General features: G+C 43.1%; 42 protein-coding genes and 1 other RNA gene (1 of these 43 running past the window's edge). 34 read left to right on the top strand and 9 right to left on the bottom strand.

What is annotated here, in order from left to right; genetic code table 11:
• Together HMPREF0868_RS04365 and HMPREF0868_RS04360 are read right to left on the bottom strand one after the other, a co-directional pair.
• Positions 1–1,243, bottom strand: partial view of a glycoside hydrolase family 65 protein gene (locus HMPREF0868_RS04365; protein ID WP_012993492.1) — the 5' portion only. Its footprint begins 896 nt before the window's first position; 1,243 of the gene's 2,139 nt are visible here — the first part of the coding sequence; its start codon is at positions 1,241–1,243; its stop codon lies beyond the left edge, outside the window.
• A gap of 19 nt (positions 1,244–1,262) precedes the next feature.
• Entirely contained in the window at positions 1,263–3,050 is a 1,788-nt protein-coding gene (locus HMPREF0868_RS04360) for a glycoside hydrolase family 125 protein (protein WP_012993491.1), read from the bottom strand.
• A gap of 227 nt (positions 3,051–3,277) precedes the next feature.
• Here HMPREF0868_RS04360 and HMPREF0868_RS04355 point away from each other — a divergent pair, with 227 nt between their 5' ends.
• From HMPREF0868_RS04355 to HMPREF0868_RS04285, 15 genes are all read left to right on the top strand, one after another.
• Positions 3,278–4,309, top strand: a complete 1,032-nt coding sequence (locus HMPREF0868_RS04355) for a LacI family DNA-binding transcriptional regulator (RefSeq protein WP_012993490.1) — start codon at positions 3,278–3,280, stop codon at positions 4,307–4,309.
• Between the two features lie 135 nt (positions 4,310–4,444).
• Positions 4,445–5,773, top strand: a complete 1,329-nt coding sequence (locus tag HMPREF0868_RS04350; protein ID WP_012993489.1) for an ABC transporter substrate-binding protein — start codon at positions 4,445–4,447, stop codon at positions 5,771–5,773.
• A 63-nt stretch (positions 5,774–5,836) separates the two neighbouring features.
• Positions 5,837–6,757, top strand: coding sequence for a carbohydrate ABC transporter permease (locus HMPREF0868_RS04345; protein ID WP_012993488.1), 921 nt, complete (start codon positions 5,837–5,839; stop codon positions 6,755–6,757).
• On the top strand, positions 6,750–7,610 hold the full coding sequence (locus HMPREF0868_RS04340) for a carbohydrate ABC transporter permease (protein ID WP_012993487.1): 861 nt from the start codon (positions 6,750–6,752) through the stop codon (positions 7,608–7,610). The genes HMPREF0868_RS04345 and HMPREF0868_RS04340 overlap by 8 nt, the downstream gene beginning before the upstream one ends.
• Before the next feature lie 6 nt (positions 7,611–7,616).
• Positions 7,617–9,596, top strand: a complete 1,980-nt coding sequence (locus HMPREF0868_RS04335; RefSeq protein ID WP_012993486.1) for a glycoside hydrolase family 31 protein — start codon at positions 7,617–7,619, stop codon at positions 9,594–9,596.
• Positions 9,597–9,634: 38 nt separating this feature from the next.
• The gene (gene pgmB, locus HMPREF0868_RS04330) at positions 9,635–10,270 is read left to right on the top strand and encodes a beta-phosphoglucomutase (RefSeq protein WP_012993485.1); all 636 of its coding nucleotides are present in this window, start codon (positions 9,635–9,637) and stop codon (positions 10,268–10,270) included.
• 280 nt (positions 10,271–10,550) lie between these two features.
• On the top strand, positions 10,551–11,519 hold the full coding sequence (locus tag HMPREF0868_RS04325; RefSeq protein ID WP_012993484.1) for a carbohydrate kinase family protein: 969 nt from the start codon (positions 10,551–10,553) through the stop codon (positions 11,517–11,519).
• 382 nt (positions 11,520–11,901) lie between these two features.
• A complete protein-coding gene (locus HMPREF0868_RS04320; protein ID WP_012993483.1) occupies positions 11,902–12,387 on the top strand; it encodes a hypothetical protein in 486 nt (161 codons plus the stop codon).
• 141 nt (positions 12,388–12,528) lie between these two features.
• On the top strand, positions 12,529–13,713 hold the full coding sequence (locus tag HMPREF0868_RS07940) for a polysaccharide deacetylase family protein (RefSeq protein ID WP_049779000.1): 1,185 nt from the start codon (positions 12,529–12,531) through the stop codon (positions 13,711–13,713).
• A gap of 71 nt (positions 13,714–13,784) precedes the next feature.
• Positions 13,785–15,272 carry a DUF1846 domain-containing protein gene (locus HMPREF0868_RS04310; RefSeq protein WP_012993481.1) on the top strand — a complete coding sequence of 496 codons (1,488 nt, stop codon included), beginning with the start codon at positions 13,785–13,787 and terminating at the stop codon, positions 15,270–15,272.
• 340 nt (positions 15,273–15,612) lie between these two features.
• On the top strand, positions 15,613–18,066 hold the full coding sequence (locus HMPREF0868_RS04305; RefSeq protein ID WP_012993480.1) for a hypothetical protein: 2,454 nt from the start codon (positions 15,613–15,615) through the stop codon (positions 18,064–18,066).
• A gap of 33 nt (positions 18,067–18,099) precedes the next feature.
• Positions 18,100–18,990 carry a signal peptidase I gene (gene lepB / locus HMPREF0868_RS07935; protein ID WP_012993479.1) on the top strand — a complete coding sequence of 297 codons (891 nt, stop codon included), beginning with the start codon at positions 18,100–18,102 and terminating at the stop codon, positions 18,988–18,990.
• 81 nt (positions 18,991–19,071) lie between these two features.
• Positions 19,072–20,295, top strand: a complete 1,224-nt coding sequence (locus tag HMPREF0868_RS04295) for a DUF7601 domain-containing protein (RefSeq protein ID WP_012993478.1) — start codon at positions 19,072–19,074, stop codon at positions 20,293–20,295.
• 65 nt (positions 20,296–20,360) lie between these two features.
• Positions 20,361–21,329: a class B sortase gene (gene srtB / locus HMPREF0868_RS04290; protein ID WP_012993477.1), complete on the top strand. Its 969-nt coding sequence runs from the start codon at positions 20,361–20,363 to the stop codon at positions 21,327–21,329.
• Positions 21,330–21,334: 5 nt separating this feature from the next.
• Positions 21,335–22,234, top strand: a complete 900-nt coding sequence (locus HMPREF0868_RS04285; RefSeq protein ID WP_157667968.1) for a hypothetical protein — start codon at positions 21,335–21,337, stop codon at positions 22,232–22,234.
• Positions 22,235–22,435: 201 nt separating this feature from the next.
• On the opposite strand, the gene HMPREF0868_RS04280 is transcribed toward HMPREF0868_RS04285, so the two are convergent.
• Positions 22,436–23,761: a C1 family peptidase gene (locus HMPREF0868_RS04280; RefSeq protein WP_012993475.1), complete on the bottom strand. Its 1,326-nt coding sequence runs from the start codon at positions 23,759–23,761 to the stop codon at positions 22,436–22,438.
• Positions 23,762–23,922: 161 nt separating this feature from the next.
• Between HMPREF0868_RS04280 and HMPREF0868_RS04275 the strand changes: the two genes are divergently transcribed.
• Positions 23,923–24,759 carry a peptidylprolyl isomerase gene (locus HMPREF0868_RS04275; protein WP_012993474.1) on the top strand — a complete coding sequence of 279 codons (837 nt, stop codon included), beginning with the start codon at positions 23,923–23,925 and terminating at the stop codon, positions 24,757–24,759.
• Positions 24,760–24,899: 140 nt separating this feature from the next.
• Here the strand turns inward: HMPREF0868_RS04275 and abc-f are convergent, their stop codons facing one another.
• Positions 24,900–26,900, bottom strand: coding sequence for a ribosomal protection-like ABC-F family protein (gene abc-f, locus HMPREF0868_RS04270; protein ID WP_012993473.1), 2,001 nt, complete (start codon positions 26,898–26,900; stop codon positions 24,900–24,902).
• A gap of 204 nt (positions 26,901–27,104) precedes the next feature.
• On the opposite strand from abc-f, the gene leuB reads away from it, so the two are divergent.
• The 16 genes from leuB (at position 27,105) to HMPREF0868_RS04190 (ending at position 49,950) form a co-directional block, all read left to right on the top strand.
• Positions 27,105–28,226, top strand: a complete 1,122-nt coding sequence (gene leuB, locus HMPREF0868_RS04265) for a 3-isopropylmalate dehydrogenase (protein ID WP_012993472.1) — start codon at positions 27,105–27,107, stop codon at positions 28,224–28,226.
• A gap of 75 nt (positions 28,227–28,301) precedes the next feature.
• Complete coding sequence (locus HMPREF0868_RS04260; RefSeq protein WP_012993471.1) at positions 28,302–29,645, top strand: glucose-6-phosphate isomerase; 1,344 nt, start codon at positions 28,302–28,304, stop codon at positions 29,643–29,645.
• Positions 29,635–31,797 carry a hypothetical protein gene (locus HMPREF0868_RS04255; RefSeq protein ID WP_012993470.1) on the top strand — a complete coding sequence of 721 codons (2,163 nt, stop codon included), beginning with the start codon at positions 29,635–29,637 and terminating at the stop codon, positions 31,795–31,797. Before HMPREF0868_RS04260 ends, HMPREF0868_RS04255 begins: the two co-directional genes overlap by 11 nt.
• Positions 31,798–31,832: 35 nt before the next feature.
• Positions 31,833–32,735, top strand: coding sequence for a 16S rRNA (adenine(1518)-N(6)/adenine(1519)-N(6))-dimethyltransferase RsmA (gene rsmA / locus HMPREF0868_RS04250; RefSeq protein ID WP_012993469.1), 903 nt, complete (start codon positions 31,833–31,835; stop codon positions 32,733–32,735).
• A gap of 12 nt (positions 32,736–32,747) precedes the next feature.
• Positions 32,748–33,758, top strand: coding sequence for an inorganic phosphate transporter (locus HMPREF0868_RS04245; protein WP_012993468.1), 1,011 nt, complete (start codon positions 32,748–32,750; stop codon positions 33,756–33,758).
• Positions 33,759–33,790: 32 nt separating this feature from the next.
• Positions 33,791–34,423 carry a DUF47 domain-containing protein gene (locus HMPREF0868_RS04240; RefSeq protein WP_012993467.1) on the top strand — a complete coding sequence of 211 codons (633 nt, stop codon included), beginning with the start codon at positions 33,791–33,793 and terminating at the stop codon, positions 34,421–34,423.
• A gap of 124 nt (positions 34,424–34,547) precedes the next feature.
• The gene (locus HMPREF0868_RS04235) at positions 34,548–36,428 is read left to right on the top strand and encodes an LCP family protein (protein WP_012993466.1); all 1,881 of its coding nucleotides are present in this window, start codon (positions 34,548–34,550) and stop codon (positions 36,426–36,428) included.
• Between the two features lie 263 nt (positions 36,429–36,691).
• Positions 36,692–36,976, top strand: coding sequence for a co-chaperone GroES (gene groES, locus HMPREF0868_RS04230; protein ID WP_012993465.1), 285 nt, complete (start codon positions 36,692–36,694; stop codon positions 36,974–36,976).
• A gap of 11 nt (positions 36,977–36,987) precedes the next feature.
• Positions 36,988–38,619, top strand: a complete 1,632-nt coding sequence (groL, locus tag HMPREF0868_RS04225; protein ID WP_012993464.1) for a chaperonin GroEL — start codon at positions 36,988–36,990, stop codon at positions 38,617–38,619.
• 240 nt (positions 38,620–38,859) lie between these two features.
• On the top strand, positions 38,860–39,717 hold the full coding sequence (locus HMPREF0868_RS04220) for an acyl-ACP thioesterase domain-containing protein (protein ID WP_012993463.1): 858 nt from the start codon (positions 38,860–38,862) through the stop codon (positions 39,715–39,717).
• Between the two features lie 125 nt (positions 39,718–39,842).
• The gene (locus HMPREF0868_RS04215; RefSeq protein ID WP_012993462.1) at positions 39,843–41,213 is read left to right on the top strand and encodes a DUF4340 domain-containing protein; all 1,371 of its coding nucleotides are present in this window, start codon (positions 39,843–39,845) and stop codon (positions 41,211–41,213) included.
• Positions 41,214–41,264: 51 nt separating this feature from the next.
• Positions 41,265–42,443, top strand: coding sequence for a DUF5711 family protein (locus HMPREF0868_RS04210; protein WP_012993461.1), 1,179 nt, complete (start codon positions 41,265–41,267; stop codon positions 42,441–42,443).
• Between the two features lie 6 nt (positions 42,444–42,449).
• Complete coding sequence (locus tag HMPREF0868_RS04205) at positions 42,450–44,180, top strand: NAD(P)/FAD-dependent oxidoreductase (protein WP_012993460.1); 1,731 nt, start codon at positions 42,450–42,452, stop codon at positions 44,178–44,180.
• 69 nt (positions 44,181–44,249) lie between these two features.
• Positions 44,250–45,977: an NAD(P)/FAD-dependent oxidoreductase gene (locus tag HMPREF0868_RS04200; protein ID WP_012993459.1), complete on the top strand. Its 1,728-nt coding sequence runs from the start codon at positions 44,250–44,252 to the stop codon at positions 45,975–45,977.
• A 1-nt stretch (position 45,978) separates the two neighbouring features.
• Complete coding sequence (locus tag HMPREF0868_RS04195; protein ID WP_012993458.1) at positions 45,979–48,000, top strand: polysaccharide biosynthesis protein; 2,022 nt, start codon at positions 45,979–45,981, stop codon at positions 47,998–48,000.
• Between the two features lie 60 nt (positions 48,001–48,060).
• Positions 48,061–49,950 carry a hypothetical protein gene (locus HMPREF0868_RS04190; protein WP_012993457.1) on the top strand — a complete coding sequence of 630 codons (1,890 nt, stop codon included), beginning with the start codon at positions 48,061–48,063 and terminating at the stop codon, positions 49,948–49,950.
• Positions 49,951–49,956: 6 nt separating this feature from the next.
• Here HMPREF0868_RS04190 and HMPREF0868_RS04185 read toward each other — a convergent pair whose 3' ends face one another.
• The 4 genes from HMPREF0868_RS04185 to HMPREF0868_RS04170 form a co-directional block, all read right to left on the bottom strand.
• Entirely contained in the window at positions 49,957–50,916 is a 960-nt protein-coding gene (locus HMPREF0868_RS04185) for a diacylglycerol/lipid kinase family protein (RefSeq protein WP_012993456.1), read from the bottom strand.
• A 105-nt stretch (positions 50,917–51,021) separates the two neighbouring features.
• Positions 51,022–51,975, bottom strand: a complete 954-nt coding sequence (locus HMPREF0868_RS04180; protein ID WP_012993455.1) for a pseudouridine synthase — start codon at positions 51,973–51,975, stop codon at positions 51,022–51,024.
• On the bottom strand, positions 51,965–53,920 hold the full coding sequence (locus tag HMPREF0868_RS04175; protein ID WP_034574135.1) for a HAMP domain-containing histidine kinase: 1,956 nt from the start codon (positions 53,918–53,920) through the stop codon (positions 51,965–51,967). The genes HMPREF0868_RS04180 and HMPREF0868_RS04175 overlap by 11 nt, the downstream gene beginning before the upstream one ends.
• Entirely contained in the window at positions 53,898–54,596 is a 699-nt protein-coding gene (locus HMPREF0868_RS04170; protein ID WP_012993453.1) for a response regulator transcription factor, read from the bottom strand. The genes HMPREF0868_RS04175 and HMPREF0868_RS04170 overlap by 23 nt, the downstream gene beginning before the upstream one ends.
• A gap of 307 nt (positions 54,597–54,903) precedes the next feature.
• Here HMPREF0868_RS04170 and HMPREF0868_RS04165 point away from each other — a divergent pair, with 307 nt between their 5' ends.
• On the top strand, positions 54,904–56,148 hold the full coding sequence (locus HMPREF0868_RS04165) for a 6-phosphofructokinase (protein ID WP_012993452.1): 1,245 nt from the start codon (positions 54,904–54,906) through the stop codon (positions 56,146–56,148).
• A gap of 176 nt (positions 56,149–56,324) precedes the next feature.
• Positions 56,325–56,704: a transfer-messenger RNA gene (gene ssrA / locus HMPREF0868_RS08240) on the top strand.
• Positions 56,705–56,771: 67 nt separating this feature from the next.
• Here the strand turns inward: ssrA and HMPREF0868_RS04160 are convergent.
• Complete coding sequence (locus HMPREF0868_RS04160) at positions 56,772–57,404, bottom strand: hypothetical protein (RefSeq protein WP_012993451.1); 633 nt, start codon at positions 57,402–57,404, stop codon at positions 56,772–56,774.
• Between the last annotated feature and the right edge of the window lie 267 nt (positions 57,405–57,671).

Genomic DNA, 57,671 nt, shown 5'->3' with positions numbered 1-57,671 from the left:
ATTGCTGCATTGCAAAGGGAATGTCCGCAGTGATGTGCAACTCACTGGCACCGATATCCCAGCTTTCACATTGCTCAGAGCCGTCGAAGGAGGTCATCCATGGATATCGGGCACCGTAATTGTTCATTTTCTTGGCGTTCTCTTTCGCCTGCGGAAGAGTCTTTACACGATACATCAGTAAGCTTTTGGCAGCTTCTGGATGGGTATATAGGAAGAAAGGTAGCATAAAGAAATCGGTATCCCAGAAATAGCATCCCTTATACCGTGTATGTGTCAATCCACGGGCACCAATGCTTACGCTGCTGTCACGAGCAGAGCAGCTGGTAATAAGCTGAAATATATTATACCGCACAGCCGATTGATCATCTGGTGCGCCTTCAATTTCGATATCAGACTCGCTCCAACGAGAGGCCCACGCAAGAGAGGATTTGGCAAAAAGTTCGTCATAAGTGTCTGAAATCTCGTTGCTCCCAATAAGTGAATCGATGTCTCGACTTGTAGTAATGCGCGTGGTCGCTTCCAAAATAAACTTTTGACCACTTTGCAAAACCCCGCACCACTGCTTTCCAATGCTGTCATCAGAGATATAGTCTTCAGATTTGGCAAAGGAAGAATGGAAAATCATTTGCTCCTTTACGATCAGTCCGGTGCCTAAAATAGAAAAGGTGCAGCTAACACTATCTTTTTGAAGATCTTTATTGGTGAGCTTAGCAAGTTTAATAGTCTCGTGATTTTCTTTTACTTGGTCATCTGGGATCGGGCAGTTGCAGCAAGCAGTATTAATTCCTGCATGTACTGTAATATCAGAGGTGCGCGATGCGGAGAAAGAAAGCTGCTGTACGAGTAGTGAGGGATCGGAGATGCTGCAGAATACCCGATGCTCAATATTTAGAGTGGTTTCACCGCTTTCGACTAAAAAAGACTGTGAGCGAACGCCTGTTTTCATATCTAACGTGCTGTGTACAGGAGAGGAAAGCGTAATAGGGTGTCCATCACATTCGATGCTTCCCCAAACAGGTGTGGGCAGGTTCACGAAATCGGTGATACCGGGTTTGATCTCACCGAAGATGCCGGCAACAAACAGACCTGTCTCAAAGGTGCGCTTTTCCTGCCAGAATGGGAGATACCCACGTATGCCCATGCGGCCGTTCCCAGTGAAGAAAATGCTTTCTTCAAAACTGTCTTTTGTGCTATTTGTTGTAAGCTCAATTTGCCAAGGCTTCAAAATTGTGTCTTGACGCATAAAAACATCCTTCTTTCTTTTATAGTAATGCTTCACGGATAGAATGGCAAAGGAATCCTGCACAGGTAGCGAAAGCTTCGCCAGTGGTGCAGCAACCAGTCACTTCATCAACGCTTTCGCAAGCGATTCCGTTGTCCATAGAGATTCTTCCCAAAATGGCGCGACAATGTTCTACGCGCCCGCACAACAAACTATTGGCTAAACTTAAAATCCAAGGGTGAGGTGCATGGGGACACCCAATTTCATCGATTGGACTGTTAGCAAAGCTGTATTTGTATTCTGGCGAACGAATCATTGCAACGGTGTTGCGGTATACTTCATCGGATGGACTGCAAAAACCGAACAAAGGAAGCAACTGCAGACTTCCCGGCGGCTCGTCATAAACATCATGGCTACCGTTCAAATCAATAGACCATCCGAAATAAGGTTTTCCATCTGCACTTTTTTTAACACAATGCGTGATGATGGCATCTTTGATTTCATCTGCAGTTTCCTCCAGATACGTATATTGCGGTGCTAGTTTGGCCAAATCTTTAAGAGCTTTCCACACAAGAACATTATCGTATGTAATATAAGGGTAAATGTGCTCGTCGTCTGTTGGTTGCAGGAAAGTATCATACAATTTGCAAGATGTGGCTTCGTGCTGCCGCAGGCGATTCAAAATTAGGCTTATGCCTTGAATGATATCGGAATCATTTAAAATGGATTTGTCACCGGTTTTGTCAATGTAGCGTTCAAGCGCCAGGAGAGGTGCAACGAGTTCATCCAACTCAAAGCCTGGCTCTAAAACAGTACCATCAATGTATCGAGAATGAATGCCAAAGTTTCGGCGCTGCCGGCCGAATACATACGAAAGCATTTCTTTGGCACGTTCTGGATCGGCATCCAAAATGGCAGGAAAACTCCAAAGCAGACTGTCGCGATCCCAGTAGGCAGCACTTACGTAGTAGCGAGGACTTCTGCTAGTAACAAGCACTAATTCTTCCGTGTCAAGCGTAATACCGGTTGAGAAGAACATACAGAAGAACAAATTCGTATTGTAGAGCTGCGTGAGTTTCGCATCACCGCCAAAAGTGACGCGGCGCTCTTGAAGCCAAGTCCTAGTTTTTGCAAGTTCCACATCGAAGGTTTGCCGGAGCATTTCTTTGGCGCTTGTTGCTGCAGCAACTTCCTCGAAACCGAGTCCCCAATAAAATACAACCGAGGTTGTTCCATCAGCAGAAATTGTACAGTGATTGGATAAATCGTAGGTGACACTGCCGTCATCAGAACAACTAAAAGAAGACTCTGTTTGCGCATCGGCCATAGGGGCAAAGGCGAACATTGGGAATCCTGCATGATATTCGAAAATCAAGCTACTGTTCCAGCCGCTGCGGAAACAAGTTGCTTTACCACTTAGCGGCTTGTCCTCGTTTACACAGTGCCAAGATGATGCCCAGCATCCATTCAGCCCTATAGCAACATTTTTTGCGCTTTCAGAGGTGTTATGAACCGTTATTTGAATTGCAAATCCACGCTCGCCAATTGGCGGCAGATAAAGCGTTTTTATTTCAAGACTATCAAACTGTGCAGTGAATTGAGGAAGCCAATCATCGAGGCGAGTCCATATAAGTTGTGTTGAAGAAAGGGAGCAATCTCCATCCAAATTAACATAAGGCTGAATCAAAGGAGCAGATTCACTCCCACGAATATCTATAAGCCCCTTTGCAGCCATATACAAAAATGTTATATCTTCTATTCCACCTGTGCTTTCATTGATGCGCGGTAAAGAAACAAAATCATTGCCAGTAGGTAGATACTTTTCCATAGTGATTCCCCTTACAATAACGAAATAAATATGCATAAAAAGATTAAGCGGTTAACTCTGTTGCTGCAATCAATATAGCAGGAATATTTGGCATAGTCAACAATATTTTTTCAAAAATAGCAGGTTAATTTGTTAACTATTGACATTTTACTACCACCGTGGTATTGTAATGCCATGAAAAAAGAGTTAAACGATTAAACAAATTTAGTGAGAATGGTGGAGTCGATATGGCAAGACGTGCAACACTTAAAGATGTGGCGGAGCGTGCAAAGGTCAGTACGGCTACGGTGTCTTATGTTTTGAATGACAAGAAATCTATTTCTGAGCAAACGAAGACCCGCGTATATGATGCAATCCGGGAGCTGAATTATGTTCCTGATCTCAATGCGCGGAGTTTGTCCAGCAGAGATTCAAAGTTGATTGGTATTGTTGTTCCACAGACGGAGCCTGGCAGTAAACTTATGCTACAAAACGATTTTTATAGTGAAATTGTCGGAAGTATCGAGTATTATGCAAGGCAACGTGGATACCATGTGATTATTTCGGCTACAGATGTAAATGAAAGTTACTTGACCTTGGCCAAGGAACGAAACCTTGATGGAATTATTGTTATCGGCATGTATCCAGATGACTTTTACCGTCAAATGAAGAAAATGCAGATTCCAATTGTGTTAATCGATAGTTATTGTAATGATCACTATTATCATAGTATACGGATTGATGACGCATATGGAAGTTATCTTGCCACCAACCATGTGATTTGGTATGGACATAAAAAAATAGCTTTTTTCTGTGGCCAAATCAAGGAAAACGGCGTTATAAAGAAAAGGCTTTATGGGTATCAGCAAGCATTAGAAGAGGCTGGCATCCTATATGATCCCTCTCTTGTTTACGAGGGAAAGGTTGATTACGACAGTGGTATTGAACTTGCACGAAAACTGTGCAAGGGAAAAGGGAATGTTACAGCAGTAGTTGCTACGGCAGATATCTTGGCTATCGGGGCTATGAAAGGTTTTTACGAGCAAGGGGTATCCGTTCCACAAGATATTTCAATTGTTGGCTTTGACGATTTGGAGATATCCAAATATCTTACCCCAGGACTTACAACTGTTCGCCAAGAGATTTCTCAAAAAGGTGAAAAAGCAGTTGAACTGCTTTTGGATAACATTCAAGACTCGGATATGACAAAGCGAGAGGTTATCATTCCAGTTAGCCTTTCCCGTAGAGAAACCGTTCGAGATATGAGGAAGGAGGAATAGAAAAAAGGCTGCACCAACCGCCCAAAGTCTGTGCAACCCAAATCCAAAGAGCGTCTTATTGCTCTTCTAGAATAAGTGTAAGCAAAGAAGAGCAAAAAAATCAAGTGTTCCATTATTTTATAAGGAGGAAAAACAATGAAAAAAGCAATTTCTTACATGGCATGCTCAATGGCCGCGATGCTTGCACTTAGCGCCTGCAGTTCGACGGCTTCGCCTGCGAGTACCACTGCAAGTCCTTCTGAGGCGGCTTCTACCGATAGTACGGCGGTTTCGGAAACTTCAAATAAGCCTGTGATAATTACATTTGCGCAGTATTCCGGTTCTGGTGATAATGAGCAGTATTTGAAACAGATGGTTGACAAATATATGAAGGAAAACCCAAATGTTACCATCGACCTGCAGACCTATGGTTATGACAACTACTTTACGCAGATGACGGCAAAGGTCTCTGGTGGTCAGGCTCCTGACGTTTTCGAACTGGACTACCAGAACTTCGTTTCTTACGCAAAGAAAGGGGCTTTGATGCCTCTGGATAAAATCTTGACGAAAGATGGCATCAAAACTTCTATTTATAATGATATGGCACTGAAAGCCTTCAGCGCTGATGGCGTACAGTATGGCGTGCCAAATAGTTTCTCGAATGTTGTGCTTATATACAACAAGGATTTGTTCGATAAGGCAGGAATCGATTATCCCACGAACGATTGGAAGTGGGAAGATGCAATGGCAGCAGCGAAAAAAATTCGTGCGCTTGGTGATAATATCTACGGTTATTATCATTCCATCTCTTTCAACGAGTTCTACAAGACAGTTAAGCAGAACGGTGGTAGTCTCTTCAATGATGATTTCACCAAGTTTACGATGGATACTCCGAAAAACATCGAAACACTGCAGTACATGGTTGATATGCAGCAGAAAACCAATGTTATGCCTACCGAGAAACAGATGGCTGGCATGGGTGACTGGGACTTGTTTGAATCTGGCCGTCTTGGCATGATCGTTACAGGTATTTGGGCATTCCCTGAATACACTAAGAACTGCAATTTTCATTGGGATATCGTTGTGGAACCCGGTCATACCCAGAAGGCTACGCACTTCTTCTCGAATGGATATGTTATCTCTAAAGATTCTAAGGTTGCTGATGAAGCGGTTAAGTTCATTACATACATTTCTTCTAACCGTGAAGCAACACAGATTCGTCTGGATGCAGGCTGGGAGTTGCCTCCGGTTCAGGACGAAGACATCATCGCTCAGTACAAAGAAAAGACTCCTCCGGCAAATCGAGAAGCGGTCTTTAAGAGCCTTGGTTACCTTGTGACACCTCCTGTTATCACGCAGTATGCAGAGCTGCAGGATATTGTTGGGCAACATTTGAGCGCTGCAGCTGCTGGCACTGTCACCCCGGAGCAGGCGCTGAAGGATATGCAGGCTGAGTGCGAACAGAAAATTGATTTGACTAAATAAATAGGTTTTAACGGGGGCAGGTGGGAGCCTGTTCCCGTGCTTTTATCGGAGAGGTTATAGAATATGAAAAATTCCCGATTGGCAAGCTGGAAAACAGCGTTACCTTTTTTGCTTCCAAGTTTGGCTGCTTTTGTTGTGTTCAGTATCATCCCAATGATTATGCAAATTTTTGTCAGCTTTACCAGTTGGGATGGATTGAGTGAACTAACGCTGTTCAGCGATTTTAGCGGATTCATGAATCAATTCTATGTGGGGATAGAGAACTATAAAGAAATTCTTACGTCAAAAGAGTTTTATCAGGTGATTGGGAATACGCTGGAATTCGTGGTTCTTTACATTCCTCTGATACTTATCGCCGCTATGACTGTTGCACTCATTTTAAATAGCCATGTGAAAGGTGTTGGAGTTTTCCGCGTTCTTTACTATATCCCGGTTATCACATCATGGGTTGCTGGGGCGTTGATTTGGAAATGGGTGCTTAGCCCAGAGTATGGTGCCATCAATAATATTCTGGCATTGTTCGGTGTTGATGGCCCATCGTGGCTTCAAAGTTCCAAGTGGGCAATGCCTGCAATTGTTTTAGCCTCTGTTTGGAAAGATATGGGATACTTTGGTCTCATGTTGATGTCCGGACTTCAGGGAATCAATCAGGAATACTATGATGCAGCAGCAATTGACGGCGCTGGGAAAATTAAACAATTTACAAGGATTACTTTGCCATTGCTGACACCAACACTCTTCTTTGTCTTGATTATCAGTTTGATTAACTCTTTCCAGCTTTTTACACAAATCATGATTATGACACCGGATGGTGGACCACTTGGTTCGACAATGGTTATGGTAGAGCGCATTTATAAGTATGGTTTCCGTTACTATGAAATGGGTATGGCCGCTGCAAATAGTTGGATTTTGTTTGCAATTCTGCTGCTTTTGACAATGGTTCAGATGAAACTTCAGAACAAGTGGGTGAATTACGATGACTAACTCTAAACATTCTTCTTTGATGGGATTAAAACAGAAACGTATTATTGGGAAAGTGGCATTCTATGTGTTGGGGCTTTTTGTCGCAGTGGTCGTCTGTATACCATTTTATTGGATGATCATCACCAGCCTAAAAGGCCGCGGAGCTATTATGAGCATTCCTGTGGAGTGGATTCCCAAAGAGCCAACGTTTGATGCATATAAGAAACTTTTTGCTATGCCGGAATTTGTGAGATCCATTTTTAACAGTTTTTTTGTATCGGTTCTTTGCACAGCTGTGCGCCTTTTGTGCGCCGCCATGGCTGCGTTTGCATTGACTAAAATTTCGTTTAAAGGGCGTAATGCGGTATTTGTAATTTATGTTACGGCATTAATGATTCCATCGCAGATTACCTTTATTCCACTGTTCATTATCATGACGAATATGCACCTTACCAATAGCTTAAATGCGTTTATGTTGCTGCAATTGTTTAATGCATTTGCCATTTTCATGTTGCGGCAAAAAATGAAGACAATCAATGATGCTTACATTGAAGCAGCTGTTATTGATGGCGCAAGTATGTGGCGTATTTTCTTCAAAATTGTTCTGCCTATGAGTGGTAGTACTATGGCAACGCTGGCAATTCTCGCATTTATGGATATGTGGAACGATTATCTGCTACCGTTGGTTTTGCTGAGCGACAGAAGCAAATTTACGCTTCCGCTGCTGCTTAGCACATTGTCCGGCCAGTATAAGAACCAGTATAATCTGACAATGGCTGGTGCGCTAATTTCGATTATTCCTATTCTGGTGGTTTATATTTTTGCACAGAAATATTTCAAGGAAGGCCTTACGATTGGCGGTGTGAAAGGATAAGAGCGTATGTTTGAGTGGGAACCTAATAAGAAAGACAGCAATCTTAAAATACCGGTAAACGGCCAGACAGCTTCTTTGTACTGGAATGATCAGACGGAAATTCTCACTATAAGTATTCCATATTCTGCGGTGTATGGGATGGGCGAACGATATAATGGACTCAACCAGAATAATCGTATTGTGAAAATTGAGGTGGAAGAAAAGTTCTGCAATCAAGGAGATAAGAGCTATTGCCCTTCACCATTCTTTTTCACGGACACAGGATTCTCTTTCTGCGCATTGTCTGGCAGCACATTGATATTTGATTTTACGCAGAAGAATGTCATAACGCTTCATACACCCTGCGGATGTAAGTTTGTGTTGAATGCAGGGACGCCTGCAAAGCTGATTTCCGAGTATATGTCCTTGTCGGGACCAGCAGCCCTTCCGCCCGACTGGATTTTCGGACCGTGGATTTCTGCAAATCATTGGGATACGCAAAAGAAAACGGAGAAACAGCTTGAAATCCTAAAAAAGCATGAATTTCCAGCCACAGTGTTAGTCTTGGAAGCATGGAGCGATGAAGCAACCTTTTATATTTTTAATGGCGCCAAATATCAAGAAAAGCATAATGGAGAACCTTTTGTGGTAGGTGATTTTGACTATTCGGAAAGTGCTTATTGGCCGAACCCTCAAGAGATGATTAACAAACTGCACAAGGCAGGGCTTCACCTAGTACTCTGGCAGGTTCCAGTGTATAAACAGCAGGGGAAAGGTGAAGTCAGAAATCGACAGAACAATCTGGATTGGGAGGACGCAGTAAAACGTTCTCTCTGCATTCGAAATTTGGATGGTACACCCTATAAAATTCCAGAGGAACATTGGTTTCCTGGTTCAATGATTCCTGATTTCACTAATCCGGCAACTTACAAAACATGGTTTGGAAAAAGACAATATCTCCTAGATATGGGCGTAGATGGGTTCAAAACTGATGGAGGAGAATTTGTCTGTACAGATGCAGTAGCTTTTTATGATGGCAGTACTGGCAAAGAAAGTAGAAATTACTATCCGCAGCAATACACAAGTGCCTATACCAAATTCCTTGGCAATAATCATGTCCTTTTCAGCCGTGCAGGCTACATTGGGCAGCATACAACGCCATGTCATTGGGGTGGAGATCAGCAGTCTACAAATGACGAACTGCAGCATGTCCTTTCTGCTGGATTGAGTGCAGCCTTAAGCGGTATTCTGTTCTGGGGATTTGATCTTGCTGGATTTGCAGGACCACTTCCAACATTGGACCTCTATCGCCGTGCAACAATGCTCGCCTGCTTCACCCCGATTATGCAGTGGCATTCTGAACCGGATGGTGGTCAGTTCAAGGAATTAATGCCGGGCGGTGAGGGAAACAATGAGCGCAGTCCGTGGAATATGGCAATGGCTTACAATTCTCCTGAATTTGAGGAGGAAATACGTTATTGGCATTGGATCAGGATGAACCTGCAGCCTTACTTGACTGCGACTGCGTTCAGGTGTGTAGCAGACAGTGTCCCGATGATGCGTCCGCTTGTTTACGAATGGCCTCAGGACAAAGCCGCAAGCAAAGCGGAAGATGAATTCCTTTTAGGGGATGCTGTCCTTGTCGCACCATTGTTGGAAGAAAATCAGATTACCAGAGAAGTCTATCTGCCAGAGGGGAAATGGTATGCCTTTTTTACAGGGGAATGCTATCATGGGTGTCAGACAATTATCACAACGGAAGCTACGAAATTTCCGGTTTTTATCCGTGACGGCTATGCGGTACCTCTACATGCCAGTAATATTGATTCTCTTGGCAAGTCTATTTCACAAAGTTCAGATTCAAAGCTGATTCTGCTTGTTGCCGGTGAAACAGGGAAAAGAACATTCACTACAAATAAATCGGTTCTTACCTGTGAATGGAAAAACGAAGAGGTCAGTGTGTCGGGAATTGCCACAGGCACTATCCAGATTCACCATTTCTGTTGACGGCGAGAAACTTTATTGTTCAGAAAAAGGATTTATCTATGAATGCTATTATTTTTGATTTAGATGGTGTTCTGTGCCATACAGATGAATATCACTATATGGCATGGAAAACAATCGCGGATGAATTGGACATTCCTTTTAATAGAAAAGTTAATGACCAGCTCCGCGGGGTTTCGCGGATGGAAAGTCTCAATTTGATTCTGCGTAATTCGCCGATCCGTTATACCGAGCAGGAAAAAAATCTGCTTGCAGAAAAGAAAAATAATATCTATAGGAATCTACTGCAAAATATTACATCGAAGGATTTAGCAGATGGTGCATGGACAGTACTGGAAAAGCTGCATACTGTCCATATCCCGCTTGCCATCGGATCTTCAAGCAAGAATACACCACTTATTGTGGAAAAGCTTGGAATTGGAAAGTTCTTTGATGTTATTGTAGATGGAAATCAAATTTCACATTCAAAACCAAATCCGGAGGTTTTTTTGTCTGCAGCAGAGAAACTGCATCAGAAACCAAGCGATTGCCTTGTTGTTGAAGATGCAGCGGCAGGAGTAAAAGCTGCTATTAACGGGGGATTCCCGGTGGCTGGAATTGGATCAGCAAAAGATTGTCCGAATGTAAATTATCCGCTTATATCTTTAAGTGAATTGCTTACAATAGCAAGCCATTAGACTTGATAATAAATTGATCGAGGTGAATATACGGAAAATATTGCAACACCAGAAAGCGCCCAATCTGCAAGCAATTTCACAAATCAAACAGAAGATCTTGAATGTGTGCAAGAGGCTGCATAGGAAATTCTTGTGCTAACGGGTATTTGTAGAAACAATATTTTATAACATTGTGGTCGTCCATATATAATGGGCGGCCACTTTTACTGAGGTTACAAAGAGCATATTATTATAACTACCGAATCTCCACTGAACTTCCTAAGAAAAGGGCTGAACAACTATGTACGACATTATTTCTATAGGTGAAATTTTAATCGACTTGACTCAATGTGGCGTTAATGAGCAAGGCGTTATGCTGATGGCAGCCACCCCGGGCGGAGCGCCGGCCAATTTGGCAGTAGCTGCTTCACGTTTAGGATGCCGTGCCGCTTTTATCGGTAAAGTAGGTAATGATACTTGGGGAGAGTTTTTGGGCAATACATTACGAGATAACGGGGTAGAAACGTCGGCTTTGTGTGTTGATCATGAATATCCCACTACTTTGGCAGTGGTTACCTTAGATGCTGCAGGAGAGCGGAGCTTTTCTTTTTATCGCAATCCGGGAGCAGATACTCGTTTGTCAGCTGAAGAAATACCGTATAAACTTTTGGCGCAGACGAAATTTTTCCACTTCGGCAGTGTAGGTCTTACTGCTGAACCTGAGCGCACGGCTACTATGGCAGCAGTTAGAATGGCTAAGGCGGCCGGGGCGACAATAACTTTTGACCCTAATTATCGAGCTGCTTTGTGGCCAGATAAGGCAACCGCTCTGTCAAATATCGAAGCAGCTATATCTTTATCGGATATTTTAAAGGTTTCAGATGAAGAAATGTTTTTACTTACCGGAGAAGATGACCCTAAAGTGGGCAGCAGTAAGTTGATTAAGCGCGGTATCACGCTGGTCTTAGTAACTTTGGGGGCGGCGGGGGCGTGCTTCCGTTTAGGTGATCTGTTCGGTCGGGTTGAGGGAATACCTATTAAGGTAGGTGATACCAATGGTGCCGGCGATACTTTTTTGGGAGCGTTTTTAAGTTGTATAAAGGAAAGTGGTTCAGTTAAGGACTTAACATCGCTTCAACTAATGGGTGCGATAAGTTTCGCCAATAAAGCTGCTGCTATAACTGCCGGGCGACATGGGGCAATACCGGCCATGCCAACTTTAGCGGAAGTCTTAGGTGAAGCCGGTGAAGCCGAGGAAACCCAAATCTGAGCAGTGCCAGGCTAAAGTTGATGGCCTAATCAGTTTTAGCTTAGCCTCCGATCTATAGTTGACGACTCACATATAGTAAATTACAACTTCTTCACAATCTTATGTGTAACATATTTCCATCTCAAAATTCTCCTGTATCGACGCGACGTTAGTTAGCTTGATTTTTTAGACTAAAACACTTGATTTTACGTGGAAGAATTGATGCCAGAATTTCTACGTAGACATGCAAAATTACATCTCTCTAACAAATTAAAAATAGCACCCGATTGCGCTTGTGCCAAAACTAATAATAGGGTATCTTGTAAATAATCTAACTGGAGCCGGGTCGATAATAATTCGAGCAAATTAATAATGACAAATATAAAAATATAGGTGATGTTATATGAATGAGAATGGGCAAAATATGACAGCAGAGCAGAAGAAATTGCGAGCACTATATGAACGCTATGAACGAGATTTCTATGCCAGACAGGGCAAATCTCCAGCGGAAATTGCGCGTAAATTTGCGGAAAATCGCCAAAATGGTGTGACAAATTATTTGCCGCGAGCGGAGGAACTTAAATTAAAGCGCAATTGGCGTTCATATATCCCCGGTATTTTTGAGTATTACACCGATAATCCGGATTGTATTTTCCTTTTCCCATATAAGTATAGAATGACATTGAACGTACTTTTTCTGTTGGTACCGGTGGCATGCTTATTGGTGATTGATCGACCGGCTAAGATTTACTTAGCGGTTTTGGCTGTCGGGGCAATATTGGCTACAGTCTTGCAGCAGGCTGTATTGTTTTATTTATACCGCACCCATAAGCTCGAAGTTCATCGCTATGGCACGACTCCTTATACAAAATTAGGTCGACGGATATGAGCTTGTAAATCAAATTCAGGCTGGGCAGGTGGCCTACAAGCACCGTGCGGACATTTTGGAAATGCAGGACAGACTTGAAGGAAAAGTAAGCAGGGGAAACGATTGGTAAAGATTGTGGATATTTGAAAGAAGGAATAGGTTGTGATAAATTCGAGCTTTAACAGCCGGCATAATAGAGTTTTAATTTTGGTCGCGACAATATGTATGTTGGCTGTACTTACAGGAACATATTTTTATATTACGATGTCGGGATCTGATAAACGGCCCTACAACGGCGCGGTTGGCGACATGTCAAGCCCGGAGGTTCTGCCTTGGGCTACAGAAGTTTACGGTACGGCTCAATTTAGCTTCCCGCTGTGGAATGAAGTTGATTTAAGTGCGGAATCTGGAAGTTCGTTGGTAGAGGGCGCGTTTGAAAATGACGGCAAGCAAGCTGGGAGTGATGGTGACTCGCCTGCTCCAAGTATTTCGAATTTGGACGGCGCGAAGCATAATTCCGGCGAAAAGGCTGAAGATAATTTAGGCAAGGCCGGGGCTGACAGTAAAGAAAATACTAATGTACAAGGAGAAGGCAAAGGGGCTCAACGAGCAGACGGTGAACAAGGCGAGCGTGCTTTCAGCCATACCAATGAATTAGGTTATGTAAGTTTTGCGGTTGAACAGGTTAATTCCATTATAACTGGCAACAATAATAATGTTTTAGGCGATAAGTATGTGTTCTTGACCTTTGATGATGGTATCAATACCAAATCCACCCCCGCCATACTTGATGTTTTGCACGCGCAAAATGTTCCCGGTACATTCTTTTTATGTGGTCAATCGTTGGGCAGGGCAACGGCTCCGATCCTGCAAAGAATTAAAGCCGAGGGTCACGCAGTGGCGATGCACAGTTTTAATCACAATTACAATGAGCTGTACCCTAACCGTCACGCTGATGTAAGAACGATTATGGCACAGGCGGAAGCAACTCAAGCTGCAATTAAGCGTATTTTGGGCGATGATTTTTTCACCCACGTTTGGCGATACCCTGGCGGGCACATGTCATGGAATAATTTGCCGGCGGCTGATGAAGCACTAAAGGAGGCTGGGGTATATTGGATTGACTGGAATGCTATGGCCGGCTTGGCAGATATTCCGGCGCGGCGCCCGACTTCAGTTGAAGGCGTTATGAAATACATAATTCAGTCGATGCGTTACAGCCCGACTAAACAGGTTTATGTGGTTTTAATGCATGACACCGTAGATAAAATGCTGATTCCCCAGAGTCTGCCGACCATCATAGACTACTACCGGAGTAGAGGGTATAAATTTGCCTCTTTGCATTGAATTTGCGTAAATGCAGTTGTATAATGTGCGCTATGTGATTTTTATTGGGTACTTTAGAAAGAGGCAAAAATATGCAAAAATTAGCTTTTGACAACGAAAAATATTTGCAGACTCAGTCTGAACATATTTTGGAGAGGATTAAACAATTTGACAACAAGTTGTACCTAGAATTTGGTGGTAAATTGTTCGATGACGGACATGCTTCACGAGTTTTGCCGGGCTTCCAACCGGACAGCAAGCTGAAAATGCTGCTTAAGCTCAAAGAACAAGTCGAAATTATTATTTCGATTAATGCGGCCGATATTGCCGGCGAAAAAGTGCGTGGTGACTTAGGTATTACCTATGACATGGAAGTTTTGCGTTTGATCGATGCGTTTAGATCGGTAGGTCTTTTGGTAGGCTCAGTTATGATCACGCAATTTGCCAATCAGCCGGCGGCGATAAAATTCCGCAAGCACTTGGAACAGATGGAGATTGCGACGTATTACTCCTATCCGATCGAAGGGTATCCGAGCAATGTAAATAAGATTGTCAGTGAAGATGGTTTCGGCCGTAACGACTATATCAAGACTTCACGGCCGCTGGTAGTTGTCACGGCACCCGGTCCTGGTTCAGGCAAGATGGCAACCTGCTTATCTCAGATGTATCAAGAGTACAAGCACGGTGTCAAGGCCGGTTATGCCAAGTTTGAAACATTTCCAATATGGAATTTACCGCTCTCACACAGTGTCAACCGTGCCTATGAAGCGGCAACCGCTGATTTGAATGACATAAATATGATTGATCCATTCCATCTGGAAGCTTACGGTGTCACTACGATAAACTACAACCGTGATGTGGAGATTTTCCCGGTCTTGCGCTCTATTATGGAAAAAATATCCGGAACCTGTCCCTATAAATCTCCTACAGACATGGGGGTTAACCGTGCTGGTTTCTGTATTATTGATGACGCTGCCGCAACGGAGGCTGGAAATGCCGAGATTATAAGGCGTTATTATAAAACTTTGTGTGACTTGAAAGAGGGAAATGCGACACAGGCCATGATTGATAAGCTGGAATTGATCATGACGCAGGCTAAGATTGATCCACAAGATCGCAAAGTTGTCGAAGCGGCACGGGAGAAAGCCGCCGAAGCAGAAACTTATGCTATGGCCATTGAATTGCCTAACGGCAAAATTGTCACCGGTCGTCGCACCAAGCTGTTGGGTGCGCCATCTGCTTGTCTGCTCAACGCTTTAAAGGCCTTGGGTGGAATTATTGATGACATTCCGCTTATTTCCCCTCACATAATTGAGCCGATTACCGAACTGAAGGTAAAGTCTCTTGGCAATAACAACCCGCGTCTGCATTTGGACGAAGTACTTATTGCTCTGGCAATTTCAGCTACGACCAATCCGCTGAGCCATGCCGCCTTGTCGCATCTGTTTGAATTGAGCGGCTGTGAAGCCCATGCAACGGTTATCATGGACGCGGTGGATCAGAATGTTTTGCGTAAATTGAAGCTTAATTATACATCTGACCCGAATTTCCGCTCCAAGAAGCTTTATACCAAAGCTTGACGCGATTAAGTTAACCTAACTGCAGCGTACCGAAATATTGCCTATTTGTTGACTCGACCTTGGCTATGTTGTTGATCCGGATTTTGCGTTAGTATTCTTGGTAATTTGCGCTCCTGTGCGATTTGCATGGGAGCGTTTTATTTTCTTTTTTGTTTTCTTATTTTACAAATGTTCGAAATAGAAATTGTTTGATTGCGCAAAATAACAGAACAATTACAATGCTGTTAAAAAATATAAAATAATACATATTCCTATAGTCTTAAACATAATTATATTGTAAAATAGGTCTAACTTAGAAACAAAAGAATTTTATTTTGCCTTTAAGAGGGACGTTCATTTTATGTTGCGGACTGAAAAAGCTTTGATTGTGCTCATATCTCTATGCCTTGCCTTATCAGCTGGTTCATTTTGTCCTATCGTTTATGCGGTACAGGAAATGGAAGAGCATCGTCCGAATTCTGGTGTGAATAAGCATGCTGATACGCTTAAATCTGGTGAATCTGCCAATTACGTTAATAATGCTAATGATGATGATTTGACACGGAAAAATGATGGTTCAATGGAGAAAGCCGGCGGCGACGCGCGGACTGAGGAAGCTACGGCGGCAACCGAGGCTGAATTGCAAGAAAAAAGACAGCTGATGTACGAAATAGAAGAGTATATATCTAGTTTGCACAAGACGTTTGATTTTCTGCATAAGAAAAAATTGGATCGGATTCCCGGCTCAACTGGTAAGAAAGATGATCCGATTATCGTTTTGAATTTGTTGGGCAAGGAAAAGCAGCTGAAGGAATTAGTTGACACGCTTACCGAGACCAAGGCAGCATTGGCGAAAATTGAAGCTGATTATTCCGCGAATAAGGATAAGCTTTCGGTTGAGGTACTTAGGAAATATCACGGCATTTTGCAAAAGGCGACTAGGCGGATTAATGAATTGTATCAGGCGGTGGCCGGAAAAAACAAAGGCGGAGATTTTGCTACAAGGGAAGGTTTGTGGTACTTAGATCCTAATCCTCCTATAGAAGGATATCCTAAAAATGCTGAAGAAGATGACAAGTTTGATGCAATGGATCGTTATTTTTACATTTCTAATGACAACACAGGTGAAGGCTTAGATGCTACTATAAAGAACTTTACTGTGGAACGAAAAAAATATGATAAGAAATCGATAACTTTTTTAATAACGTTTAATAAAGACGGTGGACCGTGGATAGGAGGAGGCTTTGGATGGAAAAATGGAGTGGTGAATCTGTGTTTGCCTCTTTCCAAAAATGAAGCAAATCACGTCAAAATTATTGAAAGAGAATATGATAAAAACAACGGAAAATTAAATTTTCAAAAAGAAGTAACAGCTATTGATGCTGAAAATGAGCATGGGTGTAGTAATATTCATGGGTGCTATGGCATTTTAGAAAATAAAACTGTTACAAAAACAGATTCAACCGGTAAAGAGTATAAAGAGATGGATAAAAGTACCGATTTTTATAGAGAAGAGTCCTTTTATACTAATACTGATACTTTGAGAAAAAATGGCATACTTGATCCTGGTGTAAAAACAGCTGCGGAAACTGTGAGTGGATATTTAAACAATGGAATTTTTAAAACAGCTTGGAGAGTGACACGGCCAGTAAAACAAGACACATTCTTTACTTGGGAAGTAACTTTCCCTATTGACAGTTATAATGGGATCGATCCGTCGGATACCCCCATAGGCGTGACCTTTAGTAATCGTGCCGGAAAGTATCAGCGCTCAATATGGCATGGACCATTTGGTATGCGCGGAAGGCATTTTTTAAAACGTCCAGAGACAATTTATGTTCGTAACAAACATAAATTGACGCAAGCGGAGCGCAAAGAAGTCAAGGACAAGGTCTTTGAAAGTACTATTAAATATTACAAGTCTGATCCAAAGTATAACGATAAAGTTATTTTGTCGGAACTTACTGACGCCCATAGTCACGACCGTGATCCGAAAATTCCTGAAAAGCAGCAAAAAAACTATATGCATGTGCGGGAAAATGGTGATGTAGGGGTGAAATTTCCCGACTATACTTTTCGCTTTTTGCATAATAATGACCCAGCATATACCGAAGAAGACCATAAAAAACCAATAATGAACTGCTGCGAAAAGGATTGCAGTCTTGGCCCAGATCACCGACCGGTATTAACCCTAAAGGAAGAGCGCAAAATTACTGATCCGCCATACGGTAAGGCGCAGAATTCTCAGCCGATAGATCCACGTCGTGCGCCCGTAATTTTTGCTTATGACAAGGAAAACCAGTTTGACAATGACAGCTATGGCAAGCCGAATTTCAATGCCCTCACTTACGAAGGTTATTCCGAAGGTGATTCCGCAGACGGCAAATTTTTCAAAGGTAAACTTCCTAACGGGCTTAAAATTGAGAATGTTACCAAGAATGATAGCTTCAAACCGGGAGATGGTTATAGGGCATGCACGCGTTACGAAACCAAGGTTACCGGTCAGGTGAAAGGGATTGAATGGAAACCTGGGGAGACGCAGAAGGTATACAACCTGAAATTTCGTTCTGAGGATAAGTGGTACAACAAGGATCCGAACGTTAAAGGGGTCGACGGTGATTATACTAAGAATTTTACTGAGTGCCAGATAACAATAGTTGTCCAAAAGGATCTGGCGATAATTCCGGTCGGCAATGATTTATCCGGCAAAGCTGTTTGGCAAGGAATTAGTTCCTTCAGTGCTTTGACTGGGGCTTTGATTCTGTATCGACGCAAACATAGATCGGTCGCCGGCAGTTCTCGCAGATGCTTATAGATATGTGCTTGCAGATAAAAGAGGAGGTGAACCGTGCGTAAATTAGCTACATTTTTAGATTATAGCGATGTGAATATCCAGTGTCGTGCTTCTGTATCCGGTATGGATTCTGCTATGAGTGTAGGTGTAAGTGGCAGGGCAGAAGGTGGGGTGCGGCCGCTTTATCTGGCAGGGACTAATAAGAATGCTGCCCCTCAATCATCTACTGCTGTAGCCGAGCAAGTGCGGCGGCCGGCGAATATCCCGGAACAACTTTTGTCAGTGATACCGGCACAACAGTTCGCTGCAGAAGTAAATGCCGGAAATCAGGCAGTAAAGCCCTTCGTTCCAGAGACTGACCTGAATAGGGCAACGCCGTTAATGGCAGGGAATATATTGGGCAAATATCGTCAAACACATCATGGCCAAGGAGAGTTCTCGCGGCTCAACAAGCGACCAATCGTGGATGCCGCCCTGCGTTGCCTGATTAAAGTCGTTTCGGTTGGGGTAGTTTTGGCGGCGATTTTTAGCTTTGTTTTTGGGATCGGTCGCGTTAATGACTTAGGCATGGTGCCGAATGTTGAACCCGGTGATATGCTTTTGTTCTATCGCCTGCCGCGCGAGTACAAAGTTGGTGAGGTGATTGCCTTTCGCTATCAAGGCAAAATTCGTGCCGCACGTATTGTGGCTCGACCAGGCGATACGGTAAATATCGACTCCGCCGGCCTAAAGGTCAACGATGCTGGGCAATATGAACCCAAAATTTTCAAGGAAACTAGGCCGCTGGAAGCCGGAATCGCTTTCCCGGTGACTTTAAAGCCGGATGAATATTTTATTCTGGGTGATAATCGCGATAAAACAACGGACAGTCGCATCTTCGGCCCGATAAAAAAGAATGAAATCAGTGGCCGAGTGTTCAGTGTCGTGCGTAACCGAGGTATTTAGTTTTGTAGCCACAAGATTAGGCGACGAAATTAATTGATATACTATTTGAACATAAATTAGATTTAAAAGGAAGGTAAGTTTATGAAAAAACTGTTTTTGAAGAAGGTAGCTGCCTCTGTGGTTGCTTTGCTGACTTTGGTCAGTTCGGGAATTGTATGGACTGGTAGCGCGGCGGTAAGTGCTGCTGATCCTCAGCCGATTACGGAACTGAAAATCTTGAAAAAACTCAAATTGCCGGTTGGGGTCAAGACGCCGGCTAAAACTTTTAGTTTTAATTTTGCTAAACATTCTTTTAACGGGAATGAAAATGATAAAGGTAAATTACCTACTATTGTTGCTCCGACAGTAGCATATGACGGTAACGAAACACTAGGAACAGGTAAGACTATTAACAAGGATGCAAGTCTTAATTTGGAAGCAATTAACTGGAATAAACCGGGGCAGTTCACCTATGAAATCGAGGAAGCTGCAATCACTCCAGCCAATAGTACTGATTACGAGGAAAAATGGACGAAGTCGCCGGCTAAGTATTTGATTTCTTTCTTCGTTGTCAAAAAGGATACTAAACTAATGGTATCTAAAATCTTTATCAAACGTGAAGTAGCTGATGCCAATGATGGCACTGACTCGCCGGCGCAACAAGCCAAGGTTGAATACAATCCTAATCCCAAAACTGGTGAAGAAAATGGCCTAAAGTTCACCAATATTTATAACAAAAAAGTGAAACCGATAGTGCCGGGTGGCCAAAATCCGCCTGATGAAACCAAGCAGAAAAAAGGCCTGAGGATCGAAAAGAAAGCTGAGGGATCTGACCTTTTCAAGGCACAAATTTTCGAATTTAAAGTTCACATCACCAAACCTGATACGGTAGCAGCTGATGATGATAGCAAAATCAAATATTTTTGCACTCCAGAATCAGGGAACCCAACTGATAATGCTTATGGTGATATCACATTTAAATTAAAAAATGATCAAAGCGGTGTATTCTCCAATGTCTGGCTCGGTTCCAAAGTTACCGTTGAAGAAACCGATGCGCAAGGCGGTACTACACCCGGAATTGAGGGTAAGGCTAACGGAATTACTATTGAGGCTGGTGAAAATACGCCATTCAAAACCAAGGAATTCATCTTGGGTGAGGACAAAGATGGTAACTATGTCCTTTATAAGAATAAAGAACAGACCGCTACCGGTGTCCTCCTTGACAACCTGCCCTTCATCTTGATCGCTTTACTTGCCGTCATCGGGATCTTCTTCTTCCTCAAAAATCGCAAACGCAAACAAAATGAAGCACAACACCGTTTTTAAGCTAAACTAACAAACCGGTGGTTACCCGGCAAGTGTCGGGCAATCACCGGGCTGTTTCGTGTAACATGAATAAAAAATCAGCTAAACAAACGCAAAATAATCAATCGCTGAGACGCGGCGAAAAATGCCTGATCAATCTTATTAACCGATTTAGCTCTGCTATCGACTACGCCGTTTTAGCCATCTCGATTCTTCTGCTCATATTAGGTGCATATGCTCTTTATGACAGCAATTTGGTACTTGAACAAGCCGGGGCGGAAGAATATGCCGTATATAAGCCGCGCGAAAACGGTGATGTCGCCTATCGAAAATTACGCAGCATCAACCCGGACGTAATTGGTTGGATTGATGTTTACGGCACCAAAATCGACTACCCGATTTTACAGGGAAAAGATAATTACCGCTATCTGAGTGAGACGGTTACTGGAGAATATTCAACCGCCGGCAGTATTTTCCTTGACTCCGGCAACAAGCCCGACTTTAGCGATTTCAACAACATAATTTACGGACATTTCATGGTCGAGCGCAAGATGTTCGGCGACATCGGCTTATTTGCTGAGGCAGATTTTTTTAACAGCCATGAGTACGGGGTCATTCACCGCAATGATAAGCAAAGTTTAGGCTTGCACTTCTTCGCCTTTATTCAAACGGTGGGAACGGATCAGAGAATTTTCCAGACATCCTATAACTCTGTTGCTGATAAAGAATCTTTTATCAAATATATTTTTGATAAAGCGCAGTTCAAGCGAGATATAGGTGTAACCGCCGCCGACCGCCTGGTAGTTATGGATACCTGTAATTTTACAATTACCGACGGTCGATATATTTTAGTCGCAAAATTGGAGGATCAAGTTCAGGTTAATCCTGATGCGGAAAAAGTTAAACCGGTACGTCTCAGCAATTTGCTAGCCTATTTTAATGATTTCGATTTATTCTATGCGCTTTCGGCTCTTTGGCTGATTCTTGTACTGTTATACTTAATATATAAGGTGCTTAGGAAACTTTGGCGCGGAAAGGACGGGAGAAATAATTGAGGTCGTTGCACGACAAATCAAAAGTGTATCGGTTTATTTTTATTGCGTTGCTTGTTTTTGCACTCGTCTGGGGTAACGGTTTCTGTTTCGAGGTACAGGCTTGTAATTATGAAGAACTGTCCGTCAGCCAGACTTTTACGGTAAAAGCTAAATCTGGTCTCAGCGTGCCGCAGGCATCTTTTACCTATACGCTTAAAGCGAAGGACGGTTTGGCTCCATTGCCTGAAGGTAGTAAGGATGGTGTTTATCGTTTTACTTTAACCGGCAAGGCAAGCCAACAAATATGCATTGATTTTCCTAAAAAAGGGAAGTATGAATATATTTTGAGCCTTGAAAGTTATGCTTATAATGCCGGCGATAGTCTTGAATATGTTTATGACCAGCGAACTTATGAGATAACGGTTTTGGCTTGGGAATATCAGGGGAAAGTTATCGGGAAGACGCGGCAGATCAAGGGTGATGACGGATATAAGTATGATTCTGTTGTCTATAATCACACGTATAATGGTCCGCCGCCAGCTTATTTCCGTATTTGGGTAGGCTGCTGCATGCCTTGCGATAAGTCTAATCCGTCTTCGCCGCCGGCTAAGCCGTTAGGCAAGGTGTTTAAGTTTTTGGAAACTGGTTTTGCCAAAACAGGGGAAATTTTGACTTCAAGTTGGATCATTTGGCTGATTGGCTTACTGGTCGTTTTGCTGGTGTTTTTGTTGGTTTATAAATGGTGGCGCGAGCGTAAGGATAGGCGGGCGGTAGCAGAAACGGCGTCAGTGGCAGAAACACCGCCAACGGAAAGCGAAGCGTCGCCGGAAAGCAAAACGCCGCCAACGGAAAGCGAAACGCCGCCGACAGAAAGCGAAACGTCGCCAACCGACGAGGCCAGGAAAGTTCCTGCAGAAGATGACTGACCGTGCGCTTACGTCAAGCCGCGCCAGTCAAATGCAACGCAATGCAAAGATAAACACAAACGGCATAGCGATAACATCGACTATGCCGTTTATTATGCGTTTTACGAGCTAAAAGTTTTTTAAATAGCTGCTCAAAAGACTGTTCTTAGAACTAGGTCGAGCAGAAATGACCAATTTTTGTTTGATTTTAATTACACCCTATTACTCGGCTAAAGCACCCATCGGATCCCAAGGCTCAAGAGCGATTACTTCACCTTCCGCAGCAGCTTTTGCCTTTTCGCTGACATATTTTTTATCGACCATTACTTCGTAAGTGAATTCATCAAACCATCGGTCACTCATTGAGAAGACACCCTTATTACCGGCCTTATCGCTCCAAGAATTTTCTACTTTCCAAGTGAGCGGTTTTCCGTTCGCATCAAGATTTACCCCCGTTAAAACCATGGCGTGGGTGAGCAGAGAATCGCCGTAGTCTAATCTTTCCGCTTTATTAAGACGCAACTTTTCGCCCAAAACTTCGGCATAATGGAACTGATCGAGATCCATAATACCGGTGTCGCGATCCAGATATTTGCCGACATCACAACCGAACCAAACCGGTTCACCCGCTTGGATAGATTTGATTGCGGCCGCTTTCAACTCCTCGATCGGCAGGTTGACATATTTAATCGGTCGTCCTTCCAGAACTGAGTGCAGATATTTGACAGTGTAGGCTTTGTAATAAGGCTTGTCAGCTGTAGGCGCGTTTATGAGACTGACTTTTGCCGCCAGATCCCAGCCGACAAAGTCTTTTAGGAAAGCCTGTGGCGTCATCGGTTCGGTGCGATGGAATACCTCATCTTTGTCATAATACTCATAGACGACTTCCGTCGGTGGCACACCCAAGCATTTCACCAATACGGTATACACATAGCTGAGCATAGATTCCAAACGCGCCGTCAAATCTTCCTTTGATGCCCCATTATGCACCATTTTTCGCAGTTCACAAGCATATTCTCTCAGTTTAGAAGTGAGATATTCCACCATTTCACGCGAAGCAGAAGAGTTATACGTTTCAGGCATGGCATCCTTTGGCACGATACCGTATTTTTCCAAAATTCCGCTGAACATATCCCATTGCCCACCGTCTTGTACCGGCGCGGCCAATAAATGACTGACCAAACGGCTGTGAACGTCTTCACCAGCTGTTTCAATAATGGCAGTCAAAAATGCATTTGCCTTCTCCAGTTTATCCCAGAAAAAAGTGTAAGCTTGCGAAAATTCCAAAGTCTTGAGGTTGTATTTTTCCATAGACGCTACACGCGCAGCGTTCAAAGCGGCAAACATCCAGCACCGACCGCTTTGCTTTTGATTAGTGATTTCACCCATCTTTGTTTGCAAAGAGTAGACAAACTGATGTTTTTGTCTCATTTGCGGGTCAACAGCGGCCGCTTTTAAGCCAGCTTTGGCCACGCCGTAAGCTGCGGCAAGGTTGGTTGCGTTATTGAAGTTATCTGCAAATTTACGCAATAATTCTTTAGTTATCATACAAATTCCTCCTTGATTCAATTGTTTGCATTATACACGTTTAGCCAATTATTTTCAGCTCATATTTTACAAGCGGTTAACAAAATTATAGTGAACCAGTGAAACATATATGCTAAAGTATAGCTAATTGAATTATTCCCTTCAGATTGGAGAATTGCGAAATGAATAAATGGATGAAAAGTTTAACCGCCGTATTGCTAACTGTCACTTTAGCCGGCATTAACGTAGGCTGCGGTAAAAACGATAAAGAAGGAAAAGCAGCGGCCGAGGCAGCCAAAACCGGTGCCACAGATGCTGCTGTCACAGCAGAAAAGGTTAAACAACCTTTGCCGGATATGCAACCCAGCAAAACAGCAACCAATTTTGTGCGCATGGACATGGCTGGTGGAGCGAGTATCGTGATCCAACTTTTTCCTCAGGCGGCCCCACTGACAGTGGCCAATTTTCAAAAGCTGGTCGGCAAGGGCTTTTATAACGGGCTTACTTTTCACCGTGCTGTGCCGCAATTTGTCATACAAGGCGGCGATCCATCTGGTAACGGCAGCGGTGGTTCCGATGAAACCGTCAAAGGAGAATTTTTGACCAACGGAATTTTCAACCCACTAAAACATAAGCGGGGAGTTGTGTCGATGGCCAGAAGCCAAGATAAAGACAGTGCTTCATCCCAATTTTTCATCGTTTTGGACAGCCGTTCCGGCTCAAACCTTAATGATCAATATGCGGCGTTTGGCGATGTTATCTACGGCATGGACGAGGTTGACCGCATTGCCGCTTTAAAAACGAATAACGAAGCAATAATCGACAAGCCGGTTATCAGCAAAGCATACTTTATTACTCGAAAAGAAGCGGAATCTTTGGGTGCCAAACCTACCGAAGCAGCAAGCGCGGAAACTAAGGAATCTGAATCCGGTGATGCTGTATCCGGATCGTCTGACGACAGCAGTACGGCTAACACGACAACAGAACCAGGCTCGACAAATGAAGGCGGAGGCAAGTAACTTAAGCTTTCGGATATAGAACAATGCAAGCGGCCTTCTTGAAGACCGCTTTTTTATATAGTTATATCGTTAATCTGCTTCGGCTGATTTTATGGGGCTGATTTTACGGGATAAACTGTTGCGAGGAATGCGTAGGCTAATTAATCAGAAGCTGCTGCAAGTTCATCAAGCTCACTTTGCGTTTGCACGTAAAGCTCCCAATTCTTTTCATTTTCTGCAGTCAGAGCAGCCAGCTTTTCATATTCTTCCGGCTTGGTAGAAGGGGAAATATCTATTTCTATCGCCTTAATTTCATTTTCTGTGCGCTCGATGGAAAGTTCTAAATCTTTGATGGTATTTTTGAGGTTGGCTATCAGACGACGCTTGGTAGATGGACTCATTTGCCGTACTGATGATTTGCTGGCATCAATATTGGCCGAGGCGAGGGGGCGGCCAGTAGCTTCGGCATCGAGGTTAGGAATAGCTGTCGACTTGCCGGTGCCGGCGATTTTTGCACATTTGATGGATGCCTTGTCGTCGTACGATTTTCCTGACTTGGTTCCGGTTATACCATGATTCTGACACGCTTTTAGTGCAGCTGTGATGTTGGCACATTCAATCATTTTCCCCCCGGTTATGCACAAAAAACGATTGGCAAATTTTTCGATGAAGTAGCGGTCGTGACTAACTACAATTACGGAGCCGTTATATGCTGCTACCGCCTCTTCTAGAATTGAGCGGGAATAAATGTCAAGGTGGTTGGTCGGTTCATCTAGAAACAGTAACTGTGGCTTTGCTTGCAGAACACAACAAAGGTACAGCCTACATCGCTCACCCCCGGAAAGTGTATTAACTAACTTGAATACGTCTATATCCTTAAAGCCGAATTGTGCCAGTAAATTGCGACCTTCTTTGACATCAGATTGTGAATACCTAAGCAATGTATCCAGACAGCTGTCTGTTTCACAGGGAAATTCAACAATTTGGCTCATATAAGCAACCGATAAATTTTCAGCGATTTTCAGTTTGCCTTCCTGTGGGAGGATGCGGCCTGCTAATACGTTCATCAGGGTTGTCTTACCTGTGCCGTTGTTGCCCAACAAAACAATTTTTTCGTGTGCGCGAAGGTTCAAATTGATGTCATGACACAAGAAGGTTTCTCCGTAACCGATAGCCAAATTCTCGGTATGAATGATAATGCGGTTGGGGTCTCCGTCATCAGGCAAGGCCTGAAATTTAAAGGTCAGTTTGCCATTTTCCGCTTTTATTTGCGCTTTTAAAGTTGCCAGACGGTCGGACAGTTTGTTTACAAGCTTTTCCCGACTGTGAAAACCGCTGATGTTGCGATGCGAAAGAAATGTCTGCGCTACGGCTTCCTGATGTTCAATTTCTTTGCTAAGATCAGCCACTTGCCCTGCTAATAAAGCGTCTTCAGCCTTTTTCGTTTCGCTGCTCCTGGTAAAGTTTCCGGTAAAAATGCGCAGACCAGCAGCCGATAAATAGGCACACCGTTTGACTAAATGATCCAAAAAATATCGATCATGCGAAACCACACAAATTGTACCTTTGTATCCTTCCAGATATTCGATCAGCCATTCAATCGCTTGTAGGTCAAGGTGGTTGGTTGGTTCGTCCAAAAGCAGTAATTCCGGTTTAGCCAAGAGTAGTTTTGCTAAAGTGACACGCATCCGTTCGCCACCGGAGCAGCTTCCTATGTTACGATCTAAAATAGAATCAGCAAGCCCTAAACCGTTTAACGCTGCACGTAGATTATATTCGTAATCGTAACCGCCTAAGGCTTCAAAACGGTGTAATGCAGTCTGATAAGCTGCCAAATCGGCTTGGGCATCAGACATTGTAGCCATGCGTTTTTCTAATTCTAACTTTGCTTTTTGCCAGTCTGAGGCTTGCCAGACGGGGGCGTCCGGATCTTCCGTCCGCATATTTTGCTCCAAATAGCCTATTCGACAATCGGTGCGCACTACTTTACCTTCATCCGGCGAAATAAGATCACCTAAAATTTTCAGCAAAGTGGTTTTGCCGACTCCGTTATTGCCCAAAATTGCCAAGCGATCGCCTGCTTCCAAATTGAAAGAAAGATCATGGAAGAGGGTACGACCGTAATAACTTTTACTGATTTTTTGTACACTTATCAGGCTCATGTTACTCCCAGATATTTGAACCAATTTTCTGTTTGTCGGTTCTAGTTTTACAGTTTATTATATGAATTCAAACCGGGTTAGGCAATGCACAAATTTTTAATCTTATAGCCGACTAAAATACTTTGTTGCTAGGAAATAAATTGGCTGCTATACTTAGATTGCAATATTGTGCATTGATGAGCCTGTTTACGATTGAGGTGAAACATGAGGACATATAGAGTTGCGGTATTACCGGGTGATGGTATCGGTCCGGAAGTGACAGCGGCGGCCGTAAAGGTAATGGATCGTGCCGCTAAATTATACGACGTATCGTTGGATTATCGCGAAGTTATGGTGGGTGGAATCGCGATTGACAGTACGGGAGAACCGTTACCGGATATTACTATCCAGTCGTGTAAAATTGCGCAAGCTGTTTTATTTGGTACGGTTGGCGGCTCTAAATGGGACGAACAACCGCGAAAATTGCGTCCTGAATATTCAATCATCAATTTGCGGCGCGCTTTGAATGTCCAAACATATATACGCCCTTGCAAAGTGGACTTTGCGTTGGCTGGTTTGTCGCCGCTTCGTCGTCGTATCACATCTGCCGGCATAGATTTCATCCTGATTCGCGATCTATCGGGCCTTGATTCTTATACTCAAGCCAATACACAAATCACTACAAAAAACGGCGTTAAAGTTGGTAATCCGGCTGATTATGACGTTTTACACTACACTGATGAGCAGGTCAGACAAGTAGCTGTACGAGCCTTTGAAATGGCACGTTTACGTCCACGCAAAAAGATAACTTCCATTGATAAAGCCAATATTTTAGCTAGTTCACGTGTCTGGCGCCGCGTTCTTTCCGAGGTAGCGAAAAATTATCCGGAAGTCGATATTGAATTTTTGTACTTCGATAATGGTATTCATCAACTAATTCTCAATCCGGACAAATTTGATATTATAGTTGCTGATAATTTGCTTGGCGATTTTATTTCTGAAGTCGCGGGAGCTTTCATTGGTTCCCCGGCCCTGGCTCCTTCAGCGGCGCTCGGTGCTCCGAATTCGCCCGGTATTTTCGGCGGGATCCATGGTTCGGCTGAACATTTGGCCGGCCAAGACATTTGCAACCCTATTGCTGCCATATTAAGTGCCGGACTTTTGATGCGGTACGGCTTAAATGAGCCGGAAGTAGCACAAACTATTGAGCGCGCAGTTGAGCGAACTTTTGAACAGGGCTATCGCACAGCCGATTTAATAGATCCTTATCATAAGAATCCAACAGAACGAACGGTTGGTACGACAGAAATGACAGAGGCAATTTTGGCCAACATAGCCAAAGAATAAATAATAATAACAACAACTAATGTTTACTACGGGCAATACAGAAGTAAAAGCAGTAACAACAGACAGGAGGTCCATATGTTGAAAATTAATCTGCAAAACACGAAAAAGTTCATCAAAGAACATGAACTACTTGATATGATGCCGCAGCTCCAACAGGCCAAACAGATTATGCTGAATAAGCAAGGCGCCGGCAACGATTTCCTCGGATGGCTAGATCTTCCGATTAACTATGATCGCGATGAATTCAGTCGTATACTCAAAGCTGCCACCAAAATCCAAAAACAGGCTGATGTCCTGGTAGTTGTCGGTATCGGTGGTTCTTACCTCGGCGCCCGCACGGTCATTGAAGCCTTGAGCAAGACTTTTAAGACTGAGCCGCAACTGCAGATTGTTTATGCAGGTAATCAACTTTCTGTCGACTATTTAGCGGAACTTTTGCCTTATCTTGATAAACACGAGGTGGCGGTTAACGTTATTTCTAAATCAGGTACTACTACTGAACCTGCCATTGCTTTCCGTGTTTTGAAAAAGTACATGGAAAACCGTTATGGCAAAGCTGAAGCTGCTGATCGTATCTATGCTACCACGGATAAAGCCAGAGGTGCGCTAAAAGCTTTGGCGACGGCTGAAAAATATGAGACTTTTGTCGTGCCGGATGATGTCGGCGGCCGTTATTCGGTTTTGACCGCTGTAGGCCTTTTGCCGATCGCCGCTGCTGGAATTAATATTCAGCACCTGATGGATGGGGCTGCCGCTATGCGTTCCAATCTGCTAACTGCCGAGCCTGAACGTAATTCGGCAATGCTATATGCGTTTGCGCGTAATGCTTTGCTACGCAAAGGCTATACCACTGAAATTTTGGTCAATTATGAAAGTAAGCTGCATTATTTTAATGAATGGTGGAAACAGTTGTACGGCGAAAGTGAAGGCAAAGACGGGCGCGGTATTTTCCCGGCGGCGGCTGAATTTACGACTGATTTACATTCAATGGGACAGTTCATTCAAGACGGGCGGCGCAACCTTGTGGAAACCGTAATCAAGGTTGACAAATCAGCTTCTGAGTTATTGATTCCTTTCGATCCAGACAATCTTGATGGCTTGAATTACCTTTCCGGTTCCGATTTGCATTACGTCAACGATAAAGCGATGCAAGCAACTGTTCTGGCTCACGTCGACGGTGGTGTTCCTAATATTATGGTCGAAATTGAACAGCTAGACGCCTTTAACCTTGGTGGGTTAATTTACTTCTTTGAAGCAGCTTGTGGAATTTCTGGATATTTGAACGGTGTGAACCCATTTAATCAGCCTGGGGTTGAGGCTTACAAGAAAAATATGTTTGCATTACTTGGTAAGCCGGGCTATGAGGCCGAGGCTGAGCGTTTGCAAAAGCTGGTCAAAGGTGAAATTGATGGAATTTAGCTACCATAAAAGTAGCAAGATTTTTTTGCGCACGGGCTGGGAGTCGGGGCAGGTCATTCCTGAAGGGCTTGCTGTACCTTTTATGGGTTACACTGCCCCACATGCTCAGCTTGAGTTTTATATTTTGCGCGAAAGTCGGGAGAATGTTCTGCCTTTCCTGCAACAATCAAGCTATCCTGACCTGATCAGAAAGCTGGTTACCAAAAGTGACGAAAAAGGTGAATTCAAAATCGAATGGCCGGCGCTGTTCGATGATGCCGCTGCTTATTATCACTTAGTTTTACGCCTGCCTGAGTTTGCTCCGGCTTATAATTCTTTATCCGATTTGCTCAATGACGTTTCAGGAGCAGTATTGGCGATTAAATATCTTAGATTAGGTGAAGTTTGGCTGTGGCTGGGTACACCAGTTACCTTGGTGCACGATCCTGATTCTTCTACGGCCTACGATCCCGATTGGCGGCATTTGCCATGTCCAGCTACTTGGCTTGATTTGTCACAACCACAACTGGAAAAAGAAACCGAAAGGCTTAGGCCGGTTCCTTTAGATCTTAACGACAAGCAGCCCGATGAGCTACCGGCGCTTATCTATTCTTTTGTTTACCAACGCTTTAAAGAAGCAAATTATAAGCCGCTGACGATAATTACTCTTACAGCTCTCGATTTAAATGGAATGGATCTTAAGACAGCACCGAAATTAATCGAAGAGTTTGAAAGCAGTAATGAATTGAACTTACCGTTTAATCGCTTATTATGTCAGCCGGGCTTGCGTTACCTTAACAATTTAAAGGAGTTACAAGACGACATTGCTGCTTTGCATGAAAGATGGGGGAAGGATTTGCCTGTCGTCCTCATTGGCCAGCAAATGACGCCTGCTGTCTTGAGGGCGGAAAGCTGCGTCGGAGCAAGTTTGGCCTTGTATAATTGTTTTTTGGCGCGGCTGGCTTCGCTTGATGAGGCTGGATTTTTTCTGCCGACGTACGACTTGCCGCTGACTTACAATAATAAAATGTTGAACGGGTGTCCAGACTTGCCGTCTGACAAGGTTGAACAGGGAAGACGGCTGGCCGTCTTGGCAGCTGCCTTGTCATTACCGAAGGCGATGCTGCCTCACTCGGTATCAATGCCGGCACGCCTTAACACGCAATTCAATAGATTGACTTCCGTTGCAGCTCCGCAAGAGTGTGCCAATATAACTGAAACAACGGCAGCTTTAGCAAATAAGCTTGCCAAGGAACGTTTTGTTTGTCCTTATGTAACTTCTATTTCGGTTCTCGGCAGTCGTATTCGTCTTAGATTTAAACTAGCTGCTCATGAACGCCTGGCTAATACAGATTGCTTGTGCAGCTTTTATCTGGCAGAACGAGCCGGCAGTTGGCGACCCGCCTTTGCCAAGTTGATCGGCTATGACGTAGTAGAAATATTTCATCCGGAAATTTCAGCTCCTGCCAGTTGTGCTTATGCCATGGCTGACTGGGATAATGCCGCTTGCTTACATAGCACATCAGGCTTACCTGCTTTGCCATTTACCACCGATGTCGTTACATCGACATACCCGCCTATGCCTTGGCAAAATACCGCTCAACTCAAGCCGTGGCTGCTACGTTCGCTTAAGCCGGGGACAGCTCTGGGAATGCCGGCAAATTTGCCATTATGGAAAACCCGTTCTGGTAATACGCTGACGGCGATAAAGCTTCCGGCCGGATCTGCTTTACCGCTGCCTTACCGTGAAGTGTTGCATTATGCCTATGCCCTAGAATATGAAATAATATCACCACAATATGCTGCGAAGCCAGACCATTATAAAGAATCGCCGAACTTTTTACCGCTTTTGCAATTAACGAACAGTGCGGTTCCGCCGCTTGGCTCATTTGCAGAATATCAGGTAGCTACTTGCTTGGTATTTAATCCTGATTATCGCTCAAAAAAGTTGTGTATGTGGAATTTGTCGCCGCAACTAGTTAATATTTCTACCGGTTGGCAATTTTTGCTCTGGCGTATCAATGAGACTGAATGTGATTTCTCCGCCCCAACATTTTCATTACTTGATCCGGGCGACATAACCAAACCGTTGACGGGTCGATTGCTTTTAGCCGGTCTTGACTTTTGGCACAACTCGATTTTGGCGGAAAGATTGGGAAAAGCTATTCAATGAAATTAATTTTAAAAAATAACTTATCAGGAGGTTATATGTCCGATCACCGATATTCAAATGATCGCAAAGATTTTGCAAATTATTTAAGCGGTTATCGACTCAGGCCTAACCATAATCTTGGCCAAAATTTTATTTATGACAAGGGTTTGTTGCAAGCAATGGTTGCTGAAATGCGACTGCCGCCGAAGTGTGAAATTTGGGAAATTGGTGCTGGAACCGGTAATTTAACGGCGGTACTGGCTGAACAATTCCCACGGGTAACTGCAATAGAAATCGACCCTGCTTTAGCTCGTCCTTTGCAAGATCGTTTCACCTCTAATCCTAAGGTCAGACTCATCTTTGGCGATGCTCTGAAACTCACTGCAGCCGATTTGGCGAATTCGGAGGAAGAAAATTCTATCATTGACAATATAGCGGTGGTCGGCAATTTACCTTACTACATTTCTACTAAATTAATTGAACATTTTTTACTGCACTTTCACACCGCTCTTCAATATAGCTTTTTAGTGCAGCAAGAATTTGTCGATCGTATTTTAACCCCGGCTGGAAGCAAGAATTATGGACCGTTGAATATATTACTTGATAATTTTACGACTATAAGGAAGGGAATGACGCTGGCTGCTACCGATTTTATGCCGCAACCTTCAGTCTCCTCGACGTTGATCCACATTATTCCACAGCCGAATAGCCAAATTGATAAATCCACTTGGCCGGATTATCGTAATTTTTTGCACCTTGCTTTTGCGCAACGCCGCAAAACCATGCACAATACTTATGCCCGTCTGCAACGTGAATATCCGTTGTTGAACAATACAAATGATCTGGAATGGTTGGCTGGAGTTGGCTTGAAACTACAGATAAGACCGGAAGCGATCACCCCGGAAAATTGGTTAACGTTATACAAAACTGCTATCGGTATCGAGTCAATGGCAGAGTAAAGGAAGTGTCTTATGCACAATATTGGTTTATACATGGTAATCGTTTTGGTGTGTATGTCCATCTTCGTCAATGGTTGGACAGATGCCCCTAATGCTATTGCTACGGTGATTTCTACTCGTGTCCTCACGCCTAAGGTTGCTATATTTTTGGGCGCGGTATTCAACTTGATTGGAATCTTTATCATGGGTACGGCAGTGGCTCAGACAACGGCCAACATTGCCGATTTGGGCACGGGAAATGCTGCCTTAGTCAAACTTGCATCTGCCCAGTTGGCCATCGTCATCTGGTCAGTGACGGCATGGAAATTCGGGATCCCGACTAGTGAAAGTCATGCGTTGATTGCTGGATTAATGGGGGCAGGAACCGCGGCACAAGGTGTGGCGGCACTCAATACTTCAGCAATATTGAAGGTTGCCTATGGTTTGTTCATTTCGACTTTAGCCGGTTTTATTTTAGGTTACGGTATTACTTGGCTTATTCAAAAAACTTGCGCCAAATTGCCGCGGCGGCGAGGTGACAAAGTGTTTTCTGCGGGACAGGTTATTTCGGCAGCTTTGATGGCTTTAAGTCATGGTGCTCAGGACGGACAAAAATTCATGGGTGTTTTATTTTTAGCAGTTACTTTGGGCGGTTTTTTGCCGACTCCAGCTCCAGGAACGACTTGGAGTATTCCGCTCTGGATTTTGCTCATTTGCGCTGCTTTAATGGCAATTGGAACATCGGTGGGCGGTTATCGTATTATCAAAGCCATGGGAATGGAAATGGTGAAGTTGGAAAAATACCAGGGATTTGGCGCGGAAATGGCCGCTTCTGGTAGTATGTTGGTATCTACTGTTTTCGGTTTACCGTTAAGCACTACCAATATTAAGGGAACAGCGATGATGGGTGCGGCTTCCGTCCGTGGCCTGAAAGCTGTCAACTGGGGGGTAGCTAAAGACATGGTGGCGGCTTGGGCCTTGACCTTTCCAGTTTGCTTTTGCATCGGATTTTGTGCCGCAAAAATTTCAATGCTATTTTTGTAATCATTTATAAATTGCATAAATTAGGAGGAAATATGGGAAATTTATTAAATCGTAAGAAGGGAAATGAGTTTTTTACAATGTTCGTTGAAGGCGGAGATATTGCTAATAAAGCTGCTGTTGCTTTAAGCTCCGCTTGTCAGAATGGCTGTGTTGACTTTGTAAAATTACATGCTGTTAAAACTATCGAGCATGAGGGAGATTTGTTGGTGCATCGCAGTTTGAAACTTATCGAAAAAGCATTTATAACGCCGATAGATCGCAATGATATTCTGACGTTATTAAATAATATTGAAAATGTTACCGACAGTATTGATGAGTTGTCAAATCACTTTTATATGATGAACATTACTAAGACCAATTCATACATTGATGAATTTATGCGGTTGCTGAATAATGCTACACAAGCTACGAAAGAGTTATTGGAGGAATTCACTGATTTCCAGCATCGACGTGCCGAAATAAATGAAGCCGTTATTCGCATTAATAAAAATGAGGAGGAGGGTGACGCCAACTATATCCAGGCCATTCGTTCTTTGTATGCCTCACAAAATGATCCGATTGATGTTATTCGGTTGCAAACTATATATGATTTATTTGAAAAATGTATAGACAATACGGAGGATGTGGCTGATACGATTGCAACGATTTTGATTTCGGTAGGTTAATAGGATTAATACGGCAGTCGTTTCAGGTGAGAAATTTTAACAAACCTTGAAAATTTTGTATCTTCTGCCGTTTTAGTTAAATTCATGATATTATATAGCAAGTCTATTATTACGAAGGATGCTTATGAAAAAACACGGTGCAAAAGACGAAGCGGTAAAGAAAGAATTCGATTCTGGTTTCAAAGGGGACAAGAGTGTGTCCGGCCGATCGTTGGGTGAATTTAATTCTGAACAAGGGAAGAACACTTACTTTAATGCACCTTCCGGTGTGATCGATACCGGCAATGGTTCTTCTGAGCATTCGAACAATTTTGTCGATTTCTCAAATGGAGCGGTCGGCGAAAAGTCAGAACAGTTTTATGCAAACGGCAGCTATTGTCCGTCCGGTGATGGTCACGCTAATCCAAGTCATTCGCTTGCTTTCGTGGGGCAAGTGCAACCGGGTGCTTATGCCGGACAACTGCAACCTGACGTTTACGCCGGGCAAGGACAGACTGGTGCTTATGTCGGACAAGGACAAGCGGACGTTTACTTGGGCCAAGTTCAACCAACTGTTTATCCCGGACAAGCACAAACTAGCGTTTATGCCGGACAAGGAGCGTTGAACGGTTATAAAAGCAAAAAAAGGCGTAGCAAATATTTTTGGCCACTTGCAGTGTTGATGATATTGGCTATTTTGGCTTTGCTTTTTTCGATAGGTTGGTTTTATGTTTTCGGTAAAGCAAGGACATCATTCAAAGCGTCAGATAAAACTGACCTAGGTGATCTTAAAAGTAACAATGTTTCAGATCGCGATGATGGAGGGCTTCCGACTGTCCCTTATGATAAAGATCTGACCAATATTTTGCTCATCGGTGTAGACAATCGCAAAGACGACAATAATTATAATACTAATTCCGATACGATGATGGTCCTTACCTTGGATCAACGCAATCATCTCATTAAACTTACTTCAATTCAACGGGATATGTTGGTTAAAATTCCCGGTAAGGCAGGCTTCCATAAACTTAATTCAGCCATGTTCGGCGGCCCGGAAACATTATTAAAAACTTTAAATTACAATTTGAAATTGGATTTGAACCAGTATATTATCATCAATTTACGAGGTGCTGAGCGAATTGTCGATATTATGGGAGGCGTTGATATTGACATACCAAATGATAAAGCTCTATTAAAATATTTAAATTCTGTTATTTGGGATACTAATAAGGAATTGGGCGGCGAGTGGGTTGCCCCAGTAGAAAAATCCGGGCATCAACTTTTAAACGGGCGTCAGGCAATCTGCTATGCTCGTTTGCGCAAACTTGACTCTGATTTTGTTCGTATGTCACGCCAGCATGAAGTCCTGAAGTCGCTGATGCGCCGTTTTATGGATGTTAATCCTTTTAAAAAGTTGCAGGTCATTCGTGAATCAATGGGTTTAATAACAACTAACTTATCTCAAACTGAGTTGATTGGTATTGGCACATCGGCTGTCAGCAAGATAAAAAATCCGCCTGAAACTTTAAAAGTACCTATGGAAGGCTATTTGGAGGAGCGTTATATTAACGGTATAAGTTATGTTGTGCCGAATTTGGCCGGTATGATTGAGCCGCTTCATAAGTTTATTTATGGTGAAGTGCATGGCGGTAATTATGTAATTGAAGAATATCGTAATGCGTCGCCTTCATACCCAGCCGTTTCTGCTAATTCACGTAACACATCCGACCGTGATGATGATAATTCTGATGACAAGTCGGGTGACGAGCGAAACGGACGTTTGGCACCGGCAGAAAATTCTGACCGCCGTTCTTCATCTTCCAATACCGGCCGCAGAGAAAGTGATTCGGATAACAGTGCTGCCGTGAATGACAAGGACAGTGATAATGCAAATAAAAAATTCGACAGATTGACTCGGCAAAATTCTGGTAACGGTACAGGTGGCGGTTCAAGTGGCAACAGTGATGCAAACGATTCCGGATCAGGGCATTCCGCCATCGACCCTCACAATTTTTTTAACCCTTAACCATTGATACGATCTTTAAACTATGATATTTGGCACATAGTACATCGCTTATTAAAGCAGTTTTAGCATACGCAAGTGGTATATTTCACGGCGGCATATTCTTCAGGAATACCGCCGTTTTGTATGCGCATGTATTTATTTTTCCGGAAATTTGCCGTTACTCTTTATTAACAATTGCGTCCTTGACATTCTTTGACAATTAACATATATTCTTATTAGCACTCCAAGCAATAGAGTGCCAAATAACGTTTGGAGGTACCGATATGAATATTAAACCTTTGGGTGACCGCGTTGTAATTAAAATGGTGGAAGCCGAAGAAAAAACTCATGGTGGTTTGATTTTAACCGGCAGTGCAAAAGAAAAGCCGCAAGTGGCAGAAGTAGTTGCTGTAGGCCCCGGAGGGGTTGTTGACGGTAAAGAAGTAGCCATGCAGGTTAAAGTAGGAGATCAGGTATTAACCAGTAAATACTCAGGCACAGAAGTCAAGGTAGACGGTCAAGAATACATAATAGTCAGACAGAATGACATTTTAGCAGTGGTTGAGTGAGGAGGATAATTATGGCAAAAGAAATTAAGTATAACGAAGAAGCCAGAAAAAAGTTGGAAGCCGGTGTCAATAAGCTTGCCGACACCGTTAAGATAACCCTCGGCCCTAAAGGTCGTAACGTTGTGTTGGATAAAAAATTCGGTTCACCGACCATTACCAATGACGGTGTAACTATTGCACGGGAAATTGAACTGGAAGACCCTTTTGAAAATATGGGTGCTCAGTTAGTTAAAGAAGTAGCGACCAAGACCAATGATGTTGCCGGTGATGGAACTACTACTGCCACATTGTTGGCCCAAGCCATTGTTCGTGAAGGCTTGCGCAACATCGCTGCTGGAGCCAATCCTATGGTTATTCGCCGCGGCATGAGCAAAGCTGTTGACTGCGCTGTTGAATCAATTAAAGAGATTTCTGTTCCGGTCAAAACTACAAAAGATATTGCTCGTGTGGCCTCTGTTTCCGCTGATGACACTCTTGTTGGTGACCTGGTTGCTGAGGCAATGGAGAAGGTTACGGCCGATGGTGTTATTACGGTTGAAGAATCCAAGACCATGCACACGGAATTGGAAGTTGTCGAAGGTATGCAGTTTGATCGCGGATATGTTTCCGCTTACATGTCAACCGATATGGACAAAATGGAAGCAGTACTCGATGATCCGCTAATTCTGATCACCGATCGCAAAATTAGTGCCATTCAAGACCTTTTGCCGTTACTGGAAAAAGTAGTGCAAACCGGTAAGAAGCTTTTGATCATCGCTGAAGATGTTGAGGGCGAGGCTTTGTCCACATTGATTGTAAACAAATTGCGTGGAACCTTAACTTGCGTAGCAGTTAAAGCACCTGGTTTCGGCGATCGTCGCAAGGAAATGCTGAAAGATATCGCTATTTTAACCGGTGGACAAGTTATAACGGAAGAGCTCGGACTTGAGTTGAAGGACACAGATGTTAGCCAGCTTGGAACCGCTCGTCAGGTAAAGGTCCAAAAGGAAAATACGATCATCGTTGACGGAGCCGGTGATGCCAAAGACATTCAGGCTCGGGTAAATTCGATAAAGGCTCAAATTGAAGACACCACTTCTGATTTTGACCGTGAAAAATTGCAGGAACGCTTGGCCAAATTAGCTGGCGGAGTTGCGGTTATCAAAGTAGGTGCGGCAACAGAAACCGAAATCAAAGAGAAAAAATTGCGCATTGAAGATGCTCTGGCTGCTACTCGCGCCGGTGTTGAAGAAGGCATGGTTGCAGGCGGCGGAACGGCTTATTTGAACATTTTGCCGAAGGTATGTGAATTGCTCAAAGACGCTACAGGAGATCAAAAGACAGGTATCAACATTATCATCCGTGCTTTGGAAGAACCTGTACGCCAGATAGCGATCAACGCAGGCTTGGATGGCAGCGTAATTTGTGAAGGTGTTAAACATCAACCGGTAGGTGTTGGGTATGATGTAATGAGCGAATCTTATGTAAACATGATTGAACACGGTATTGTTGATCCGGCAAAGGTTACACGTTCCGCCTTGCAGAACGCAGCTTCAATTGCCGCAACCTTATTGACAACTGAAGCCGTTGTCGCTGAATTGCCGAGCAAGGAACCTCCGATGCCGGCGGCCGGTGGTATGGGCGGAATGGGCGGCATGTATTAACGAACCCAGATAAGACTGTCTCGTATGGTTGACCGCAAACTGGTTTAAAGTTGTTTTACGTCTACCATAGTGAGACGGTTAACAGTTGATGACTCTAATGTGTAGTTCATCGACTGAGCTACGGCAAACACAGCAGGTGCCGGATGACCGGTCACCGCGCGAATTTGAAATCCGGTCTCTTCTCTGTAGAGACCGGATTTTTTTACCGCTTACTTGGTAACGATTTTCTTGGAGGCAGGTATGGAAAGCTTGGCTTATAAATTTAAAATTAGAGATTACGAGGTCGATTTTGAGGGCAAAGTACCGGTACATATTTTATTTCGGCATTGGCAGGAGGCGGCTTTAAATGCTACGCCATCTTTCCAAACAGTTCTAGGCGAGAAAGCCGCAAATTTAATTTGGATGTTAGATAATTGCCAATTCGAATATTATAGGCCGATTACTAAAGGAATGAATGTTATTAACTGTACAGCAGTCATAAAGTCAGTAGGCCCATATATATTTCGTAGCTACACCGCTTACGATGCCGATTCGCAAACGCTTCTCGCAACTGGTCTGGGCAAGTGGTATATAGTTGATGCAGGTGATAGAAAAATATATCGATCTGTTGACAAAATTTTTCAAAGCATAAATCATCATGAAAATTCCGCTATGGCCGTGGCTAATACAACTGTATATAAACCGATTGTACCGGTTGATTTGCCTGACTGCAAACATTGGCCAATACCAGAAAGTACGCCTGTAATTACGGCTTTAAAGCAAGCTGAATTCAGTGATTTGGACCGAAATGGCCATGTAAATAATGCCAATTACTGGCGATTTATTTCAGATGCTTTGGTTTCAGCTGCGGGAGAGACCGGTTCGATAAAACAAGGTTCAATTTGTTTTCGACGAGAAATAACTTTGGGAGAACGGTTTAGACTTAACTTCTATAGTTATGATACAATTAACAGAGATGCTGTTGACCATAAGCGTGTCGGGCGCGATTCGCCGACGAATGACGGCAAGTCATTTTTTGTCTGTGGCAAAACTGACAGCCAAAGCAATGAATCCGATGCTAATTTTAAAGCATTCATTTCCTTGGCGCATAATTGGTAATTGGTAGCAGCATGACTATACTAGCCGTATCGAAAGGCTTTCAAGCAGGATTCAACGAAATATTGCGGGCGGATAGTGTGGATGATAATTAATCGACAGCTTTGAATTAATGGTAACGAGGCGATATGTCACGATCACATAGATGGATTTTGCTTTTTATTTTTATGGCTGTGTCGGGTATAGCGATGACAGGCGGAATTGTTGCGTATAACAATATCTTTTCTGCGGAAACGGCTGTTTTTAATTCTGGCGGAGATCGGCTCAATTCCAACAAAAGTAGCAATAACGAGCGAGGAGGGGCTGCACGTATCTTCACTTTCACCAAGGCTGATATAAGTAGAATTGTACTCTATAGTGGCGGCAAAATGAGTTTAGATATAACCCCCAATACACTCGACTTATCCACTTGGGATCTTAACGGCGATCGCCTCCTTCAAGTCGACCAAAAAAAATTAAATAGATATATTGAAGAATTGCTTAATATTAGCTTTTCAGCTAAACAGAGTGCTAACAATTATACTTTAAAAGAACTTGGGTTGGACTATCCTCGCTATGAATTGAGGTTTACTCTACATAACGGTGATGTGCATTCATTAAGCGTGGGCGGTCGGCTTCCGGGAACCACGGCAAGTTATGGTATTATTGATTACAATATCCGTAGTCTAGGGGTGCTGCGCGATCAATTGACTTTGTTGCAGCAAAATAACCGGAATTTTTTTGTCGATAATATTTTCAATATCGAACAAGCTGGAGTGACCGATTTTTATTACTTCAATAGCCAAAGACCGTTGAAACTTTATTTTGTAAAGAACGGTGCAAACTGGGAGCTTAATCGCCCCTATGTCAGGCCTGCGCATCCGGCAGAATTTCAGGCTCTTTTGACCAATCTTTTGCATTTAAACGCCTTAGCTTATATTGATGCCGGAGATATGAAATATTTAAATCTTAATTCTACTGAACCACAGTACACCTTTGTCATAGGGCAGGGAAGCAAAAAAAATAAATTGGAGATCTATACGGATAAGTTGGGAAACTATTACGGGCGAATCGACGATAAAGAATTCATGTGTGTTTTACCAGAAAGTCTTAATGTTTTAATCAACAAACCGGTTAATTTCTTTCTGACATCTTTATTTGATCTGCCGGATTTTGACGAAGTCGGCACAATTCAAGTTGATTATGGCGGTAAAAGTGTTGTTTTTCACAAGAAAGGCAATAGCTGGCGACGAGGAGAGTCTCCACCGGATGAAAATATGCAATCAGCCCTCAAAGTTTGGTATAATAATTTGGCTCAGACTACCATTATATCCACTGCCGACCGTCCGCAAGATACAATCAGCTCTTATTCTTGCTATATACAAACTGATCGTGGCAAAAGTAAAATCTTAGAATGGCATAAGATTAATTCAGAAGCAGCATTGTTATGGATAGACGGTAAAGATACGGGCGTGGTTACTAAATTGCCACCTTGGCCTGCCAAATTACAACTTGATTAGTTATAATCAATTCGAGTTGGCAGATGTTACGACGATTATAAAGGAACAGTTATGGCTTTAACCGTAAAAAAATCTACAATCAAGCGTAGACGGCACTCTCGTTCAGGCTTTCTAACCTTGGTCATGTTAGTGATAATTCTATTTTTGATGGTGGCGGTTATTTTACTTCAATTCCCTTTTTTTGCAAATAAAGGAAGGCCGCGTATCGACAAAGAGCAGATCTCCGGCATTGAAGCTTTCCCGCTAGATGCGGTGAATGCCAAGAATACCTATGCTTTGCCTGGTAATCAGGTGATGAAAGTGAGTGATGGTCAGATTCAGTTGACCAACTTGCAAGGTGAGGTTGAACTGTCGCTTGACGGTAATATAACTGACCCTAAATTATTGATCCGAGACAATATGTTTTTGTTGGTCGAACAAAACGGTTTCCATTATTATTTGTTTAAGGATGCGGAACTGGTGTATAGTGGGAAAACAGATCATCCTATTATTTCGTACAATTTTGCCCCTGACGGGCATGCTGCTTTAGTAATGGAAGCAGAAGGGACGAAAGGGTTGGTTTCGGTGCTTGACCCTAAAGGTGAGTTGTTGTTCACACTTACAGTTCAAGATAACAAGGATTCAGGTTTTGTGCTGTCCACCGCCTTTTCCTACGACTGTAAAAGTCTTTATGTGAGTATGATAAATGTAGCCGGTGCTGTCCAAGAGCCTATCATTAACGCTTACAGCTTGGAAAACCAAAATTTGGCTAAAATTATTGCTCAGTATAAACCGAGCGTGAAGTCGCCGCTACCTTTAATTTATTCATTTGATGATGGCAACACTGTCTTTGCTGGAGCGGAAGCGATGGTCTTATTGCGTTCGAGCGAATTGTCACAACCAGGTAAATTGAACGGCTTTACCCATGGCGGAAAAATGAAGGATGCTTTTTTCTTTATCGGGTCAAGCAATGCCGCCGGGCCTTATTATTTTAATGTGGTAAAGAATTTGGCGAAGTTTCCAGGTAAGACGGAAAATGGTTATCAGCTGCCGGATATCCCACGTGAAGTTCAGTCTAACGGAAATTACGTTGCAGTGCTGGTTGGGGATGATATGTATCGTTTTTCAGCTGGGTCGCCAAATACGCCGGCGGTCTTTGCGATGCAAGGTAAGGTGCAGCATTTTGCGGTGGACAGTCATGGCAATATTTTATGTGTTTGTTCGGACGGCGTACGTAAAATTATCAATTAGTTCAATATGAAAGATATGAAATTGAAATTTGATGTGATTATTGTTGGTGGTGGGGCTGCCGGTTTTACAACGGCCCTTAGCATTATTCGGCCTGATCTTTGGCCGGCTCATTTTCCTCGTTCTGTTTATTCTAGTAATAATTTGCGTCCGTTGCGAATTTTGCTGATTGAAGCTCAATCTGATTTGCTGCGCAAGCTCGCAGCAACGGGTAATGGCCGTTGTAATTTGGGAAATTTGCATGTAACTGCTGCTGATTATCCGACTTTTACTGTGGTGGACGGTTGCAAGGTGGACGGTTGCAAGCCGGATGATTTAACCAAAGATTTGCCGGTGCAAGCTCTTAATTTCTGGTCACCGCGTGACACTGTTAACTGGTTTTTGAATATGGGGCTGGCTTTAACTGCTGAAGAAGGAAGGTTGTACCCTTATACTAAACGGGCGGCTTCGGTGCGTGATGTAATGCTCAATTGTTTTTGGTCAAGTCAGCGAGATAACACCTGGCAAAATACTTGTGAAGTATATTGTGACACCGCGGTTAAGTCTGTTTCTTATGATGGCAATAAATTTAAATTGTTACTCAGCTCCGATCGATGTGTTATCACCGATAAACTGGTTTTGGCTGCTGGGGGTGAAGTTCAACCTTCAGGCAAACATTTTGCCGGTTCTGGACTGGCGTTGGCTGAAAGTTTGGGGTTGGTGCTAGATCAGCCTCGACCGGCATTGGTGCCTTTGCAATTAAAGCACCCACTCAAACGTGTGGCGGGACTTCGCTGCCATGGAAAATTGACCGTCAGACGTCTTAATCGCACCGATATCGCCGGGGCAGACGGTATTGATTTATTCAGTGACCAAGGTGAAATTCTCTTTACCGATTACGGGCTGTCTGGTATACCGGCCTTATCCTGTGCGGCGGCCCTTGGCGTGCCGGCTGGGCCAGAGTCAGTTACTGTGGCGAGTGATTCGGTCGGGAAAAAAGGAGGAAAATCTTTGCTGGAGGAAGTGGCTATTTTGGATTTTTTCCCGGAATGGTCAGAGATGAAATTATCAGCTCAGCTGGTATATAACGCATCCGTTCATGCAAAATCTACATTTTCAGCTGACGTCGACTATTATCAAGCAAACTGCCAAACCGATTATCGTTCCAAGGAAAGTTCAGCCTCGCGTGCCGATATTAAGCAGCGATTATCGGAACTATCTCATTATGATCAAATATATTTTACGGAAAATGAATATCAAGCAGCATGCAGTGGACTATTGGATTTGAACTTGAGTAAAGAAATATGGTATAGGCTGAACAATTTTGCCAAGCCTAAGTCGTCTGATAAACATTTAACAGGCCAGAATTACCAATACAAACACAGGGGCGATTTTTGCGGCGTGGCTGTGGAAAACTATAAGCCTTCGACTTTAGGCCGAGAATACCGGCAGTCCATTGGTGGCGAACCAGTAATAAGTGTGGCAGAACTTTCATCCACTCTCAAGCATTTCGTAATGATGTTAGCCGGTACCAAAGATTATAGCAATGCTCAAACTAATGCAGGGGGTCTTAAATTAAAACAGTTTAAGACGAATTTTGAAGCAAGGAACATACCAGGTTTATATGCCGTAGGTGAAATTTTATCTGTGACCGGGGTGTGTGGAGGGTATAATTTACATTGGGCTTGGGCAAGCGGCAGCCGAGCGGGACTTGATTTGCTCAGACGATTAAGCGAAGGAAACGCTAGGTCAATTACCTGATTGGCAAGCTCAGCTAGATTACTTAGAATAAAAATAATATTTATTTGCTTATATTAATTGAGGTAATTAATGTTTATTGTAGAAGGCAAGTTGCCGCCTGATTATACTTCTGACGATGTTGAAAACATGATTCGCGATGAAGCACCGCGAGCAGTTAGACGCATGCTTTCAGCTGGTTTCAGCTGGCGATATAAGCGACTTAGTTTAGATGCACGTACCGGAAGACCGTTGCACTATGCGTTACAAGTGGAGGTGTATCTAAAAAATGAGCAATTGCCGCCGAAAAATGTCATTGAATGGCCAACTAAATTTCCTGCGGTTGGAAAGTTAGTTGGGAACTCTGAATCAGGCGCAAAGCAAAGCAATACAAGTATGGAACATCCGATTGTCGTAGGCTTAGGGCCGGCCGGAATATTTGCCGCACTTTACTTGGCGCGAGCTGGATTTAAGCCGATAGTAATTGAACAGGGTAAACCGGCTTACGACCGTTTAGATGATGTGCATGAGTTTTGGCAAACTGGTCACCTGAATCCTTTCAGCAATGTTCAGTTTGGCGAAGGTGGGGCTGGTACGTTCTCAGACGGTAAACTGCATACAGGTATAAAAAGTCCTTGGATAAAAACCGTTTTACAGACTTTTGTGGCTGCCGGTGCCGATGATGAAATCCTTTATTCCTCTCATCCTCACATTGGTACTGATCGTTTACCTGAGGTTATTACTAATGTACGAAAGATGATCGAAACTATGGGCGGAGAAGTGCGCTTCAACGCAGTTTTTGAACGTTTAATTGTTGAAGACAACCGTGTTTGCGGCATAATATATCATGATGCAATAACTGGGAGGCAGACTCATCTTGCCGGAAGTGAGGTTGTTTTGGCAATTGGCCACAGCAGCCGTGAGACATACTTCAATTTAGCTGAGCAAAATGTTCCTATGCAAGCCAAGCCGATGGCGATTGGTGTTCGTATTGAACATCCCCAAGAATTAATCGATTTTAGCCAATACAAAAGTAACTACGAAAAATATAAAGATGTTTTGCCTCCTTCGCCATATAAGCTTACCTGCCGGGTGCCGAATGGAAGGGCGGTTTATAGTTTTTGTATGTGTCCAGGTGGAGAAGTAATTGCCGCTGCTTCACAATCAGGTGAAGTGGTTACTAATGGAATGAGCAATTCAAGGCGGGATGGTTACTATGCCAACAGCGCCTTGCTCGTCAATGTAACTCCTACTGATTATCAATCCTTTGTGGAAGAACACGGTGAAAATATTTCCGATGCGGTATTGAAAAAATGGGCTGAACGGGTTAAGTGCTATCCTGAGCTAGCCGGCATCTTTATGCAGGAGTATTTGGAGCATGCCTGCTTTGAGCGGGGAGGGCGTACTTATGCCGCCCCGGTTATGTTGCTTAAAGATTTTATGCCAAAAAATCTGAAACTATCTTTAAGCAAAAAAACTTTTGAAGATCAAGGTGAAACCTATCGCCCCGGGGTAAAATACGTTGACTTTATTAGCATATTACCTAAATACATCATTACAACATTACAATATGGTATCACTTCATTCGCACAAAAAATACTTAACTTTGATTATCCATTGGCAAGACTGTACGCGGTAGAATCTCGCAGTTCATCACCGGTACGACTTAATCGCGACGAAAACAGGGAAAGTTCACTTGCTGGATTATATCCGGTAGGTGAAGGAGCAGGGTATGCCGGTGGTATTACTTCAGCAGCAGTAGATGGATTGCGCTCGGCTGAAGAAATAGTTCGTCGCAAAAATGAGGGCAAAAGGGGATAATATGAACCTGTTAAACAAGTTTAAAATTAAAAATGATGCTAAAGCGAAAACGCTTTATGATAAGAACTACGAGCAACACGATAAATCTCTTCTTTATCGCAGTGTTAGAATGGTTCTGCCCCTACTGTTGGATGCTTTGCTGCTAAACTTAGCCTTTGCGGCAGTAATCATTTTCTTCAAACTAAGTTTCGGCGAAGAATTTGGTGCTTTTTACAGCCTAAAATATTATTTCAGTACCTACATCCAATTTACTTGCACTGCCATCGTCATAAATATTCTGCTCGGCAGTTATCGTAACGGATGGGAAGTGGTGAACTTGCATTGCTTTTGCCGCTTGTTTTTTAACGTATTGATTTCATTCGGAGGATATTATTATTGCCGTAATATGATTTTGGCAATGCCGCTGTCGAAGGCTTTTGCAGTCGGACAGGCAGTTCTTACTTTGATACTTTGGCTGCTATTCAGACATCTTGTCTATAGAATCAGGAATTGGTTACCGCGTTTTACCGATAGTCGTCTTTTACTGGCGAAACGTACTTTGATTGTAGGTGCCGGGGTTGCCGGTGAAAGTATAGCCAAAATTTTATTTAATGATCCGACTAATCGAGGTAATCCGATAATTTTTGTTGATGATGACAATGGCAAAATCGGCCGGCGAGTGGCTGGGATAAAGGTTGCCGGGGGAAGGGAAGATATTCCACGTCTGGCCAAAATATACGGGATTGAAAGAATAATCATCGCTATACCATTTATTTGCGAGTCGGCTTTGCGTGAAATTTTGGCCTATTGTCGGCAAAGTGACTGCGAAATTATAAAATCAAATTTCGGCGATTTGGCCGAGATAAGACGGCAGGCCATGACCTCTTTGCATGATGATGATACGGCTGATATGAAAGGCGGCCTGGATTCGCATACTGGGACCGGCGAACAACTGAACTATGATAGTTTTGCCGAATTACTGGCTGACGCTGAAAAACGTCCTGAGCTAATTGCAGCGAATCAAGTCCAAGACTTAGGCTCTTATCGTTGCCTTGGTGATATTTTATCAACAAAACCTATAAAAAAATCTATTAAACAAAATTCCTTCGACAGTGCGATGAAAGGTGGCATTTTAACCGAAACTATCATGCGTAAGCCTATACCGTATAATCAAAATAGTTTATATAATCAATATGTAGGTAAAACCGTGTGTATAGCCGGTTGTGGTACAATTGGCCAAGCTTTACTGAATGAACTGGTTAATTTGGAACCAGCCTGTATTATTTTGATGGACAACTCAATGATGACCTTGGCCAATCTTAGGCCTTTGCTTTCTTCCTGCTCACCCAAAATTAAAACGGTTTTGGTGCTTGGTGATGTGAGTAGTCCTGAACATCTGCAGCAAGAATTGTCGGATTATACGATTGATTACTATTTCAATTGTGTTGACTACGGCAGCTTTCAACCGCCCCTGATGATGATAAGCAGTTATGAACGTAATTATATCGGTGCAGCCGCCGCTTTAGCCGCATATGCTGCTAGGCATCAGCATACCACGCGTGGCTTTGTCCAAGTCGGTACCGAACTTTTGCCAGTTCTTAATGCAACGGTAGAAAGGTTGCTGAAAGATATTTTGGCGGCCAATGATATTCCTTATACAACAGTTGCCGTAGGGCGGGTTTTGCGACGAAATGGTAATTCTATGATGCGAGTTAATTTGACTAGGTCGCAGCAAGATCTACAATACTGGCAAGGAAAGCAAGAGCAGGGGACAAAATCTGGCAATACTGCAGGAGAGATAGCTACTCTTTTGCTCCTTTCGATGAACTATGTCAAGTTGAATCATAGCCTGGAGATTAACTGGCCGCCTGAAACAGGTTCTGAAACAGGTTCTGAAACAGGTTTAAACAAGAGTAACCGTGCAGGCTCGGCAAGTTTAACAGAGCTGGACGAAAGTCCATCCGAGGAAATTAACATCTCTTTGCAACCAGGCCTGCGCCCAAGAGCAAATTTTCACAAAATATATGATAATATTTTTATGTAACAAATGTTTTTACAACGGCAGTATGCTTTATTCAAGTCTCTAAATTGTGATAGGCAAATTATGAGTGTAATTCATAAAAAATTTTTCTGTATGCGCTATGTTATAGCCGGTTGTTTGGTTGTTCTTATGATAGCGGCATCTTTATACCATAAAACTCTTGGGCAGCTGATCCGGGGCGAAGAAGATGCTAACTTATATCGTACCTATGATCAACGCATAATTATTGGAACTGATGGAACGGCAGCGATAGTGACTGCAGCAGGGAAAACCGTCTATCTTCCCACTGATGCCACAGCTTTTGCTCCAAGGCAAGGTGAATTTATTGCGGAATTGAATCGCCCTGCCCAAACTTTAAGCCTTATCAAGATAAAAAACGGTGAAAAAACGCTTTTGGCCTCTCACGTATCGCATGCGATTTGGAGTTCAGATGGAGAGTACTTGTATTATTTTAAAGAAACGGCCAATGATGGCCGCGTTGTGTACGGATCATATTACGTTTACGACACGACGGCCAAGCGAAGCTATTTGGCTGCATCCTACGTTGAACGCGACAGTTTTATAATTTCTAGTCTAGGCAAATACTTTGCTTGTGTAAAGAAAAGTGACGAGGGCAGTTTTTCGGTGATTTTGCAAGACATTAGAGGTAAAGTGCTGTTTAGCCATGCAGGAAGAGTTCGCCAATTGCCGCTGTCGATAAGCGAAGATGGCCGGCTTCTGCTATTGTTAAATCCAACAAGCCCTGCAGGTAACAATAACTTACAAATTGAGTTTTGTAAGACAGGTGGACAAGACAGCGAAAGCAATTATGAAAAGCGCAAAATTTTGACTATCGCATTAGCCGCTAAGGAATTGCGCAAGCTTGAGGTTTCAAGCAATCTTTCTGGCAATGAATACATATTAAAGAGCGATGCGGAAATTTGGGCATATGGTGCCAATAAACTGGTGCGCTTGAGCGACAGGCCAGATAGCAGTCTGCTTCAAACAACGGAAAATATCATTTATTCGCATCATTATGAGTATGGGTCTGTAACCTTCGATCTTAATGTATATAAAAATAAAAGTTTGTTTCCTTTGCTTATGCAACAAAATGATGATTTATTGTATTACAGAAAATCGGGCGAGCAGGCTTTCGTTGAGCAACTCAGGCCGTGGGCTAAAGCGGAAAGTGATGCGATGAACAGGAAAGAAAATACTGATATTGCATCAGATCGAGGTCTGCTTGTCGGAGAATACGGATTTTTGTTTTATGACTGTGGTGAGGGTGGGAAAGACAAGACCGGAATTTATTATGCTGACTATTCGAGTAAAGCTCGTCATCCAGTCATAATCGGCCATAAAATAGCGGAGTGGGGCTTCCGTTTAATTAACAATACCGGCAGTAAGCTGTTGGCACATGACGGTAGCAAAGGAGAAAAGCGGTTGCCTGATGGAGCAGCCGGATTGGGCTATGCGCGCACACTTGACAATGAGTTCTATATCTTTTACTACCGAAATGGTGCTTTTCACCGTCCTATATCACTTGGAAAAAAGATCAAGCAAGGAAACGGCGACTTTTCTTTTACGGCTGACGGCAGAAAACTGCTTTATCTGAGTGAAAACAATTTACTTAAGGAAGTTAGTTTGCCGGAAGTGGGAAATGAAGAAAAGGAGCTAAATTCAGCAGTGCACAACTTCCCGGAACGCACATTGGCGCAGGATATTGCTCAGTTTGTATCTATTAATGCCGGTAAGGAATTATTCATAACGGCTTGCCTGCCTGTAACAACGCCGACGGAAAGCTCTAACAAAGCGTTCATCGACAAAAAAACAACAGCCACAAGTCGGACCTTGGCTGAGACAAATGTTGGCACCACGCGTATTCAGCTGATTGAAGCCGGAAAGACCACTGAGATACTACCTTCAGTTTATTTCCCACTTAATATGTTCCATTTTAGGTGGATTACATCTTAATTCGCCTTACGCCTCAATATTAGTTGAACTTCGCCCAAATGAAGTCGGAATCATAATTTTTACTGCTTGGTGATGAATTTTTACTGCGACATCGGTGAATTGACCGCCGTATTCACCGTCAATGGTCCAAGGAATTTTCTGCTCAGAGCGAAAGTGAAAAGAAGAACCGTGCAAAAAAATGGCATCATCGTTGCCATTAGGTATGTTAACCAAAATTTTGGCCATCGTTGCTGTTCGCATGAATTGCCATGACGGATCGCGAATTAGCAATAACTCAAATTCCCCGTCAGCAATGTTTACTTGTCGATCGGAAAGTTTGAGCAACCCACCAATTGAACGACTATTGCTGAGCGCCATGAACAGAAACCGTCCATTGATTTCAACTCCATCGACGGTTACGGAAAAGTCATAGGATGTCAGATTGGACAACCCCTTTATACCTTCGATTATGTAAGCCAAGTGCCCCAACTTTTTCTTCAGCTCTGTGGGAGTAGTGTAAGAAATATCACTGAAGGCTCCGAATGAGGCGACATAGGTAAAATAACGTTCGCCAAGTTGTCCTATATCTATGGCTAAAGGCTTGGCTGTTGCCAACTGTTGAACCGCTTTGGTCGGATTTAGCGATATCTTTAAAGTGCGGGCGTAGTCGCAAGTTGTACCAGCAGGTATAATAGCGAGAGGGACTCGAAATTCCGGTGGTAAACTCATCAAAGCATTGATAACTATATTAACTGTACCATCGCCTCCCAAAGCGATAATCAAATCAAAATCCGGAAGCATCAGCGGCAGAGCGGTGCGTAAATCGGCTGCTGATTGCGGAGGCATCAAAGTTACAATATATGGCAATTCAGCAAGACTTTTAATTACGGCTCCCAAGGCAAACGTATTTCCGCCTTTGCCTGATTTATAGTTGATTATAAGTAAAGCACGTTTCCTTCGGTCAGTTTTTGAAAAAAGTTTACCCATGGTATTCCTCGTTAATAAATGTAAGCTAAGTTTCGGTAAATTCAGCATTTGACGATATTGCTTAATTCCCTGAACTGGCGGAATTTCCTGAATCGCCTGAACAGCCTAGCTGCCTGAATCGCCTGAATTGCCTGAACTCCTGCTTTGCACGGTTGACATTTTTTGCTGAAGGGAGGCGGACTCGCTTGAGCCGATTAATAACTCATCTAACTGACTTAACTCTGGGTAAGTTAAATATCGCCAAGCTCCGACGGGCATTTTGCCCAAAGTTATATTCATGATCCGGCGACGTTCCAATTTTACTACCTTATAGCCGCAATATTCACACATGCGACGGATTTGACGATTTAACCCCTGGGTCAAGATGATTGTCATAGTTGTCGGATTGAGCAGCTTGATGCGGCAGGGAAGCGTTACAACCCCTAAAATTGGTACGCCGGTACGCATAGTTTGCAAAGCTGCCTCAGTGAGCGGCTTGTCAACTTCTACGCGGTATTCTTTTTCATGGTGGTTGTGTGCCCGCAATATTCGGTTGACAATACTACCGTCGTTGGTGAGCAAAAGCAAGCCACTTGAAGCTTTATCAAGCCTTCCGATCGGGAAAATACGGATAGGGAAATTCATGTATTCAGTTATGTTTTCCGGTTCACGCGAATCGGTAGTACAGACAATACCCTTCGGCTTATTCAAGGCAATATAAACACGTTGGGGATAATTGGACGTCGCCTGATTGTCATCTTTTGAAGTTAAGCGGGGAGGAGATGCTTTACCGTAAGGCGCATAAGGTAAAGGCGCGCATTCAACTTTTAATGGACGACCGTCAAGTTCAATTCTATCTGACTGTGGATCAACCATTTCCCCCAAACCGGCAGTTTCCCCGTTGATTGTTATCCTGCCGTCAGCCAATAGTTCATCTGCTGCTCGTCGAGAAGCGATGCCTAAACCGGCAATATATTTATTAATTCTAATTTTTGCTGCCATTATTTCTATCTCATTTTCAATTTCGTAAGATCGGCCTGATTTTTCCGTACTCGTTAGTCCATTAAGGTCATTCAGCATTGTTTGCTTCGTCAGATGATGTATGGCTGGACAAGTCGGCACCAATTTTATTTGCCGCTCCGCCAGAGCCAGACAATGGTTTGTCGATCGGACAAGCATCTTGGTTGTTATAGACGGCAACTGAGATGTAGAAAGCCGCTCCATGCCCCAACTCGCTTTCGACCCACACTTTTTCTCCGGTTTTTTCTGTTATTTCTTTGACAATAGAAAGCCCCAAACCTGTACCTATGGAACCGTGCGATTTATCGGCCTTGTAAAAACGTTCAAAAACATGTGCTTTGTCTTCAGCTGCGATACCTTTGCCAGTATCTTGTACAACAATTATTATGCGATCATCTTTGAGGGCTGCTCGCAAAATAATGTCTCCGCCGGGAGGCGTAAACTTGCTGGCATTATCCAAAAATACGTAGATTATCTGTTCGATACGATCTGGGTTAACATATGCTAAAGGCAGATTGCAGTTAGGCAATTCTAAGGCAAAGTTAATTTGCTTTTCTTTGGCTACAGATGAAAATTTGGCATACAGATTTTCAAGCAAAGTTTGCAACTGACAAGGCTCTAGCTCGATAACTGCTTTGCCAGATTGCAAACGTGAAAGCTCAAGCATATCGTCAATCAACCGCGCCATCCGCAATACTTCGTCATAAATAATGTGGTAATAGCGTTGCAAACGGTCTGGATCCTTGATTAGACCATCGATAATCGGTTCAACCATACAACGAATAGCTGTAAGGGGAGTTTTCAATTCGTGAGAAACGTTTGAAACATAGTCCCGCCGTGTTTGCTCTAACTGTTGTTCTTTGGTGACATCACGGAATAGACCTACTACTCCTTGGAAAGTTTTGTCTGCACTATGCAGGAGCAGCAATTGCCCGAACAACAACAGTTCACCGACTGAAATTGTAATGTATTGAGTTGTTCCGGTCGCTACAGCTTCATTGATTGCTTCCCGAATATCTTCTACCGGTAAATCGTTGATAGAACTGCCGAGTTCCAGGTTCTGACATTCTGAAAAATATTCTCGAAAGACAGGGTTCAAATGCGCTAAATGCAATTTGGCAGTGTAGGCTATGATTCCCTCATTCAACCCGTTAAGTATTTGCTGCAGGCGATTGGATTCGGCTTCCAAGTCGGCGATGTTTAATTGCAAATGATCGGCCATCTGGTTGATTGATGTGGCCAGCTCGCCAAATTCCGCCTGACTGTTAATTTCTGCTCGTTTTGACAGATCACCGTCAGAAATTCCTTTGGCCACATCTCTTATCTGCAACAGAGGGCGGACAATCAAAGTTATATAGTAATAAGCTGGAAACGCCATCATGCTTAAGGTAAGTAAAAACGAGGCCAAAAAAGATATTATAATTGGTGATGATGATGTTTGATAATCATCCATGGAGCGAAATGCATATATACCGCCTAAAACCTCTTCCGGGCGGTCATCTTTGGTGATTGATAAAATTGGTACCCCGACACAAATTACGGTGTCGCCGTTATTTTCTTTGCCGAGTTTAGTGGTGAAAATAACCTTTTGTTTAGCTTGAATTGAGTCAACGAATGTGCCGATATGATTATTCAACAAAGATAGATCCTCAGGTGACCATTTTGCGTTTGAGGGGCGGCGAGGCGTGCTCCAAGTGACGTCCTTGTTCATATCCATGGCAATACCTGTCTGCAACAGATCAGGTGCCGTGCGCAAAAAATGGTTGAATGCATCAGCTGAAATTGTGCCGTTCTCATATAATGCAGTTTCCCGGCCGACAACCTGAGCTTTTTGTGTCAACTCATTAATGATCGCACGATTGTGATAATGGCGGTTCATAAAGTTGTACCAGACCAAAATCAGGACAGCCGAAAATACAATCGCCATTATCAGAAGAATAAATGTGCGACTTAATACAAAACTTTTGCGAAAATCCGACAGTTTATACTTTCCCGACAGTCTCAAATTTGTAACCTAATCCGTATACGGTTGACAAAGCCCACTTGGCATTGTCAACATTTATTTTTTGACGAATACGCTTGACATGAGTATCGATTGTGCGTAAGTCACCTTCATAATTATATCCCCAAATTTTTTGCATAATATCCTCGCGACTTATGACTTTGCCGGGGTTGCTGGCCAACATATAAAGTATTTCAAATTCTTTAGGTGTGAACGGAACGACTTCACCTCGCACTTTAACTTGGTAGTTAAAGGGAGTGAGTTCTAGATCAGGCAGCTTTAAGCAGTCGGAACTGGTTACGGGGGTTTCAGTGATGCGGCGCAATACCGCCTTGATTCTGGCGACAACCTCCCGTACACTGAAAGGCTTGGTTATATAGTCGTCGGCACCTATTTCCAAACAAACAACTTTATCAATCTCTTCACTTTTAGCTGTAAGCATGATAATAGGGACATTACTCATACGTCTAATTTCACGACAAACGTCAACGCCGTTCATCTCAGGCATCATCATATCCAAAACTATAAGATCTGGATTGTCACTGTGAAAATGCTCAATCGCTTCACTGCCATTATAAGCGGAACTATGCTTAAAACCTTCATTATCGAAATATAGTGACAAAGACTCATGAACAACCGGATCATCGTCACAGATAAGTATGTGTGGACCTTTTGCCATGTTGACCTCCGTAAATTATCTTAAAATACGCTTAACATTATATCAAATTATCGGCGAAATTTCACAAAAATAATTCGGTTAATTTTTATTGTGGCTAAGTGTGCTATAATAAAGTGCAACAATCGAACAAATGATTTGTAATATTACGATGCCTTCTACGAAAGCCGAATATTTGAAGTGCGATTGTAGCACATTATTTACTGTGTGTACGCTAAACACAAAAGCTGAATATGAAAAGAGGCCTGAAATTAACGGTAAACTTGCTGTTCATATCACTTTAGTAATTTAATAATTTTAGGAGGAAATTATGTCAGAATTAAGAGGTAATGCAATTTTCGGCCAATCCGGCGGACCCACTTCGGTCATCAATTCAAGCGCAGCCGGAGTTATTACGGAAGCGCTTAAACAAAAGGGTGTAATTGATAAAGTTTACGGGGCGGCCAACGGTATCGTAGGCATTTTGCACGAGAACTTTTTTGATATGGGGCAAGAAGACCCGGAAGAGTTGATGCTGCTTAAGACTACGCCTTCATCGGCACTTGGATCATGCCGTTACAAATTGGCTGATGCTGAAGTTGATGATACAGACTATAAACGTATACTTGAAGTTTTTAAGGCCTATAATATCCGTTACTTCTTTTATAACGGTGGCAACGATTCAATGGATACCTGCAACAAAATTTCCAAATATTTGCAAAAAGCCGGTTACGAATGCCGTGTTATGGGCGTACCTAAAACGATCGACAATGATTTGTTCGGCACGGATCATTGCCCGGGCTTTGCTTCTGCGGCAAAATACATTGCGACATCAATCATGGAAGTTTATCTGGACGCCCGTGTTTACGATATAGGAATGATTACTTTCATTGAAATAATGGGGCGCAATGCTGGCTGGCTTACGGCAGCTTCGGCTTTGGCTGGCTATAAGGGTTATGGGCCTGATCTGATTTATCTGCCAGAAGTTGATTTCGATTTGGAAAAGATGACTGAAGATGTTGAGCGCATTTATAAACAAACCGGCAAGGTTATTGTAGCGGTTTCGGAAGGCGTCAAAACTAAAGAAGGCAAATTTATTCCGGAATTGGTCGGTGAGGTAAAAGTTGATGCTTTCGGCCACAAACAAATGGGCGGTACCGCCAGCGTATTAGCCAACTACATTACGCAAAAAATCAACTGCAAAGTCAGAGCGATTGAATTGTCTTTGTTACAAAGATGCGCCGCTCATTGCGCTTCCAAGACTGACGTTGAAGAATCTTTCCTGTCTGGACAAACTGCCGTACAGGCGGCCGTTCGCGGCGAAACCGACAAAATGGTCGCGTTCAAACGGGCTGCAGGCAAAGAGTATAAATGTGAAATCGTCTTACTACCTTTAGACCAGGTAGCTAATACCGAAAAAAGGGTCCCGGCGGAGTGGATTACCCCGGCCGGTAATTATGTGACGGACGACTTTGTCAAATATGCTTTGCCGCTGATCGCCGGTGAATCATCATCACCTAAGGAAGACGGCTTACCGAGATTTGCTCGTCTGAAAAAAGTTTTGGCAACTAAGTAATGATAATTATAGGGTAGAGCTGGAGGAGCAGGCTCAAAGCAGTCGTGCCGTGTCGCGTTGATGAGTGTGAATGCACTTGGTGACGTTTTATTTCGTTCTTGAACTGAGTGCGGCGGTGAACTTGCTTTGAGCTTGCACTGTTTTACCGCTTCAAGTATAATTCAGTTCATAGATATGGGGATGCACCGGTTTCGACAGGGTGACAGACCCTGAGACAGCGGGTAGTGGATTCTCGTTGGCCACTTTAATAAACGAGAGTGCAATCTAATTGCAAACAAAAACTATTCTTACGCTGCTGCTTGATTTCAGCGCGTCATCGCTCCGTTAGATCTGCCTGACGGAAACTGCGGTGTCAACTGCAGACCTCACTTCCTAGAGGTTAAGGAAGGCAACCTGATTACCTAAGCTTTGCCGTAATCTTGTATTTATGAAGCTACCTAGCCGGAAATTTTGCTTCTTTAGAGATGGCCGGGGAATATTTTTGAAGAAGCTGCACCCGGAGAAGTTTCAGGCAATGGTGCTTTGGACAGGGGTTCGATTCCCCTCATCTCCACCAAGTAAAATAACCACTACACATGTAGTGGTTATTTTTGTATAAACGGCAATTTACATCTAAACCTGCCTCAACTCAACAAGGCTGGAATAATACAGCTCCGTATTAGCAGGAAAAGAGCGAAAATTAATATTATATCTAAGACAACGAAGATCCAATACTTGTCGATCCTATATTTGAACTCATCCATCTCGAATGAAGTGTGGATAAACTGAATAGTAGTACATGCACTGGCGAGTAGCACCACGCTGCTGATCGAGGGTGAAATGAAAGCGAGAATACAGGAAATTATACTGAATATGACCGTGGGGGTTTGAGTCGCGCCGAGCATAAACAGTATGTCCAAAAAATTGGAAGTGCCGCGCAAAAGAATGCTGATGACATGCCACAGAGCGGCCAATAACGCAAGAAGAATAAAATTAACTAGGAGCATTATCAGAAAAGTTTTGCCGGAAGGATAGGCGTCGGCAATGATTTTAATTGAGACAGAGTTAATAAAAAATTTTTTGAAAGTAAACATCCAAGCCAAGCTGTTAAAAATAAGCTGACCCAACATGATCAGGATAAGGCTTGGCAAACTCAGTGATCCTCTTTCGTAGATAAGACGAGTGGGATGAGGACTGAAAAAATGTCTGATAAGATTGAGCAACTCGTTTGGATTGAAGCGAACAGCTTGCAAAGTCGGTACAAAATTATTATTCATAATCCGTCTCCTTGTATTTCACCATATGGACTTATTGTAATCCTAAAGCTACAACTTTTATGAGCTTATTAAAACTCTGTTCATAAATTTTAACATGAGTTAGAGCAATAATGAACCCTGCTGTGATATGTTATACTATTAAAAGATGGCCAGAAGTGGATTTCATATTAGATGGCCAGAAGCGAATTTCAAATGGAAGTTCTAATTCTGGTTGCTAGCTGGAATGAAACCCCAGCCGATACTCATACCATTGACCTAAACCCTTGG

This window comes from Mageeibacillus indolicus UPII9-5 (assembly GCF_000025225.2).
Classification (GTDB): Bacteria; Bacillota; Clostridia; order Saccharofermentanales; family Fastidiosipilaceae; genus Mageeibacillus; species Mageeibacillus indolicus.
The sequence above is the reverse complement of the archived record's forward strand: the minus strand, read 5'-3'. Positions and strand labels throughout refer to the sequence as shown.

Coding starts and splice junctions, on each gene's coding strand:
- HMPREF0868_RS04305 (WP_012993480.1), top strand. CDS start 15,613: ATGTTGCGGACTGAAAAAGCTTTGATTGTGCTCATATCTCTATGCCTT.
- HMPREF0868_RS04255 (WP_012993470.1), top strand. CDS start 29,635: ATGGAATTTAGCTACCATAAAAGTAGCAAGATTTTTTTGCGCACGGGC.
- HMPREF0868_RS04240 (WP_012993467.1), top strand. CDS start 33,791: ATGGGAAATTTATTAAATCGTAAGAAGGGAAATGAGTTTTTTACAATG.
- leuB (WP_012993472.1), top strand. CDS start 27,105: ATGAGGACATATAGAGTTGCGGTATTACCGGGTGATGGTATCGGTCCG.
- HMPREF0868_RS04180 (WP_012993455.1), bottom strand. CDS start 51,975: ATGCTGAATGACCTTAATGGACTAACGAGTACGGAAAAATCAGGCCGA.
- HMPREF0868_RS04295 (WP_012993478.1), top strand. CDS start 19,072: ATGAAAAAACTGTTTTTGAAGAAGGTAGCTGCCTCTGTGGTTGCTTTG.
- abc-f (WP_012993473.1), bottom strand. CDS start 26,900: ATGAGCCTGATAAGTGTACAAAAAATCAGTAAAAGTTATTACGGTCGT.
- groL (WP_012993464.1), top strand. CDS start 36,988: ATGGCAAAAGAAATTAAGTATAACGAAGAAGCCAGAAAAAAGTTGGAA.
- HMPREF0868_RS04200 (WP_012993459.1), top strand. CDS start 44,250: ATGTTTATTGTAGAAGGCAAGTTGCCGCCTGATTATACTTCTGACGAT.
- pgmB (WP_012993485.1), top strand. CDS start 9,635: ATGAATGCTATTATTTTTGATTTAGATGGTGTTCTGTGCCATACAGAT.
- HMPREF0868_RS04260 (WP_012993471.1), top strand. CDS start 28,302: ATGTTGAAAATTAATCTGCAAAACACGAAAAAGTTCATCAAAGAACAT.
- HMPREF0868_RS04355 (WP_012993490.1), top strand. CDS start 3,278: ATGGCAAGACGTGCAACACTTAAAGATGTGGCGGAGCGTGCAAAGGTC.
- HMPREF0868_RS04210 (WP_012993461.1), top strand. CDS start 41,265: ATGGCTTTAACCGTAAAAAAATCTACAATCAAGCGTAGACGGCACTCT.
- HMPREF0868_RS04185 (WP_012993456.1), bottom strand. CDS start 50,916: ATGGGTAAACTTTTTTCAAAAACTGACCGAAGGAAACGTGCTTTACTT.
- HMPREF0868_RS04170 (WP_012993453.1), bottom strand. CDS start 54,596: ATGGCAAAAGGTCCACACATACTTATCTGTGACGATGATCCGGTTGTT.
- HMPREF0868_RS04275 (WP_012993474.1), top strand. CDS start 23,923: ATGAATAAATGGATGAAAAGTTTAACCGCCGTATTGCTAACTGTCACT.
- HMPREF0868_RS04215 (WP_012993462.1), top strand. CDS start 39,843: ATGTCACGATCACATAGATGGATTTTGCTTTTTATTTTTATGGCTGTG.
- HMPREF0868_RS04160 (WP_012993451.1), bottom strand. CDS start 57,404: ATGAATAATAATTTTGTACCGACTTTGCAAGCTGTTCGCTTCAATCCA.
- HMPREF0868_RS04220 (WP_012993463.1), top strand. CDS start 38,860: ATGGAAAGCTTGGCTTATAAATTTAAAATTAGAGATTACGAGGTCGAT.
- HMPREF0868_RS04345 (WP_012993488.1), top strand. CDS start 5,837: ATGAAAAATTCCCGATTGGCAAGCTGGAAAACAGCGTTACCTTTTTTG.
- HMPREF0868_RS04235 (WP_012993466.1), top strand. CDS start 34,548: ATGAAAAAACACGGTGCAAAAGACGAAGCGGTAAAGAAAGAATTCGAT.
- HMPREF0868_RS04335 (WP_012993486.1), top strand. CDS start 7,617: ATGTTTGAGTGGGAACCTAATAAGAAAGACAGCAATCTTAAAATACCG.
- HMPREF0868_RS04190 (WP_012993457.1), top strand. CDS start 48,061: ATGAGTGTAATTCATAAAAAATTTTTCTGTATGCGCTATGTTATAGCC.
- groES (WP_012993465.1), top strand. CDS start 36,692: ATGAATATTAAACCTTTGGGTGACCGCGTTGTAATTAAAATGGTGGAA.
- HMPREF0868_RS04360 (WP_012993491.1), bottom strand. CDS start 3,050: ATGGAAAAGTATCTACCTACTGGCAATGATTTTGTTTCTTTACCGCGC.
- HMPREF0868_RS04320 (WP_012993483.1), top strand. CDS start 11,902: ATGAATGAGAATGGGCAAAATATGACAGCAGAGCAGAAGAAATTGCGA.
- HMPREF0868_RS04340 (WP_012993487.1), top strand. CDS start 6,750: ATGACTAACTCTAAACATTCTTCTTTGATGGGATTAAAACAGAAACGT.
- HMPREF0868_RS04350 (WP_012993489.1), top strand. CDS start 4,445: ATGAAAAAAGCAATTTCTTACATGGCATGCTCAATGGCCGCGATGCTT.
- HMPREF0868_RS04245 (WP_012993468.1), top strand. CDS start 32,748: ATGCACAATATTGGTTTATACATGGTAATCGTTTTGGTGTGTATGTCC.
- HMPREF0868_RS04280 (WP_012993475.1), bottom strand. CDS start 23,761: ATGATAACTAAAGAATTATTGCGTAAATTTGCAGATAACTTCAATAAC.
- HMPREF0868_RS04195 (WP_012993458.1), top strand. CDS start 45,979: ATGAACCTGTTAAACAAGTTTAAAATTAAAAATGATGCTAAAGCGAAA.
- rsmA (WP_012993469.1), top strand. CDS start 31,833: ATGTCCGATCACCGATATTCAAATGATCGCAAAGATTTTGCAAATTAT.
- srtB (WP_012993477.1), top strand. CDS start 20,361: ATGAATAAAAAATCAGCTAAACAAACGCAAAATAATCAATCGCTGAGA.
- HMPREF0868_RS04325 (WP_012993484.1), top strand. CDS start 10,551: ATGTACGACATTATTTCTATAGGTGAAATTTTAATCGACTTGACTCAA.
- HMPREF0868_RS04205 (WP_012993460.1), top strand. CDS start 42,450: ATGAAAGATATGAAATTGAAATTTGATGTGATTATTGTTGGTGGTGGG.
- HMPREF0868_RS04310 (WP_012993481.1), top strand. CDS start 13,785: ATGCAAAAATTAGCTTTTGACAACGAAAAATATTTGCAGACTCAGTCT.
- HMPREF0868_RS04165 (WP_012993452.1), top strand. CDS start 54,904: ATGTCAGAATTAAGAGGTAATGCAATTTTCGGCCAATCCGGCGGACCC.